The organism is Cyclobacterium plantarum, assembly GCF_011290685.1.
Classification (GTDB): domain Bacteria; phylum Bacteroidota; class Bacteroidia; order Cytophagales; family Cyclobacteriaceae; genus Cyclobacterium; species Cyclobacterium plantarum.
In genome coordinates this window covers 404338-462008 of the sequence record NZ_JAANYN010000001.1, presented here as the reverse complement: position 1 = coordinate 462008, position 57671 = coordinate 404338, and the positions used below count along the sequence as shown (strand labels likewise).

General features: G+C 38.6%; 48 protein-coding genes (2 of these 48 only partly in view). 17 read left to right on the top strand and 31 right to left on the bottom strand.

Annotation, left to right across the window (positions count from 1 at the left end):
- A protein-coding gene (locus G9Q97_RS01945; RefSeq protein WP_166142585.1) for an SPFH domain-containing protein crosses the window boundary here: on the bottom strand, nt 1–434 show its 5' portion. 415 nt of this gene lie to the left of the window's left edge; 434 of the gene's 849 nt are visible here — the first part of the coding sequence; it begins with the start codon at nt 432–434; its stop codon lies beyond the left edge, outside the window.
- Nucleotides 435–1197: 763 nt separating this feature from the next.
- On the opposite strand from G9Q97_RS01945, the gene G9Q97_RS01940 reads away from it, so the two are divergent.
- From G9Q97_RS01940 to G9Q97_RS01900, 10 genes are all read left to right on the top strand, one after another.
- Nucleotides 1198–3609: a S41 family peptidase gene (locus tag G9Q97_RS01940; RefSeq protein ID WP_222851893.1), complete on the top strand. Its 2412-nt coding sequence runs from the start codon at nt 1198–1200 to the stop codon at nt 3607–3609.
- A complete protein-coding gene (locus G9Q97_RS24745) occupies nt 3507–4439 on the top strand; it encodes a S41 family peptidase (protein WP_222851892.1) in 933 nt (310 codons plus the stop codon). Before G9Q97_RS01940 ends, G9Q97_RS24745 begins: the two co-directional genes overlap by 103 nt.
- A 600-nt stretch (nt 4440–5039) precedes the next feature.
- Nucleotides 5040–6272, top strand: coding sequence for an MFS transporter (locus G9Q97_RS01935; RefSeq protein ID WP_166142583.1), 1233 nt, complete (start codon nt 5040–5042; stop codon nt 6270–6272).
- Between the two features lie 213 nt (nt 6273–6485).
- Nucleotides 6486–8363, top strand: coding sequence for a tetratricopeptide repeat protein (locus G9Q97_RS01930; protein WP_166142581.1), 1878 nt, complete (start codon nt 6486–6488; stop codon nt 8361–8363).
- Nucleotides 8364–8505: 142 nt separating this feature from the next.
- Nucleotides 8506–9240: a DUF2589 domain-containing protein gene (locus tag G9Q97_RS01925; protein WP_166142579.1), complete on the top strand. Its 735-nt coding sequence runs from the start codon at nt 8506–8508 to the stop codon at nt 9238–9240.
- Between the two features lie 7 nt (nt 9241–9247).
- Nucleotides 9248–9532: a hypothetical protein gene (locus G9Q97_RS01920; protein WP_166142577.1), complete on the top strand. Its 285-nt coding sequence runs from the start codon at nt 9248–9250 to the stop codon at nt 9530–9532.
- Between the two features lie 4 nt (nt 9533–9536).
- Nucleotides 9537–10085, top strand: a complete 549-nt coding sequence (locus G9Q97_RS01915) for a DUF2589 domain-containing protein (RefSeq protein ID WP_166142575.1) — start codon at nt 9537–9539, stop codon at nt 10083–10085.
- 34 nt (nt 10086–10119) lie between these two features.
- The gene (locus G9Q97_RS01910; RefSeq protein ID WP_166142573.1) at nt 10120–11112 is read left to right on the top strand and encodes a glycoside hydrolase family 25 protein; all 993 of its coding nucleotides are present in this window, start codon (nt 10120–10122) and stop codon (nt 11110–11112) included.
- 228 nt (nt 11113–11340) lie between these two features.
- Complete coding sequence (locus G9Q97_RS01905) at nt 11341–12450, top strand: mechanosensitive ion channel family protein (protein ID WP_166142571.1); 1110 nt, start codon at nt 11341–11343, stop codon at nt 12448–12450.
- 129 nt (nt 12451–12579) lie between these two features.
- Nucleotides 12580–15015 (top strand): right-handed parallel beta-helix repeat-containing protein, encoded by a 2436-nt coding sequence (locus G9Q97_RS01900; protein ID WP_166142569.1) that lies wholly within the window; start codon nt 12580–12582, stop codon nt 15013–15015.
- A 57-nt stretch (nt 15016–15072) separates the two neighbouring features.
- Here the strand turns inward: G9Q97_RS01900 and G9Q97_RS24705 are convergent, their stop codons facing one another.
- Both G9Q97_RS24705 and G9Q97_RS24700 read right to left on the bottom strand, forming a co-directional pair.
- A complete protein-coding gene (locus G9Q97_RS24705) occupies nt 15073–15273 on the bottom strand; it encodes a hypothetical protein (RefSeq protein WP_187357699.1) in 201 nt (66 codons plus the stop codon).
- Between the two features lie 45 nt (nt 15274–15318).
- A complete protein-coding gene (locus G9Q97_RS24700; RefSeq protein ID WP_187357698.1) occupies nt 15319–15492 on the bottom strand; it encodes a hypothetical protein in 174 nt (57 codons plus the stop codon).
- Nucleotides 15493–15812: 320 nt separating this feature from the next.
- Between G9Q97_RS24700 and G9Q97_RS01890 the strand changes: the two genes are divergently transcribed.
- Entirely contained in the window at nt 15813–16607 is a 795-nt protein-coding gene (locus G9Q97_RS01890; RefSeq protein WP_166142567.1) for an alpha/beta hydrolase family protein, read from the top strand.
- A gap of 112 nt (nt 16608–16719) precedes the next feature.
- Nucleotides 16720–16860: a hypothetical protein gene (locus tag G9Q97_RS01885; RefSeq protein ID WP_166142565.1), complete on the top strand. Its 141-nt coding sequence runs from the start codon at nt 16720–16722 to the stop codon at nt 16858–16860.
- 254 nt (nt 16861–17114) lie between these two features.
- Here the strand turns inward: G9Q97_RS01885 and G9Q97_RS01880 are convergent, their stop codons facing one another.
- Nucleotides 17115–17369: a hypothetical protein gene (locus G9Q97_RS01880; protein ID WP_166142563.1), complete on the bottom strand. Its 255-nt coding sequence runs from the start codon at nt 17367–17369 to the stop codon at nt 17115–17117.
- Between the two features lie 542 nt (nt 17370–17911).
- On the opposite strand from G9Q97_RS01880, the gene G9Q97_RS01875 reads away from it, so the two are divergent.
- A complete protein-coding gene (locus G9Q97_RS01875) occupies nt 17912–22828 on the top strand; it encodes a malectin domain-containing carbohydrate-binding protein (protein ID WP_166142561.1) in 4917 nt (1638 codons plus the stop codon).
- Nucleotides 22829–22905: 77 nt separating this feature from the next.
- On the opposite strand, the gene G9Q97_RS01870 is transcribed toward G9Q97_RS01875, so the two are convergent.
- The 22 genes from G9Q97_RS01870 to truA all read right to left on the bottom strand — a co-directional run bounded on the left by G9Q97_RS01870 (nt 22906) and on the right by truA (nt 48962).
- Nucleotides 22906–24357, bottom strand: a complete 1452-nt coding sequence (locus tag G9Q97_RS01870) for a hypothetical protein (protein WP_166142559.1) — start codon at nt 24355–24357, stop codon at nt 22906–22908.
- Nucleotides 24358–25146: 789 nt separating this feature from the next.
- Entirely contained in the window at nt 25147–25902 is a 756-nt protein-coding gene (locus tag G9Q97_RS01865) for a WecB/TagA/CpsF family glycosyltransferase (protein ID WP_166142557.1), read from the bottom strand.
- Nucleotides 25903–26008: 106 nt separating this feature from the next.
- Nucleotides 26009–27154: a glycosyltransferase gene (locus G9Q97_RS01860; RefSeq protein WP_166142555.1), complete on the bottom strand. Its 1146-nt coding sequence runs from the start codon at nt 27152–27154 to the stop codon at nt 26009–26011.
- Between the two features lie 52 nt (nt 27155–27206).
- Entirely contained in the window at nt 27207–28208 is a 1002-nt protein-coding gene (locus tag G9Q97_RS01855) for a glycosyltransferase (protein WP_166142553.1), read from the bottom strand.
- 105 nt (nt 28209–28313) lie between these two features.
- A complete protein-coding gene (locus G9Q97_RS01850) occupies nt 28314–29276 on the bottom strand; it encodes a glycosyltransferase family 47 protein (RefSeq protein ID WP_222851891.1) in 963 nt (320 codons plus the stop codon).
- Between the two features lie 542 nt (nt 29277–29818).
- Complete coding sequence (locus G9Q97_RS01845) at nt 29819–30880, bottom strand: glycosyltransferase (protein WP_166142551.1); 1062 nt, start codon at nt 30878–30880, stop codon at nt 29819–29821.
- 448 nt (nt 30881–31328) lie between these two features.
- Nucleotides 31329–32336, bottom strand: coding sequence for a glycosyltransferase family 4 protein (locus G9Q97_RS01840; protein WP_166142549.1), 1008 nt, complete (start codon nt 32334–32336; stop codon nt 31329–31331).
- A 9-nt stretch (nt 32337–32345) separates the two neighbouring features.
- Nucleotides 32346–33656, bottom strand: a complete 1311-nt coding sequence (locus G9Q97_RS01835; protein ID WP_166142547.1) for a glycosyltransferase — start codon at nt 33654–33656, stop codon at nt 32346–32348.
- A 20-nt stretch (nt 33657–33676) separates the two neighbouring features.
- Nucleotides 33677–34930 (bottom strand): hypothetical protein, encoded by a 1254-nt coding sequence (locus tag G9Q97_RS01830; RefSeq protein ID WP_166142545.1) that lies wholly within the window; start codon nt 34928–34930, stop codon nt 33677–33679.
- A 6-nt stretch (nt 34931–34936) separates the two neighbouring features.
- A complete protein-coding gene (locus tag G9Q97_RS25265) occupies nt 34937–35593 on the bottom strand; it encodes a CatB-related O-acetyltransferase (RefSeq protein ID WP_166142543.1) in 657 nt (218 codons plus the stop codon).
- Nucleotides 35590–36960: a lipopolysaccharide biosynthesis protein gene (locus G9Q97_RS01820; protein WP_166142541.1), complete on the bottom strand. Its 1371-nt coding sequence runs from the start codon at nt 36958–36960 to the stop codon at nt 35590–35592. The genes G9Q97_RS25265 and G9Q97_RS01820 overlap by 4 nt, the downstream gene beginning before the upstream one ends.
- Nucleotides 36961–36996: 36 nt before the next feature.
- Complete coding sequence (locus G9Q97_RS01815) at nt 36997–39363, bottom strand: GumC family protein (protein WP_166142539.1); 2367 nt, start codon at nt 39361–39363, stop codon at nt 36997–36999.
- Between the two features lie 18 nt (nt 39364–39381).
- Nucleotides 39382–40179 (bottom strand): polysaccharide biosynthesis/export family protein, encoded by a 798-nt coding sequence (locus G9Q97_RS01810; protein ID WP_166142537.1) that lies wholly within the window; start codon nt 40177–40179, stop codon nt 39382–39384.
- Between the two features lie 406 nt (nt 40180–40585).
- A complete protein-coding gene (locus G9Q97_RS01805; protein ID WP_262889450.1) occupies nt 40586–41167 on the bottom strand; it encodes a sugar transferase in 582 nt (193 codons plus the stop codon).
- 473 nt (nt 41168–41640) lie between these two features.
- Entirely contained in the window at nt 41641–42333 is a 693-nt protein-coding gene (locus G9Q97_RS01800; protein ID WP_166142533.1) for a sugar transferase, read from the bottom strand.
- A gap of 246 nt (nt 42334–42579) precedes the next feature.
- The gene (gene hemE, locus G9Q97_RS01795; RefSeq protein ID WP_166142531.1) at nt 42580–43605 is read right to left on the bottom strand and encodes a uroporphyrinogen decarboxylase; all 1026 of its coding nucleotides are present in this window, start codon (nt 43603–43605) and stop codon (nt 42580–42582) included.
- Nucleotides 43606–43717: 112 nt separating this feature from the next.
- Nucleotides 43718–44263 (bottom strand): hypothetical protein, encoded by a 546-nt coding sequence (locus G9Q97_RS01790; RefSeq protein WP_166142529.1) that lies wholly within the window; start codon nt 44261–44263, stop codon nt 43718–43720.
- A gap of 141 nt (nt 44264–44404) precedes the next feature.
- Nucleotides 44405–44950 carry a hypothetical protein gene (locus G9Q97_RS01785; protein WP_166142528.1) on the bottom strand — a complete coding sequence of 182 codons (546 nt, stop codon included), beginning with the start codon at nt 44948–44950 and terminating at the stop codon, nt 44405–44407.
- Between the two features lie 157 nt (nt 44951–45107).
- Nucleotides 45108–45623 (bottom strand): GyrI-like domain-containing protein, encoded by a 516-nt coding sequence (locus G9Q97_RS01780; protein WP_166142527.1) that lies wholly within the window; start codon nt 45621–45623, stop codon nt 45108–45110.
- A gap of 5 nt (nt 45624–45628) precedes the next feature.
- On the bottom strand, nt 45629–46216 hold the full coding sequence (locus G9Q97_RS01775) for a hypothetical protein (protein WP_166142526.1): 588 nt from the start codon (nt 46214–46216) through the stop codon (nt 45629–45631).
- A 113-nt stretch (nt 46217–46329) separates the two neighbouring features.
- Nucleotides 46330–48105 (bottom strand): ABC transporter ATP-binding protein, encoded by a 1776-nt coding sequence (locus G9Q97_RS01770; protein ID WP_166142525.1) that lies wholly within the window; start codon nt 48103–48105, stop codon nt 46330–46332.
- 11 nt (nt 48106–48116) lie between these two features.
- On the bottom strand, nt 48117–48962 hold the full coding sequence (truA, locus tag G9Q97_RS01765; RefSeq protein WP_317168711.1) for a tRNA pseudouridine(38-40) synthase TruA: 846 nt from the start codon (nt 48960–48962) through the stop codon (nt 48117–48119).
- A 12-nt stretch (nt 48963–48974) separates the two neighbouring features.
- On the opposite strand from truA, the gene G9Q97_RS01760 reads away from it, so the two are divergent.
- Nucleotides 48975–49454, top strand: a complete 480-nt coding sequence (locus G9Q97_RS01760; protein WP_166142524.1) for a DUF4293 domain-containing protein — start codon at nt 48975–48977, stop codon at nt 49452–49454.
- A gap of 61 nt (nt 49455–49515) precedes the next feature.
- The gene (locus G9Q97_RS01755) at nt 49516–50622 is read left to right on the top strand and encodes a trans-sulfuration enzyme family protein (RefSeq protein WP_166142523.1); all 1107 of its coding nucleotides are present in this window, start codon (nt 49516–49518) and stop codon (nt 50620–50622) included.
- Here G9Q97_RS01755 and G9Q97_RS01750 read toward each other — a convergent pair.
- The 5 genes from G9Q97_RS01750 to G9Q97_RS01730 all read right to left on the bottom strand — a co-directional run bounded on the left by G9Q97_RS01750 (nt 50619) and on the right by G9Q97_RS01730 (nt 56788).
- Nucleotides 50619–51086, bottom strand: coding sequence for a bactofilin family protein (locus G9Q97_RS01750; protein ID WP_166142522.1), 468 nt, complete (start codon nt 51084–51086; stop codon nt 50619–50621). The two genes, G9Q97_RS01755 and G9Q97_RS01750, sit on opposite strands and share 4 nt — an antisense overlap.
- Nucleotides 51087–51232: 146 nt before the next feature.
- On the bottom strand, nt 51233–52771 hold the full coding sequence (locus G9Q97_RS01745) for a YifB family Mg chelatase-like AAA ATPase (protein ID WP_166142521.1): 1539 nt from the start codon (nt 52769–52771) through the stop codon (nt 51233–51235).
- Between the two features lie 53 nt (nt 52772–52824).
- Nucleotides 52825–53178: a hypothetical protein gene (locus G9Q97_RS01740; protein WP_166142520.1), complete on the bottom strand. Its 354-nt coding sequence runs from the start codon at nt 53176–53178 to the stop codon at nt 52825–52827.
- 34 nt (nt 53179–53212) lie between these two features.
- Nucleotides 53213–55045 carry an ABC transporter ATP-binding protein gene (locus tag G9Q97_RS01735; protein WP_166142519.1) on the bottom strand — a complete coding sequence of 611 codons (1833 nt, stop codon included), beginning with the start codon at nt 55043–55045 and terminating at the stop codon, nt 53213–53215.
- Between the two features lie 72 nt (nt 55046–55117).
- Nucleotides 55118–56788 (bottom strand): hypothetical protein, encoded by a 1671-nt coding sequence (locus tag G9Q97_RS01730; RefSeq protein WP_166142517.1) that lies wholly within the window; start codon nt 56786–56788, stop codon nt 55118–55120.
- A 210-nt stretch (nt 56789–56998) separates the two neighbouring features.
- On the opposite strand from G9Q97_RS01730, the gene G9Q97_RS01725 reads away from it, so the two are divergent.
- Nucleotides 56999–57244, top strand: coding sequence for a type B 50S ribosomal protein L31 (locus G9Q97_RS01725; RefSeq protein ID WP_163378111.1), 246 nt, complete (start codon nt 56999–57001; stop codon nt 57242–57244).
- 72 nt (nt 57245–57316) lie between these two features.
- Nucleotides 57317–57671: the beginning of a putative sugar nucleotidyl transferase gene (locus tag G9Q97_RS01720; protein ID WP_166142515.1), read on the top strand. It continues 848 nt past the right edge of the window; only the first 355 of its 1203 coding nucleotides appear in the window; the start codon lies at nt 57317–57319; the stop codon falls past the right edge of the window.

The window sequence follows — 57671 nt, the reverse complement described above, 5'->3', positions numbered from 1 at the left end:
ACCGCAGCATCTGCCTGCAGGTGTACAAAATTTTCATAGTCGTCCACATCAAAGGACGCCTTGAAGGTATCCTCCACCTGCCAGACCACAATGGTACCCACCATTACCGGGTTACCGATTTTGTCATTCACCTTTAATGGTTTGTTTTCAAAATTCCTTACCCGAAGGGAAATTTTCTTTTTGCTCATAAAGGGGTTTACCCAAAAAAATCCATCAGCCTTAACAGTACCTTTGTAGGAACCAAAAAGGAGAAGCACCATGGCTTTATTGGGCTCTACTATGAAAAACCCTGGTAGAACAAGGAAAAACGCAAGTGCTACAGGAAGGGCTAAAATAAAGGCTTTTACCGCAAAGGCAAAAATGGTGAGGGCAAGGATGCCAAAAGCTACCAGAATTAACAGGTATCCGGATTGGGGTTTGATCGTTTTTTCCATATTGATTTAATATTGTTTTGATATCATTTCAAATATACGGAATTTTTTTTATTTACCTGATTTCGACTGAATTTCGTTAAAATACTGTCATACCGATTTCTGCATTTAAAAAAATGTTAGGTCTACCGATGACGTGTTTTATTTAAAATTAGGTCGAACGCCAGTTACAAGTAAGTTTTTAATTATCCTGCAGGTCTGAACAAAGTGAAAATCATTTGGATGGTTCAGGAAAGCTTGTCCGAAAGTGGGACACGAGTGTCCGCTTACAGCACCCTTAAGAATAAACTCGGTTGATAAAGTACTGATAATGTGCCTGGTAAAAATATGGCATTTAACTGGATAAATGCTGTCATTGAATGGTTTTAATCTGCGATTTTCCATGAATAATCATTATCTTTATTGTATTTAGTTCTTCAAGATCCTGGGTTTAGCTTAAAATAATGTATCAGTTTGGGTTGTAGAAAAAAATTGCTTTTGAAGTTCAATACAGAATACCAGGCCGCTTTGGTATTCAATCCTTAAATCATTAATACCATAAAAAAACACATGGGCAAGCGATCCGAGGAGGGATGATTATCCAAAATGCAAGATTCTCCCGAGAGTAAAGAAAGGCAATGTGACCATTAAGAAATAATTATAAGCAGATGAAATCGAGCATGACGAAAACGTCACACACTGAGCTGATTATCAAGCATGCGAGATTCCCCGTCCGACTGGCGTCATCCGGGCGGACATATGGTCGCTTAATGACAATTATAAACATATGAAAATAAAAATCTCCGTATTGTATACACTCCTATTGTCCTGGTTCGGGTTGAGGGCAACTGCGCAAATAGAAGCCCGAATTGCACAATATCCGGATGTATCCGAGACGGCAATCACTTTTGCCTATGGAGGAGACATTTGGATGGTACCAAAAAATGGGGGCCTGGCCCAACGGTTAACCAGCGCAAATGGAGAAGAATCGTTTCCGCGATTTTCTCCTGATGGATCTGAGATTGCCTTCAGTGCGAATTATGACGGAAACGTGGACGTATATGTAATGCCTTCAAAGGGAGGTGTACCTGAACGAATCACCCACCATGGAATGAGTGACAGGGTAGTGGATTGGTACCCGGACGGAAATCACCTGATTTTTGCTTCAGGAAGGGAAAGTGAAAAACAGCGTTTTTCCCAATTTTACAGGGCATCTTCTCGCGGAGGACTACCTGATAAGCTTCCAGTACCCTATGGCGAGTTTGGGATGCTTTCTCCAGATGGAAAGAAAATGGTCTATACCCCTAAAAGTCGTGCATTCCGAACCTGGAAGCGGTATACCGGGGGCATGGCTACCGATATTTTTATTTTTGATCTTGAGAATTTTGCTGCTGAAAATATCAGCAACAGCCCATATAACGATGAATTTCCCATGTGGGCTGAAAACGAAAACATCTATTTTCTTTCTGACAGGGGTCAAAACCAACGCAGTAATATCTGGCGATATGACATAAAAGGAAAGTCCTTGCATCAAATCACACACTTTATGGATTTTGATGTGCATTTTCCAAGCCTGGGGTCCGGGAGTATCGTTTTTGAAGCAGCTGGCAAAATTTACCTTTTGGATCTAAGTTCAGAAAAATATGAAGAAGTGGCCATACAGGTCAGTGCTGATTTGGCCACTTTGATGCCCCGAAAGATCAAAGTTGAAGAACAGCTGGCCAATGCCTGGCTGGCTTACGATGGCAATCGTGCAGTGGTGGAAGCAAGGGGAGAATTATTTTCAGTACCCGCCAAAGATGGGGCGGTGATCAATCTCAGTCAGAGTCCTGGTGTTGCGGAGCGCTATCCCTCCTGGTCTCCTGACGGCAGGTACATTGCCTATTGGAGCGATCGCACAGGGGAGTATGAATTAACCCTTAGAGATATGGAGAGCCCCGGGGAGGAAACAATTTTGAGCGATTATGGGCCAGGATACCGTTATCGGATTTTTTGGTCACCGGATAGTGAAAAAATGGCCTTTATAGATAAGACCATGACACTGTACATTTACGATCAAAACACAAAAGTCACCACCCGGGTCGATCAAATGAAATTCCTGTATGAAGGAGGATTGAGGAATTTTTCGGTTTCCTGGTCTCCTGATAGTCGGTACCTTACCTATGAAAAGGACTTGAGTAACCGGAAAACAGCCATTGCCATTTACGACTACCAGGAAAAATCCCTTCAGCAGGCCACATCGGGTTTTTATGACGACCAAAATCCCGTCTTTGATCCCGAGGGAAAGTTTATCTTTTTTATAACACAAAGAAATTTTGACCCTGTATACAGTGATTTTGAAGGAAGTTGGGTATATGTTAACAGCAGTCAATTGGCAGCAATTCCCCTGTCAAGAGAAACGCCTTCTCCGCTTTCCCCTAAAAATGACCAGACTCCGGTGAAGGAAGAAAAATCCAAAGAGGAAGAAGAAACCTCAGAAAAGAAAAAGACAGAGACAGAAACCACTACCATAGATTGGGAAGGAATGGAGGAGCGGTTGGTGATTTTACCTCCTAGGGCCGGGAACTACAGGACTATGGGGGCTGCAAAAGGTAAAGTGACCTATTTGAAATATCCGGTGGCCGGGACCCCGGAGGCCAAGGCCGACCTGGTTTACTATGATGTGGAAGAAAGGGAAGAACATACCATCCTGACAGAAGTGGGCGGGTACCAATTGTCGGCAAATGGTGAAAAGTTACTTGTCAATAGCAATGGATCATTGGCAGTAATCCCAATGAACAAAGACCAAAAAATAGAAGATAAATTACCCCTTTCAAAAATGGAAATGACGCTAGACCCAAAAAAGGAATGGAAGCAGCTCTTTATGGATACCTGGCGTTTTGAAAGAGATTTCTTCTATGACCCCAACATGCATGGGGTAGATTGGGAAGCCATGAAAGATCGTTACGAGAAACTGCTGGACCATGCCATTACCCGTTGGGATGTCAATTACATTTTGGGGGAATTGATCGCTGAAATTTCGGCTTCACATACCTATAGGGGAGGTGGGGATACAGAAAAGGCACTCAGTAAGCAAACAGGTTACCTGGGTATAGATTGGGGATTCAAGGAAGGTGCATTTTATATAAAAAAATCATTCGCGCAGCTGCCTGGGATACCGAGGTCCGTTCTCCCCTGGCCCAGCCTGGCATCAACATAAAAGAAGGTGATTTTATCCTGGCAGTCAATGGCATACCTTTGGATGCAGATAGGGATCCATGGGCTTTATTTGAAGGATTAGCTAAAGAAACAGTTGAACTGACGATCAACCCAAACCCGGAAATTAAAGGTGCGAGGAAGGTATTGGTCAAGACCCTGGCCGATGAAACCCGGCTTCGAAATCTGGCCTGGATAGAATCCAACAGAAAAAAAGTAGCTGAGGCGACCGGGGGGAGGATCGGCTACATTTATGTGCCAAGCACGGGTCAGGATGGACAGGAAGAACTGGCCAGGATGTTTTACGCACAGTTTGACAAAGAAGGCTTGATCATCGACGAACGCTTTAACAATGGCGGCCAGATTCCCGATCGGTTTATAGAATTGCTTAACCGCCCTGCCCTTGCTTTCTGGGCGGTGCGTGATGGACAAACCTGGCAATGGCCTCCGGTGGCCAATTTTGGTCCCAAAGTAATGTTGATCAATGGGTGGAGCGGCTCTGGAGGGGATGCTTTTCCTGATTATTTCAAAAAAGCCGGTTTGGGGCCTTTGATAGGTACCCGAACATGGGGTGGATTGATAGGCATCAGCGGAGCACCAAACCTGATTGACGGCGGTAATGTGACGGTACCCACTTTCCGGATGTATGATCCTGACGGGGAATGGTTCAGGGAAGGTTATGGGGTCGACCCTGATATTAAAGTCCCGGAAGACCCGACCCGGTTAGCACAAGGAACAGATCCTCAACTGGAAAAGGCCATTGAAGAGGTGTTGCGTTTACTGGAGAGTCAACCAAACAATATACCAGCTGTCCCGGCTTATGAAGACAAATAATGTGCATAACTTGTGTTTATTTCAAATTTATTTGTGGAAAAATTGTTTATAAATAATAACTTATAAAATTGCTATTGTAATAACAACTTGCTACATTTAACAGTATCAAGTAAGAGATAAAAGACCGAAAGTAAAATTTCGGGCTAAGGTCGAATCACGGGATTGAGAACAAAATGGGATAAAACTTTAGTGTTGAAGCCTGAAACGGGAAACCGCAGACGTTCCAAAATTCAAGCTTGAAATCCGAAAGGGTTTTTAGTAGTGTTTTAGATCCTAAGGCCATGAACCTGGGCAACTGGGGAAAAGTCACAATAACTGTAGCTTGGCATGATATAAAGACTACGGTCCTTACATTATGGAACGGGAAATATTCGCAAAGAATGCTTCCCGTTTTTGTTTTATTACTATTTCGGAAGCGTGGATTTTTATACCTCTCATTATAAAAGTAACCCTTCCTTCCCTGCCCTCTCAAACCCGTATTTTGTCATTCCTCATAATTTTTTATAAAAGTCAGAAGATAAAATCATTTTTTTATATATTGTCCAAAAGTTTTGATTAATCAACCTCAAACAATATTTAAAACTTCTAAACCCAATCTCAATGAACGAAAACATCAACAAAAGCGCACTCTTTAACGGGAGTTGTTTTGCTTTGATTACCACCGCCTTTACGTTTAGCATCAGGGCCGGCATCCTGCCACAGCTTGGCGAAGATTTTGGCCTTTCGGCATCTCAACTAGGCTTTATCAACTCCATGTGGTTTTTGGGATTTCCGATTTCCATGATTATAGGAGGGATTGTTTACCATTCTTTTGGTGCCAGAAACATCATGCGGGTTGCATTCGTTGCCCATACCTTGGGTATTTTATTGACCATTTACGCTGGTGGTTATACCACCTTACTGATTTCCACACTATTTATCGGGTTCGGTAACGGGTGTACGGAAGCAGCCTGTAACCCCATGATAGCGGATATGTATTCAGGGGTGAAAATGAACAAAATGCTCAACAGGTTTCACATGTGGTTCCCGGGTGGTATCATGTTAGGTGCCATCATTTCCAATGTGATGACCACCATGAATCTGGGATGGGAAGCCCAGATGTGGATCACCATGGTACCAACAGTGATTTATGCCGTATTATTTTATGGAAAAGCATTTCCAAAAGCAAAAGTGGAGGGAGCTACCTCATTGGGCAATAATTTTAAGGCATTATTCAGTCCGGTATTCCTTTTTCTTTTCGTTTGTATGTCCCTTACTGCCATTTCCGAGTTCGGACCGCAGCAGTGGGTTAATATCGTACTGGCTAACAGTGGTGCCAATGCAATGATTATTCTTGCACTGACCACAGGTGTAATGGCCATCGCCAGGTTCTTTGCAGGGCCGGTTGTTGAAAAGCTGGGACAAACCGGCGTATTATTGGCAGGGTCCATCCTCGCCACTATCGGAATTTTCCTATTCAGTATGGTTACGGGTGGGATTGCCTATTTTGTAGCCATCATTTTTGCCTTGGGAGTAGCTTACTTCTGGCCGGTAATGGTAGGTGCAGTAGCACAGCGAGTTCCACTTAGTGGTGCTTTGGGCATGTCTATAATTGGTGGAATCGGTATGTTTTCCACCGCTATCTGGCAACCTATCATTGGTGGATGGATTGATAGTTCCCGAGAAGAATTGTCTGGAATGTATTCCGGGGAGGAACTGGAGCTTATGGCTGGCCAGGCTACCTTACAGAACATGGCCTTATTTCCGGCCATCCTGATCGTACTCTTTATCATATTTTTCTTCTGGCAGAAAAATTCCAAAAAAACGGAAATGGTGAGTCCTGTTTCTCATTAAGAAAAAAACCTACACCATATACTTTAGGGAGCCGATAACAATCGGCTCCCTTTTTTTGACTTAAAACACCTGGCGGCAAAAGGTCCATTTTTCCATTATTATTAAATCTGCGTTGTTTTTGCACCCCCATTGATAATTTAAAAAGGCGTTTTAGGATTGGTTAAATTTTTATACTAAATTTAAAACAGAATATCTGACTGATATTCAAGCCATATGGCAAACCAAACAGCTTTAATCGTGACCAAGGTTACTTTTTTTATACTGGCTACATTTATTCAGTTGGGGAATATTCAGGCGATTGACTTTCACCAGGAGGCAGATAATTTAGACAGCCTTCGCTTGCTTTTGGATCTCTCCAATCAATTGGCATATACCCAACCAGAACAATCCTTTGCCTATGCACTGCAGGCATATGCAACAGCCAGGTTTTCAGGCTCTCCGGCTATCCATTCTGAGGCTGCCCAGGTGCTTGGATACAGTTATTACGATCAAAGAGAATATAAAAAGGCCGAGAAAAAACTTCTTGAAGCCCTATCCATTAGCAAAAGCTACAAGCTGAATAGCTTGAATGAGAAAAACCACAATGCCCTCTATCAGCTTTATCGCAGAATGGAAGATTTTGACAGGGCAAAAACACATATTGATCTGGCACATGACATTGCTATTGCGAATGGAGACCCAATACGGTTGGCAAATATTCTGAAAGGGAAAGGGCAGTTATATAAAGAAATGGGGGTATTGGAAAAAGCAGTGTCAAGTCTCCTTCAGGCCATCCAGGTAATCCAAAATAAGGATGAACCATTGGACTACGCCTTATTCATTGATTGCGAAACGAGCCTGGCACTGGTATATACAGAAATGGAGGATCATGATCAGGCAAGGTATTACCTGATCAGTGCGCTTAGCCATGCAAAGACCCAACAATTACCCGTGCAAACCCTTTACGCGCACCTAAATTTGGGATTGGTTTATAAAAAGCTGGCGGACAACTCTGGGCAGGAAAGTTTGTATGATTCCGCCAAGGAGCATAACAGTCTGGCACTTTCCCTGGCAGAAAAGCAGCATCGAAAACCAGAAATCGCCATGATCCTGAACAATATGGCCTTCCTGGCCTTTGAGCAGCATGATCTTGCCGAGGCCAAAAGACTTCTTTCCAAAGCTATTCCGATTAAGCTTGAAACTGGCAACCACAGAAGTCTGGGTTATGCCTATTGGTTAAAAGGGAAAATTATCTCCGCCGAAAACCAGTCCATGGATGCCGTAAAGGTTTACCAGGAAGCCATCTCCTATGCCCAAAAAGGAAAAGCCCTTTCCCTGTACAGAGATTTGCTTGAAGACCTTTCTGAAGAATACTATAAACAAAAAAACCTACAGGCTTATCGCAATAGCCTTCAGTTAAAAGAAAAATTATCTGACAGCCTGATCAATCTGGAGAAAGCCAAAAATATTGCCAGTGCTGAAATTCTTTACCGCCAGAAGAAAGACCCAAAATCAGAGCAATTCTCGACTGCATTCCCCAAAGAATCAACTGCGTCCATTCAAATAGGTCTCGCCCTACTGGCATTGTCAAGCTTCTTCTTTTTAGTCTACTTTTATTACAAGCTAAGCATAAAAGAAAAATTACTTCGTGTTTTCGATCTACAGCTCAGGGACAGTAAAAAGAAGCAGGAGAAGTTACAAAAAAAACTGCTGGTTTACTCAGAAAACCTGGCCAATTCCCTGAGTAAAAACCAAGAACTAGTTAGGGAGCTGGAAAAATCGGCTATTAACTATGCCCGACAGGAAGCCCTGGAAGCCCTGGCTCAATTCAAGATTTCAAGACAGGAAGATTGCCGCACTTTCAGGTTATTGTTTGAAAAAGCCTTTCCGGGATATTGGGACCGTTTGAAAAAAGATCTTCCCGAACTAACAGAAAACGAACTCATGTTGGGCGCACTTTTCAAGCTGGGATTCAGCACCCAGGAAATGGCTTCGGTATTAGGCATTTCCTACGATGGCACCAAGAAGGCCAGGTATAGGTTTAAAAAGAAAATCACCAACCTTTCAGAAAGCCAAAAAAATGGGCAGTTCTCCAATCGGTTAACCAAATAGCCCGCTAGCGAGGGAATTTAATCTATCACCGGTATTGTCTACTTTTTGTCCACCCCTGATTTTAATACAATATTTAGAAAGAATAGCATATTACCTCCTGCAAAACAGTATACTTATTTTTAACCAAAAAAATCTTAATAAAATGGCAGAAGGTTTAGTAAATATGTCTGATCAATTCAAGGGATTGCCCATGCAGGACCTGATCGGAGGTCCCTTGAATGCAGCAGTTTCCGCGAATGTTAAACTGGCACAAGCAACGGCGGATTTCATCAATACAGTGGGATTTACCCAGGTTCCGGTAGACAAAAAGCCAGGTGAGTTCACTACCGGTGCCGCCCGGATGCTGGACTTTGAATTTGAACGGCCTGGTATTTATGTGCCGGAAGTCAGTGATAAAAACCCAAATCCAACACCACAGCGAACCATAGAGGAGGTAAAAATCCGGGTACCCATGTTGGCAGTAGTACCCATCCCCAATCTTCAGGTAGACACGGTAGACATCACCTTTGACATGGAGGTCAAGAGTTCAACCTCCGAATCCAGCTCTACGGATATGAATGCATCAGCAGATGTATCTGCAAAAATTGGATGGGGTCCCGTAAGTGCCACAGTGAAAATTCATGGCTCGGTGGCTACCCATAAAGAAAATACCAGAAGCTCTGACAATTCTGCCAAATACCATGTGGAAGTAACCGCTTCCAATCACGGTACTCCGGAGGGCCTGGCCAGGGTACTGGACATGATGGCAACAGCTGCAACTCCTATGGATGTAAATGTAGCACCCCTGGAAGCTGCCAGCAAACGAGATCCAAAAACCGGCAAACTGGTGGATACCAAGCCGGTAAGTCCAGATGGGTCCCACCCATCGCTCAGCTGATTTTAAAATGATCCAACAGCAAAACAAGGCAGCTGATTTGGGGGATGTTACCTATGTAAAAAGAGTCAGCATAGGTAACATCAACCCAAACAACCCACTTAATGAAGAACAACAGGAAAATCAAATGGCTTTATTGAATAAATGCCTTAACGAATACCCTAAAGGAAAGATCATCGGAAAAGACATTTCTGTTGGCGTTTTTCAGGTGGGGGACCACCAGATTACCCTCCAGCGAACCACCTACCATGTGGGATTTTTAAGAAAACCTGTTTGGTTGGAGAAAAACAAATAACCTCATGGCGAAAACGATAAAACTGGATAACCTGCTTCAAGCCATTCACCAGTCTGTCCTGGAAGCTCAGTTGCTTACCGAACAGCAACACCTGGAGCAGTTGGACAGGTACTTTGAATGGCCTGAAGATGAAAACAAAAAAAATGAAGAAATGGCGGCCCATATCCATAGAAATGGTGGGATCGCCAAAACCTGGGCAGTTGAAGTACCAAATATGCATCCCGATGCTGAAAAAGGCAGCACTACAACAATTCAGGTTCCATTAATGAGCCTTATTCCCCCAACAGCCATAAAAATAAAAAATATGGAAGTTGAGTTTAAGGTAGCCCTGGGAGATTTGGTGGAAGACCGGAAAGCAGGCAGGAATCTATTCAAAAAAAACCAGCCCCGGGAGGAGGGTCAATCCATTGGAATTGACCTGGGAGGTGTGTCTGGGGGTGGTTTTTTCGGAAAAAAATCTTCCCTGGCAAAAATAAAGATAACCTTTGAGGCAGGAGAACCCGCAGAGTCCTTCCTTAGGATCAATGACCACCTGATTAAATCCATTATCTAAACCATAGGAATGACGAAATCGATCAGCCTGACCTATGAGAAAAAGGGAAATGTACAGAAGAATTATATTTATCATGCTACTTGGTTTTTTTACGATGAGTACCATGATTTTGGTCATCCTACTCCACATAACCGGAATTGTAAACTTCGGCCAAACTGTGCATGAGCACCACATCTACCTCAATCAGAACACCTTAACAGAACAGGGAAATCCTGATTCCAGTCAGTTTCAACGGGCTACACAACCATTGTTTTTTGCAGGCCATTCCACTCCTGGTGAATCCGGAGAAATTACACACAGAGGGCACCACTATGACAGTATACTTCGGATGTTTAATCTGCAGGATGAAGCCTGGAGCCCGGGACACCAAACCCATGGCTATTACGGTATCGATGTTTCTCATTGGCAAAACGCCATCAACTGGTCACAAGTAGAATCAGACTCTCTCCCACACAAAATTGATTTTACACTGATCAAAGCAACACAGGGAAGCAAAGCCACTGATCCCTATTTCCAGGGAAACTGGAAAGCGGCAGGCAAAGCCGGAATACTTCGGGGAGCTTATCATTTTTATCAATATAAAGACCCCCCACTGGACCAGGCAAAGCATTATATCAAACAGGTAAACCTGAAAGAAAATGATATCATACCCATATTGGACATAGAATTGGATTGCACGGGCTGTACCAGCCCGGAAATTTCAAATAACCTGATGATCAAAAATTTGAAAATTTATTTGGGAGCAATTGAAGATCACTTCCAGGTAAAACCCATCATCTACACATATGAAGCCTTCTACGAAAGTCATCTAAAGGGGCATTTTGATGATTATATTTATTGGATGGCTAAATTTTCGAACAAACCCCCAAAATCATTTACCGTAAAAACCGACTCAACAACTATCCTATTGCCCGAAATCGCCATGTGGCAGTTTACCGATTCGGGAAAAATAAAAGGAATCGCAGGAAAAACAGATATGAGCTTTCTTCCGGCCACATTGAAAGACAATATTTTGATTCCGGATTAATTAACAGTAAATCAAGTCCCGAATTCCTTTAAATTAGCGGTTGGTATGCCATGGAAAAATCAAAACGGACATGAAAGGGAAATCCTGGCCCTATCCTTTCCCACTAAATAAGATTTGAATAAAATCGGAATAATTGTAATTTAGAAATTATTGGGGAAAATAAATGCTATATTATTCAATATTATGGTCTTATACCCCTTTTAATTCCCAATCAAATTTCAACTTGCAATGATACAAGATTACTTAAATCAGGAGTATTGGAACAACAGCGTGCAAAGTTATCTCCAGGCCCTTGGCTTTATCCTTTTAGGCATTTTAATTATCAAGGCCTTTAAAAAAACCTTATTCAAGAAAATCAAGCGCCTGACGGAAAAAACCGATAATAGCTTCGATGATTATTTATTTGAAATTATTGAAAAGTTTGTTCTACCTGCCATCTATATTTCAATAGTCTTCTGGGGCATTCAGATTTTAACCCTGAATGAAAAAATGGACTATGCGATTTCCACGGGCCATAAGTTTGTTTTGACCTATTTTTTTATTCGTATAATTGCCAGCTTTATCATCATGGCTCTTCGCAGTTACGTACGTAGACAGGAAAACGGTGAGGAAAAGGTGAAACAGATCGGCGGAATCATCATCATCGTAAACATCCTGATTTGGAGCATGGGTATTCTTTTTTTGTTTGATAATATGGGATACGATGTTACCGCCATCATTACCGGCTTGGGAATTGGTGGCATCGCAGTAGCCCTTGCTGCCCAGAATATATTAGGGGATTTGTTCAATTACTTTGTTATCTTTTTTGACCGGCCGATTGAAATCGGCGACTTTGTGGTTGTGGATGATAAAAACGGAATTGTGGAGAAGATAGGCATCAAAACAACAAGAATCAAAACCCTGTCAGGAGAGGAATTGGTAGTGGCAAACAGTGATCTTACTGGATCCAGGATTCACAATTACAAAAAAATGCAGCGAAGAAGGATACTTTTTAATGTTGGGGTGACCTACGAAACACCTTCGGAGAAATTAAAACAAATCCCTGGATTGCTAAAAGAAATCGTACAAAAGCAATCCCCTGTAACTTTTGACAGGGCTCATTTTAAATCTTTTGGCGATTCCAGTCTTGATTTTGAAATTGTTTATTACATAGAAGTTGCTGATTACAATACATTTATGGATATCCAGGAACAGATAAACTTTGAGATATTTGAACAGTTTACCGCCATGGGTGTCTCCATTGCCTTCCCCACGAGAACATTGTATGTCAGAAATGAAAATGATCAAAGGTTTAATATTGAAACATTTGGACGGGAATTTCAACCTTCTGAAAGTTAGTGGAAATAATGAGAGTAAAAGACAGTTTTACTTGAAAAAGCTAACCTCTCGGGAGCTATATCGTTCTTATCCAAAATCACAATTAATAACTCAGCTTTGGTACAAGGAGCTGAATCGAAAGTTTTCATCATGCATAAAGCAAAATTTTTACTTCTGTTTTTTTTTATTTGGCATAATAGCAAGGTCTATGCTGCAAACTATTATTTCTCATCTACTTCCGGAAATGATGAGAGAACCGCAGAGGAGGCCCAGCATTCCGGCAGCCCATGGCAGACTTTAAATAAATTGAATGAATTTATTCCTCAACTGAATCCTGGAGATTCTGTTCTTTTTAAGTCTGGGGACATATTTTATGGAAGCTTAAACCTGAAAAAATCGGGAACTTCAGAAAAGCCCATTGTTTTTAGCCAATATGGAATTGGCAATCCCCCTATCATTTCAGGGTTTACCTTGCTTAAAAACTGGAAAAAATTTGCTCCTGGAATCTTCTTCACCAATATACCTCAGGCTACTCCTCAAGTCAATTTATTAACACTAAACGGGAAGCCTATGGCGCTGGGGAGATTCCCAAACCAAACCGAAAAAAACAAAGGGTATTTGGTTCCCGATGAAATCAAGGGGAAAAACCAAATAGCGCATCCATCCTTACAGGAAGGGGAGCAGTGGGAAGGGGCTGAGTTGGTTATCAGAAAAAACCATTGGATTATGGACCGGGAACAAATTATTTCCCATCAATCCAATACCCTTACGTTTTTACCTTCATCCAGCTACGAACCAAAAGAAGGATATGGTTTTTTTATTCAAAACCACCTGAATACCCTTGACCAACTTGGTGAATGGTACCATGATGTCAATGCAAACAGACTTTATATATGTTTGGAGGACCAAAACCCTGATAAAATATCCATTAAAGTCAGTACAAAAGACAATCTTCTCACCACACTTACCAATACCAGACATATTGTTTTTCATGGGATACATTTTGAAGGGGCAAACAAAGACGCCATATTGATAAGAGGTGGCGATTCGATGCATTTCATTTCAGTCAAAATAGAAAATTCAGGTGAAAATGCTGTAATGGTTGAAAATATGGACCGTTTTCGCTTTGAAAATTCAACGATTCTTAATGCTCAAAACTCGGGTGTTTACCTGAGATCCGGAAATTATCAGGCAACCATAAGCAACAACCATATCGAAAACACCCATGTATTTTCGGGGATGGGGCAAAGCGGAGACAATAATGGATACGCCATTTTTAGCGTTTCAGACGCAGATACCATCTCCAACAATACCATCAAGAATTCAGGTTATGTAGGCATTGGTTTTAGAGGAAGCAATACTTTGGTAAATAACAATTATATCAATGGTTTTTGCCTTGTAAAAGGTGACGGCGGTGGGATTTATTCCTACACTGGCGGTACCCGCAAGCAGTATCTCAATAGGAAAATCATCGGTAATATAATTCAAAATGGCGTTGGAGCAAGAGAGGGAACATCCCTTCAAGGTTCCGATTTTCCAGCTCCTGCAGAGGGAATATACCTGGATGATGATGCTGCAAACATCCTGGTAGCTGAAAATACCATTTCTGGCATCGCCAACAAAGGCATTTACCTGCACAATACCAATAATATTGAAGTAAAGGATAACCTTGTGTTTGATGCATCCTATTTGATTTTTCTGTCAGATGATCATTTGGGACAACCCCTGGAAAAAGTCGTGATCAAAGACAACACCCTCATAAAAAAGACAGCCCACCAAATTGTAATGGGAATCAGATCCGCTGATCCGGATTTTTCTGTTATTGGGTTTTCGGATCAAAACCACTATATAGATCTTCTTGGGGATGGTGCTACATTTCAAGTTCAGAATATCGCCACGAAAAATGAATTGTACTTTAATCATGATAACTGGGTAAAGAAAACGACGTGGGAAGACAACACTACCCAGACTATCCAGGCAGCCCCCAGCCCGCTTCCTGCTATTGCTGAAACCCACACCATTAAAAATCTGGATTTTTCAAGCGATGCTTCCGGAATATATTGCCTCAAGAACTGCAGTTTAACCTGGGAAAATAATGGTTATATTTCCGTTTCAAGGGATAATGAGGTATCAAGTTTAAAATTAGACCTGGGACCAGTAAAAAATAACAAATACTACCTGCTCACATTGATAGCCACTTCCAATGAACAGGCGATTGGGGAAATTTATTTGCGACAACGCGGTGCTTCTTACCAAAAATTAAGTCATGGAAAAACATTTATTCTAAATAAATCTAAGAAAGAACATAAAATATTAATACCCGAGCCCCGAGAAGATAGTGATGCTTCTTTAATATTGAACTTTTCCCAATCAACAAATGAAATCAAGATTGATAAAATCAGTTTTGATGTCATAACACCGGTTCAGGAAACCACCAATCTGGATAACTTTCTTTTACTTTCCAATCCAAATTCCCAACCAAATCAATTTAAGTTGGGAGCCCAATACAAAGATGTGAAAGGAGAACCCCATTCTGAAAAAATAATTCTTGGACCTTATGAGAGTGTCTTTCTGATACAAGAATAGCCTAAACCCAAAATTTTTTTAAACAGTTTTTTAACCCGGCTTGTGCATTAGGACTCGCTATAGCCTGTCAAGGTTATCGGGAAGACTGATAAACGAAAAGCGAAGCATCGAAAGTAGGTAGATAGTTATAGGAACTGTATCCGAGAAAATATTGAATAACTTGTTCCGCTCTGCAGGATACATGTTTTCAGTAATCTGGGCACCTGTTTCCCGATAATCCGGATTAAGCATTTGTATGATGATCACTGCGTCAATCACGACTCTGGGGTTCACAAAGGGTCTTCCATTAGCTTTAGTCTTGTTTCACTTGTTGTACATGGTGACCAGGTCATCCCAGGAAATCTGCTTACTGAGTACCACCCATCGGTTGGATGGGTCCAGATGGTTGTAGAATGGTGTCTCAAATCCTTTAAGAGAAAGCTGGTTTGGGCTGGTATATTCGCTGCGTGGTGCACGCCTTTTGGTGGTCTTTCGCATAGTTACTTGCACTTGTCGACCCTTTAATTGTGAAAAAAAAACTCTAAAAACCTCCAAACCGTAACTTTATATTTCCTAGCAGACACTAAATAGAGGTTTATTGGAATTAAGCAAAATTGGGAAAAACTAATAATTTCATGGTCTGAATTTATTTCAAAAAAGTGAAAAAGGTAGCAACAAAACATAAGTTTGAGTTCTCCAGGTAAAATTAAATTTTAGTACATTTAAGGAAGTTTTTGACAGCCGGGAAAAAAAGTGCTCCCAAAGCGCCCTCTGTCTACAGGCTGAATCCCGTTACCACTCATTAAAAAAGACACAGAATGAATCGGAAAAAAAGTGTTGTTTTAGTTTTATTAACAGTTTTAATTGCGATAACATCATGTCGGGATGATAAAGTATTTGCAGAGTATGAGATAAAAGAATTTACATTTAAAGGCCGTGATGCAAAGATTGTTTTTCCAAATAAACAGAATCAAAATAATTACTGGATATGGAGAGCAAGGTTTTGGGGCCATGAGCCGCAGGTAGACAAAGCGTTACTGGAAAATGGATTTCATCTTGTTTATGTGGATGTTTCCAATTTGTTTGGAAACAATGAAGCAGTAGTGTTATGGAATGAATTTTATAATCACTGCATTTCAGAATACGGACTTAATCATAAAGTAGTATTGGAAGGAATGAGTCGTGGTGGATTAATTATTTATAATTGGGCATCAAAAAATACAGACAAAGTTTTTTGTATTTATGCTGACGCACCTGTTTGCGATATAAAAAGTTGGCCGGGAGGTATGTATAGTGGAAGTGGAAGTCCAGAGGAATGGAAACTTTGCTTAGAAGCATATAGTCTTGACACTATTTCAGTCAAGACATTTAAAGATATTCCAATAAATAATTGTGTAAGTATAGCGAAAGCTGGTATTCCAGTTTTACACGTTTATGGCGATGCGGACACGGTCGTGCCTTTTGATGAAAACACAAAATTATTAGCTGAAAAATTTAAAAAAGCTGGAGGAAGAATTGAGATTATTAGAAAGGAAGGTGTTGGACATCACCCACATTCTTTAAAAGACCCAAAGCCAATTGTTGATTTTATTTTAAAAAGTATTGAACAATAAGACTTTTGAATCACACCCAAACAGAGCCGGCCTTCTGAATCTTGGCCCTGAGATAATCCTCCATGTGTTAGGCTTCCTTAGGAAGGTGTTTCAGGTAAACACTCTCCACTGATTGAAAAAGCTCCTTTCTACTAGCCCCCTTGCCTTAGAAAAGCAGGTATTTGAAGCCATCCAATGGTTTGTGGATCTCCTTGTTCAGCTTCTTAAAAAGATGAAGGTCGTCTCCTTTATTGGATGGTATATCCTCAAGTAGACCAGTTGTCCGGAGTTCTCTACCAGCGTCATATTTTGTGTTGAATAAGCTGTTGTGGGATTGATAACACAATTGAAGTGATAGGAGGATTCCTTCAGTTAACGGTTGATATCAGGTTCATATTTGCTGGCATGGTTAACGACCGATTTAAGGTTGTCCGGTACGATTGTTTTGGGAGCCCCGACGTAAAGTGCCAAAGTATGGTTCAGGATCGGCATCAAGTTTTCCTTTTTCTGGCTCATAGTAGCCTTTACCTAAGCTTGGATACTATAGGGCTCCGTGGCCAGAAAAACTTCCGCGGGCTTTTCTTCTCCGGTTTCCCTGTCGACAATATGCATCTTGGTACCGGCATAATCAATAAAAATTTCTTTTCCGGGCTCATGGTCAAGCTTCATGGAACTTCTGATCCTGGCATATTTACGGTTAAAGCGTTCCATAAGCTGGGTATAACTGTAAGCTGTAATCCCTGTAATGATAGAGAAAGGTGAAGCCAGAATGGTCGTGCGCATGGTTTACTTTTTAAATATAGGCCATCAGTTGGTCGAATCTGGTATTTTTAATCGTGGGACGGGATGGGAACCGCTCAGAGCGGAGCAGCACCAGTAAAGACTGAAACCATTTTTTCAAGTTTCATCGTCCATCCGCTCTAATTCCTTCCAAAATAATGAGGTTTCCAAAAATGCCTTAAAAAAATCATTTTTTTTTCAACACCTCATTTCTGGATTATCGGCAATAAAAATAATTCCAAAAACACAATTGAAATCACATAAAGAAATTATACAATTTTTCGATCCCCTCTTACCACGTGTTGTTAAAAATAAAATTTGGTATTAAGAATATTATACCCTTTATTATCAAAATAAGATGTATTTAAAGAATATCATTTTGATATATATGAAATTCAAAAAATTTAATTGTAAAGGCTGAAATACCAAATTAAGACTTTATAAACCAGAAAAGATTAAACAAAATGAATATTCTCTCTAAAAATATCAAGACAGCAAAAGCACCAAAAACTCTAATTGATTCAAAACTTTTAAATGCTATTACGATGAAAAAACTAATTTCAATCATGCTACTGCTCCTGGTGACCGCTGCGGTTCCTGCCGTCAGCCATGGAGCTAGTTACTATTTTTCACAGCAATCCGGAAACGATTCCAGAAGTTTTGCCCAAGCGCAAAACCCGGATACTCCCTGGAAATCTATCGAAAAATTAAACGCAATTTTCCCATCTTTAAAACCCGGAGATAAGGTATTATTTAGAAGGGGAGAAGCATTTTTTGGTACCATTGTAATGAGCAATTCGGGTATATCAGGTAATCCTATTGTAATTGGTGCTTATGGAAATGGAGAAAGACCCATAATAACCGGTCTTGTGGATATAAAAAATTGGAAATCCCTGGGCAATGGAATATATGAGTCTGTGCAAAGCGGACTTAAGGCCCAAAAAACAAATATGGTGGTGATCAATGATCAGGATATCGAAATGGGTAGATATCCAAATAGCAACAGCAGCAACAAGGGATACTTGAATTATGAATCTACTTCCTGGAACAGCATTACAGACAAAGAGCTTAGCTCATGGCCAAACTGGACCGGTGCCGAAGTGGTTATTCGAAAAATCTATTGGATCTTGGATCGCCATAAAATCACCTCCCATTCCGGAAGTACCATAACATATGCTTCGAACAGCGAAACCAACTATCAACCAAAAGCGGACTTTGGTTATTTTATCCAAAACCACATCAAAACTCTGGATCAGAAAGGCGAATGGTACTACGATGAAAAAAATGCCAAAATAAATGTTTATTTCGGAAATGAATCTCCATTTGGAAATACAGTACAGGTAGCCACTTTAGACTTGTTATTAACGCAGGTGAAAAGGGTAGATCATGTAATCGTTGAAAACCTACACTTTCGGGGAGCCAATAAAGATGCGATTTCCCTTTCCAATGGAAGAAATGTAAGTTTGAAAAATTCAAAAGTAGAGTTTGCCGGAGTAAATGGGATCTTTGCAGAAGGAAACGACCAACTGCTTTTAGACAACAATGAAATAACAAATATCCATAATTCAGGATTAGATTTAAAATCCTGTGACGATCCTGTGATTAAAAATAACCTGATCCAAAACATTCAGTTATATCCTGGAATGGGCAAATCCGGAGATGGTAATGGGTTCGGTATTTTCTCCTCGAATGACAATAGCCGGATTGAAAACAACCAGGTCATCAATTCCGGTTATGTAGGCATTCGATTTGGCGGAAATAATAGTCTCGTAAAAAATAATTTTATAAACCATTTTAATAAGACCAAGAATGATGGCGGTGGGATATATGTGTACACTGGCTCCGGAAACGAGACTTATTACAATAGGAAAGTAATTGGGAACATCATTTTAAATGGACATGGAGTAGTCGAGGGAACCAATATCAGGTCTGCTTTGGCCAAACCCCAATCAGAAGGTATTTATCTTGACGACAACACCACTGGAGTGGAAGTGGCCTATAATACAGTTGCCAATGTCTCAAGCAAAGGCATTTACCTGCACAATGCACGTCATAACAATATTCACCACAATACAGTCTATAACAGCACTTATCAGTTATTCTTTAGAAACGACGAGATGGGTGCTGATATCAGCAATAACACAATAGAAAACAATATATTTTTCTCCCAAAATAGTGAGCAGAATAACCTGAATATTAGCTCCATCAAAAATGATATCGGTAAAATGGGGGCGTTTTCTAATAATGTGTATGCAAGTCCCCTGACTGATAATTACCGGATCATTAATAGGTACAACATGGGAACCAGTTATGATGTTACCAAAGTATTGGATCTGGAAGGTTGGAAAAACCTATATGGGATGGATGCAGGATCAAAAATCCACCCTATTAATATCCCATCCTATGAAGTAAATAATTTATTAGGAAGCAACAAATACGATAATGAGGGATTTGACAAAGATGCCAACTACGTGACCACAAAAAATTCCAAAACTTATTGGGCTAGCCAGTCTAAACTGGATGGTGGAGCGCTTCGTGTGATCGGTTCCGGAAACTTTGAATTAAATGTTAGAATAGGAAAAGTTGAAAAGGGAAAAAATTATTTGATAAAGTTCAGCGGTATCGGCAATAAGAATTTTGCTGGAAAAACATATTTCAGACAAAAATATTCTCCCCATAACATCATCAGTGCAGTCAGTGCGGTGGAATTCAGCAACGAAAGAAATGAATATGAAATTTTATTGAGTCCTGCTTCTTCATCCGATGAGACTGTTCTCTTATTTAATTTTACCAATGTTAGTAGCGCAGATTTTCAAATAGATAATCTAAGCGTTCATGAAGCGGATCTACGTTTGACTGATCCTGAAGAGATGATTTTCTTTGCCTATAACGATAAGAATACTGAGAAATCCATTAGCCTTTCAGGAGAATATGTTGATATGAATAACAAGCCCTATTCAGGAAGTGTAAAAGTGGCTCCTTTCCGATCAATCATTTTAATCAAAACTTCTGATAAAAACATTTCCCAGCCTGAACCTATACAGGAGGCAAGAGTGATCATTCCCGAATATGGTTCAGGTATGATTGAGGGAGATGACCTTCCCATCACGCTGGCTGTAGATGAGGGCAGAGAGTTGGATGTGGAAAGGGTAAATTACTATTATTGCGAAAAACTGATTTCCACCGAAGAGGATACTCCTTTGGCCAGTATCTGGAAAAGTATTCCCTATGGAACTCATTATATTTATGCTGAAGCAGTTGACATTTACGGAAGAACGGTCTTTTCGGATAGCGTAGCTATTCAGGTGAAAAAAGAAAATGTTTTACCAATAGTTAATTTCATTGATCCGCTTGATGATTTAATCCTTAAGGCTGGAGAAGAAATCCAGATAAAAGCATCTGCTATAGACCTTGATGGTTCTGTGACTCAGGTAAATTTGATGGTAAATGATAAGATCGAAGCCTCTTCAGAATCAAGTCCTTATGAATTTAGCTGGAAATCCACTGCTGCAGGAACTTATAGCCTATTCTTGCAAGCCGTAGACAATGATATGGCGATTGGGATTTCTTCCCCTGTACAAGTGACTATAGAAAATATTGCTGATGACATTTCAACCTCCCCCAATGGACCTTCCGAACCTGCTGAAAACAACACAAATCCAGATTCAGGGTTCAGTCTTTTCGTGAATTTGGGTACACAAAAAGAAGTTTCATATCAGGAAAATTCATTTCTTGGAGAACAGGTAGTAACCAGCAGTATCACTGGTAAAACCTATACTTATTCCAATACCAAATTTAGTGAAGCCTTGTTTCAAACTGAAAGAAATGGTGAGGAATTCGCCATCTCATTGGATGTTCCGAATGGCACCTATACAGTAAAAACATACCATAACGAACTTTATTTTGGACAAGGTGGTCCATCTGCAATGGCAGGGAGAAGGGTGTTTGATATTGAATTGGAGGGGAAACAGGTGAAAAATAATTTTGACCCATACCTCGAAAATAACAATAAGCCTACAATATTGACTTTTACTACAGTACAAGTGAATGATGGGAAACTGGATTTAAATATGGTGGCATCCAGTAACAGGGCTTCCATTTGTGGCTTGTCCATAGTTGCCGAAAATGATTTGGTTCCGGTATTGAGATTAAAAACGGGATATAACCAATCGGTAAGCTATGGTGGAGAAAACTTCAAACCAGATTATAACCTGAATTATTTCAGCACATCATACACCTACAGCAATAGCCAGGCCAGTGAAGAAAAGCTGTTCCAACATGAACGAAATGCACTTGTGTTAAAGTACAGCATTCCAGTAGAAAATGGGGTTTACACGGTAAAGACATATCACAATGAACTTTATTTTGGAAAAGTCGGACCAGCCCAAAAAGCAGGCAACAGGGTGTTTGACCTGTCTATTGAAAACAAACTCGTAAAAGATGATTTTGATCTTTTTGTAGAAAACAACAATCAGGAAACGATCCTGAGTTTCGAGAAAATTCAGGTAAATGATGGGGTATTGAACCTAGATATGGTTGCTAGTAAGAACAGGGCTACTATATCAGCAATTGAAATATTCAAAGAAACAGGTGAAATACAGGAAGCAGAGGAAACCAACCATGTTTTCCTATTAAACACTGGAGGCAAAACAGATGAAATCCTTTCCGGAGACATCTTCATTGCAGAGGAAGGTAACAAGTCCTACTATAATTCAACCTCCTACCGCTTTGAAAATAGCCAGGCATCCCAGGAAAGGATCTTCCAAACCGAAAGAAACGGCGAAAATCTACAATATGCAATCCCGGTTCCAAATGGAAAATACACCGTACTGACCATGCACAATGAACTTTGGTTTGGCCTGATGGGTCCATCTGCAAATACCGGAAGAAGGGTTTTCGACATTGTATTGGAGGATAAAATGGTAAAAGCAGGATTTGATATTTATGCGGAAAATGCCAATGCCCCCACTATCCTGGCTTTTGAAGATATTGAAGTAACTGACGGTATTTTGAATCTGAAAATGATAGCCAAAGAAAACAGAGCGAGTATTTCAGGTATAGCCATCGTCGGAACAGGAGCTAAAAGTGGAATAGCAGGTGCAAACCTAAGGGGATACAGGGAAATGTTTGGTAGAGGTTATAAAGAAATGATTGGCCGTGGGTATAAGGAAATGGATCTTTATGTGGAAGAGGCTATTGAAAATGATATTAAAATCTACCCTAACCCGGCAAAGGATAAGGCTATTCTGCAATTGGGTGAAGAAATAGGTCAGGGAAGGATTTTAATACACAATATGAGTGGACAATTGGTCAGTTACTACGATTTGGACTGGATCAGATCAACATCATCTCCAAATAAATTTACAATTCCTTTAAACAATATTTCTCAAGGAGTATACTTAATTAGCGTTTCAAAAGATCAAAGCATTATTGGCAGACAAAGGCTAATTGTTAATCCATAAAGCGCAGAGTACAGTTGAAATTTAAACAAAAAAGGCAGGGACTAAACCCTGTCTTTTTTTTTGTTCTACATCAAAAATTAAAATATCCTGGCTTTGATTGCTATGTATCGCACTAAATTATAGAGGTAAAGTTTCTTCAATATTGAAAAAACTTTCCTTTTTAAAGTAGGGTTGACCGGCATGGCCATAATTTCTGCATTATTGTCTGAAAGAATACGAATAATTTCCTTTTGTAAATTATTAAAATGAACATCCCTATCCTTTCTTTTTACACTAAGAAGCAGTTCAATAAGTGCCCTTGAATTAAATGGGGATTTTACGGTTTTACCCATTGCGTTCATTTCTGTTCTACCTTTACTTAACCAAATACCCATTCGCTCTTCCCAATACAACAAATCTAAGTAATGGTATCCCTGCTTTTCAAAGCCCGGCTTATCCTTTAACCAGCGTTCGTATTCTTTTATAGGAAATTTAAGTTTATTGAAGCCTATTTTAAATGCTAAATCAGCTGCAGTGGCATTTTTTTGATAACCAAATGAGTTCCTGGCTATCTCGTAAATGTTCCCGTTTATATAAACACGGCCCTTAAATGCATCTGCGCTGATCGTATTGGTAGATGGAAAATCAACACTTTGACTAAAATTTGTGGTATCCTCGACGGATCCAATTGTTTCTTCCTCTATAACATGTAGTTCTTGTTGATAAATAGCAGTTATTTTTTTTGGAAATACAATGTCATAATGATTATGATCCATGTTTTTATGTTTAAAAACATAATATTTACATTTCTCTTTAACCTCCAGACTTGCCAAAAAAAGTGTTCTGCTGTCGAAACCTCCGGTAACAGCTAAAGCGAGATCATTTCGATAAGCTATAGATTTCAAATAGCCTTTTATCATAACTGCAGCCTTTTGAGCTACCTCCTTCAATGGCCTTTCCTCTCTGGGAAATAAAGGGAAAAACCGAACCGTATTTTTTGCATTTAAATCAAGGTAGTGGTTTGGAAGTAAATGTTTTACATTTTTAACATGTGTAGATTCATTTACAAAATGCTTTTTTTTGGAAAATTCAATGGATTTAAAAAAATTAATGCTGTCTTCATCTTCATAGGGCACCAAGTCAACCACTTCAGCAAGTAATTTTGGTTGAGATCCAAAATTTTGATAATTCACATCGTAATAAACCTCCTTTTGGCCACAAGCATCATTAAAAAGAAAAATTTCACCATCAGTCTGATAAATGATAACAAAATCACCTGAGAATTTTGAGAGTTGATAAATTAAATCAATAATCGATACATCAATATCCAAACCCGCTATGATTCTTTCATTAGACTGTTCTGGAAACTCCCAATCATGAACATAACCCAATAAAAAAATACTTGACTTTTCTGTTTCTTTCTTGGTCAAGTTCAATTCCGGATGACAAAAAAGAAAAAAATCTCCAATATTCTCTTTGTTCCAACTTTCATCTGACCAATTTGGGGCAAATGACCTTGACTTCGTCAAAATAAATTGATTATAAAACATGATTTACCATTAAGGATTGGGTAATTTGAATTGAATTAAATTAGAAAAATTAATTTGAATTTTTACTTAGCGCCTTCTTCGAATATTGAATTTATTTTTAAAATTTGATTATTACTGATCTAAGTGCAGTAGCCATCAGGCAAAGCATAATGTATTTCTTAAACTACTTTTTCATTAATTTAAAGCAAATTTAGGACCAAAGGATGTTAACAAACACTATCATTAGATATTTAGTCCAAATCTACCCATGAAAATTTTCTCGTCCCTAGCAGAGACTTAATTCTTAAAAGGAGTACTATTCAGGAATTAATGAATTTAAATTCAGAAGCATAGAATATTTCGTTAGTCTTTCAAAACAGAAAAAAAATTTTGGTTGACTTAGATTTTGTGGTGGGAAACTAAATCCATCCAAAACTTTTTCTGGAAGTAGGCATTTATTTCATTAGAAAATTCGTTAAGACTCGTAAATATAATAGATTCAGCTTTCCATTTAAATATTTTTCATTAAAAAAGTATTTTTGTTCTTAAATACTAACCTTTGAAGATTCTCCTTTTTGAAAAGCTAAATATGAAGGACAATTACATTAAAAAATCATCGGGAATTAGTTAGCGTTATATTTCAACACCAATTACAAAAAATTAAAGAAATATTCCGATTAAAGCAAAAAGGTTTGGCTTTTACTTCCATTGGAAGTTTCAAAGATGGATGAGATTTTCCAAAAATCAAGAACACTTGAAAATAACAATCCCAAGCCTGTAAAAGTCGTGACGAGCGTACCAATTTATTAACTATCTCCTTTTACTTAATTTCCTTCTTTCCCTAAATAATAATGTGACGAACGCAATATTTGTGGTTAGATACCTTTTCCACATTCTCCCTGGTTCCTGCAAGGTGCGAAAAAACCATTCTAATCCAATATCCTGCATCCAGACAGGAGCCCTCTTAATTTTTCCTGAAACCACATCAAAACTACCGCCCACACCCATAATGAAAGGGACTTGCATTTCATCTTTGTATTTATTCAAGAAAATTTCCTTTTTTGGAGAACTCATGGCAACAAATAAAATATCAGGACTTGAATCCCTGATTTGATGAGCGATTTCCAGCTCTTCTTCCTTCCCGAAATAGCCATTTCTAAACCCTGCAATAATGTCTTGATTGTATTTCTTCCCATAAATTTGTACAACCTTGGCTACTACTTCTTCTTTTGCTCCGAGAAAAAATACTTTATACTTCTTCTTGTGAGCCAGGCCTACCAAATTTTCCATCAGGTCAATTCCCGCAACTCTTTCCGGTAGGTATTCTTTTAAATATCGAGCCGCCCAAACAATGGATTGACCATCAGCATTAATAATGTCGCAATCCACGATGGAAGCCCTCAATTCCAAGTCTTTCTGAGCATTTACCAATTTTGCAGCATTCACGACGACATGATGCAAACTTTCTTTCCTCTCAATGCTTTTATCTATCAGCTCAATGGTCTGCTCCATGGTAAGCGCGTCTACAGGAACATTACAAATTTGGATTCGTTTGACATTTTTCATAGGTAATACTTTTGAATAGAGCTTTTGAATTGTGTTCATTCCCAATAAATTAATTTTTAAAATAATTTAACTAAGCCTTAACATTTACATATATGTAAATTAAAAATCAATAAATACTCTTATCTAATATATCAACATAAGCATTCCGGATGTTTATCTTGGAAAAAACCTTTAATCCATTGTTCTCTTTCAGCGTTTGTACAGCTTTCATATAGTCCTGGTTTTCCAGGTAAATGTGTTTCAGAGCATCAGAAATTTCTTTTACCGAGGTACTTTTCACTTTTATCCCAATTTTAGTCTCATCAAACAACCCATCCACCCCTGCATTTTTTGCATATATTATTGGCAAACCCGCATTAAGTGCTTCAATGAAAACCATACCAAAGGTTTCCGGATTACTTGGCAAAACAAACCCCATATAATTTCCATAATGGTTTAATAACTCATCATGTCCCATGGGACCAAGGATATTAAATTTTAATGGGTATTTACATGAATCAATAAATTTTTGAATAATCCGCCTGGACTTTTCAGGTCCTGGACCCAAAATATCCAATCCCACTTCTGGATAATTTTGATGCAATCTGTCAAAAGCTTTAATGACCCGCTTTACATTTTTTCTTCTATAATTATCTAGCCTGAATACTGAAATGAACCGATTCTTTCTCTTCACATTTTCAGGAATAATATGTTGTTTAAGGTCAATAATATTGGGAAGTAAAATACCAGTATTCTTCAGATCTAATCCCTTTAAATAATAATCCATCTGCACTTTTGTCCAAGGGGCCAAAAAAACTACGTTTGATGCCTTCTTTAAAATTTTCTTATAGAAAGGCCGTAACATTTTTTTTGATTTGATGACTTTAAGATCGGAGTCCCCCCTTATGGTGACTATAAAGGGGACAGAAAGCCATTTAGATAACCAAAACGCTATAATACCTTCAAATGAAAGTTTATGCGCATGGATCAAAGTTACTTCTTGTGGATTAGAACGAAGAATCCTCAACACCCTTTTACTGGCAAAGTACATCCAAGTCGTTAAACCAATACCAAAAGGCATGCCAAAAACCCTCATGGCAATACAAGAATCTGTAAAAAGGGGACTATAATCAGCTGACGGATCCGTTGTACGATTCATGGAAATGACCAAATTATCATATTTTTCTTGAGAATTTACCAAATTTTTTACCGCCTTAGTTTTACTAGAGTGGATTATATCTGGAAAATCAAAGGACAGATGTAATATGGTCATATACTATAAAATTATATTAAAGTAAATTCATGATAAATAGAATAATAGCAATTTAGAGTGCCTTTTTAAATATTTCAGCCAATTCATTGCTAAAGACCCCGGAATTATACTTTTTAAAATATAGGTCACGGGCGCTCTCACCCATTTTATGAAATTGGTCACTTAGACCAAACATTTTATTCAAGGCCTGGGTCCATCCTTTAACAGTATTGTCTCTCACCCAAAGCCCAATATTTTCCTTTTCAATATCTATATCAATATAGGGATGGTAGGTCATTAAAACAGGTTTACCAAGAGCTATGCAATCATTAAGGACAGTAAGGCCAAAAGTATTCCCCCTATTCTTAATATCCTCACGGATTGGAATTATAATAAAACTGGACGCCATGTATTCCTTTAACAATTGGGGATAGGGAACCCAGGAATTATCCACAGTAACATTAACAGGTAATATTTTGGTGGAGGAAACTCCCTTTGGAGTACAGAATATTTTTAATGGTTGCTTGATCTGAGAAAAAGCATCGATCAACATATCGTAATCGCGGTCTACTGTTCCTGCACTAATGGCAAAGGGAGGTGAAGGTTCCAAATCGGAATGGTTTAGCGACCGGTAAAATTTACGGTCAGGCCCCCAATGAACATGATGAAAGTGCTTCGATGCGTAGTCCATTGAAAAACCCAAATCAACTCTTGTCTTTTCAAGGAGCCGTTTGCTAAAGAAAGCATAATGATCAAACTGTTGGAAACTCTTTTTAAAAATTTTGCCTAAGAGAGATTTTTTGTCATCATAAAAAAGAAATCCCTGATGCCCCAAAACCACCACAGGGGTAGAAAGCAATCCAATCCATTTAAAAAGAGAAATCAATCGGCAGTTTGCCAAGGGGTAAGGAAAATAGAGTAAATCATAATTTCTAACCCTAAATAAGGCCCTTATTTGTTGATCCAAATAGGGGATTTGTAAAATATTGCCCACCTTATTCAACCAAACAAATTTCTGATGTTCCAATATATCAACCACAAAATCACCCGATTCCTCCAATTCAATCTTACCCATTAAAAAATGACTGGGGTTTTCACCATTTTGCCAGTTTATAAAAATCGGATCGAAGGAATATGAATTCACTAATAATACCCTTATCTTCCTACTTTTGGTCATCACTCAACTTAAAATAGATTCAATTTTTTCCTTCACATAAAGGGCCGTAGCCTTTTCCGAACATTTATTTTCCCACCATACAAGCATTTTATCCTGGATTTCTTGCAACTGAGCAGGATCATTTAAAAGTTTCTTTGAAATTGAGAGTCCTTCCTTCCAGTTATCAACTTCAATAATTGGTGAGCCTTTATAAAACTCTGTATTGGGTAGCTTTTCGGATATAATTACACAGCCAGCTCTCATAGCTTCAAAATGCCTAAAGCACTCGGTCATATCATAACCTTTTGGACAAAGCACTATTTTGCTTTCGGATAGTATTTTACCGTATTTTTCGGTAGAAAAGCCAGACTTGAAAGAACTATTGAAAATAATAATAGAATTTACATAATATTTACTGAAATCATCCTTTAACCTCAAAAGAATTTTTCGATAAAGTTCCGCATGTAAAATATTTTTAGAAGGTATCAGAAATTTAAGTGGAGAAAGGTTTCTATAAAGGTCTATTCTATTTTTATTTAAGTTACCCCTAAAGAATATGTTATATTTTCGTTTTGAGATCGGCTTTACGGGTAAGAAACTAGGAACATCTTTTACATATCCTATTTGAATTGGAAAAACATTCTTAACATCAAAACTATCGCCGATATATGCCTTAAAAATTGCGAAATAATGATTTGAGTAAGGACTAGGATCTTTTCCAAATTCATCAGAAAAATAAAATAACACCTTCTTTTTATTACTTTTAAAATGAATACTTTCAGGAAGGGAATCAATTTGATGATTTGAAAAAATAAAAAATTCATAGTTAAAAAACTCGTCGTGCATCAAACTTTGCAATTCAGCAAAAATTCTTATGATAAATAAACCTTCATTTAAATCATCAAATTTATAGTCAGAATTATTTTCATAATGCACATTTGGTAGCTGAAATAATTCATTACCAGAGTTTGATTTTACAATGCTCACATTAATATTTTTTAGATTAAAACATCATTTTCATATCATGGTGTGGTCTAATAGGTTAAAACCCCAAATTAAATAAACAATATCTTAATTAATTTAAATACAAAAACACTCCTATTTTTCTATTACCTAAAACAGTAATTAATTGTTAACGTTAAATTAGATAATCAAAATTTTCTTGAAGAAAAGAAGATAATATTCATTAAACCTTAATTTATTATCATGAGTTTCAAATAAGACCTTACAATAAGGTAATAATAATCTACTCGTTGATGACTCCAATATATATATAATAAACTTTAATATCATCTTTAACTAATAGAAATACAACCTAACTTTCAAATTGATTCCTATCATTTCCTAATCTATTAACCTTTTAGTCGAACTAAATATCAGGCAATTTAAATAACTAAAGGTTAATTTATAGCAAAAACCATATTTAGAATCCAATATTAATATAAAATATCACTTCATTACAAATATAAATTATTATTCCTTAAATATCCAATATAAGATTAAAAGACCCTTTTTAAAATACCAATTCACTATTTTAAACTATTGTATACATTTGAAAAAACCATTTCCAATCGGGCTCCGAATATTTCTGCATTGAATTTTCTATAGTATACAGCAGTTGCATTTTCACTCATATGCTTCATTTTCGCCTTGTCATTCATTAGTGTTTTGACAGCATTTACCCAACCTGAAACATCACCCATATCAACAAAGATACCGAACCCTTCTTTCTCAACATCAAGATTTAAATTTTTATTTTTTGTAATGATCGTTGGCTTACCAAGTGCCACAACATCCTGAATACTTGTCATCCCCTGGCATCCTTCATTTCTTGAATCATATTTTAAGGGTATGAGTATCACACTTGAATTTAAATAATAATTCATTAGCTCACTGTAAGGGATGAATTCAGGATAAATAGTAACATTATGGGGGATTTCATCCACAATGGGAATCGATCTGGGAGTACAAAAGATTTTAAGTTTATAATCCAATTGCTTAAAGGCTTCAATCAAGGTTTCATAGTCACGTGAAGTATGTCCTGCACTGATAAGGTACGTATCACTCATTGAATTCTTACCTTTGAAATTACGATAAAAATCCCGATCAGGGCCCCATTGGGCAGTAAAAATCTTTTTAGAGGAAACTTCACTTCGAATTCCAAGCTTTTCTATAGCCTGCTTCATTAGATTATCACTTAAATAAATACTTGCATCATACGTAAGTAACAATTTTTTTGAAATCCACTTCACCCAGGAATTATTATAGTTTGTACCTAAAAAAGGACTATGTATGGTAACAACAATAGGTTTCCGGTAAATTCTAAATAGTTTTAACACTAACAATAATTTGGTGTTTTGGGTACTATAGGGAGCATACAATATATCATATTTGGCGGATGAAAACAAAATTCTAATTTGTTGATCCAAATGAGTGATCCCAAACAAGCCTCCAAGCTTGTTGAGCCATTTAAATTTTTCATGAGGAAAAATAACCATATTAATTTGACTGAATTTTTCAAGCTCAATCTTACCCCAAACATGGTGACTACCACTCTTCCCTTCTTTCCAAAGCTGGTAAGCATTCTCCATGGAATAACTATTAATCAATAAAACCCTCATAATTAATTAATAATAATTTAATTAATACCTTCAATTAGTGACAAAAATCAACAGGACATTTCCTGCTTCAATAAATAGCCCTTAAAGTATATACCCAAATATTTATAACCTTTATAGTAAATTAATTGTTCAATAAAATACCTACAAAAATATATTGTAAAGAAAATGAATACATTAAATAACGTTATATATGGAAAAATATTAAAGATAAATAAGTTTATTAAAACTTTGAAATTATAAATTAAAAATTAGGAAATTAATAAAAATTGAGCGAAAATTTTATCACTTCTTTAACTAATCCTATCTATTTAATAAATACAAAAAAATTATTTAGGTCATATAATAGTAAAAAATAACACCTTGCTTTTTCAATTTAAAAACATCATTAAGCCAATATCCAATTAAGAATCAAATCCAATTAAAGTTTTAAAAGAATAAAATCAAGCTTTTCTATAAACTTGTTCCAATTATTTTCTTCATAAAAATATTTTCTTTCGGACTCAAGCTTGTATGCAGCCTGATCAATTTTTTTAATTATTGCAGGAATCTGATTAAAGTCCTCATACGTATTTACAAAACTTAGGTGACTTAGATCCTTAAATGCGCCATGATTGGGACCAAGAATCATACTCCCCATTCTTATTGAATCTATTAAGGACCCTGAACTTATCACAGTATCGGAATTATAAGTAAACAAAATGAACCTGGATTCCTGGGCAATCCTATATATCTCATCAAAATCGAGAACCTCATTATAAAATTCAATGTTTTCACTAACAAGACTCTCAATTTCAGTCAAGTACTTCTGATCAAAACATTTACCTGCAATCTTTACCTTAAATTGCTTATCTAGAGATAAAGTTGAATTAAAATTTAAAAACTTATCGATACCCTTGTATTTGTAAACACTACCCCAAATTAAAAAATCTGTTGTTTTTTGCACATTAAGCAGCGGAAACAACTCCCTAATCGGGTGCATAATCACCATTACCTTACTAGCCTGATCTGGATAAGCATCCATGACGAAAGATTTACCCGATTCTGAGTGAGTTATTATCCTATCTGATCTTTTCATCATCAAATCAAAAACTTTCTTTACTAACTTATTGTCATTTTGATGATGAGAACCCTTATTGTGCAATACCCACACAACTTTCTTTTTGAAAACCCGAACAAACCATAAAAACAGAACAAATCCTGCCACTTGAAAACGTCCCAGCATCTTCTGAGGCAAGGTTTCTATCCAATTAAATATAAAAATTTCGGTCGAAAAAAAGTAAATATAAAGGTTAAGAATACCTAAACCTGAAGCATCTTTATTTACAATCTTATGCCTTTTAGCAAGTTCCCTGTGAAAATCAAAAATATATGGATTAGGGGACTTATAATATTTATTATGCTTTGGATATAAAAAAATATTTTTCATTATAATTTATTATTCTATAACAGAAATCAATGCTTTTCTGAAATCGTTTCTGACTTTAAATGCCTCATGTTTATCCTTTGCTAAAAGTATTGCTGACTTACCATAACGTTCCCGCTCCTCTGGACAATCAAGTAATTTCTCCACTGAATTTACCAACTCCTCAATATTTTCATCTTTGACAACTTTGGCCCAATGATATTTTTCGGCATAATTTACAAGAGCTGTATCTCCAGGAGCAAAAATAAGAATTGGCGTCCCACTAATCATGTACTCAGATGCTTTGGTAGGCATTGAATATTTTATAAATTTAACCGCTTTTTCCGAAAAATCATAAGGCAAGTACAAAATATCAGCCTCTCCAAATTTTTCAGGAAGTTGCTCATAAGGAACAAATGGTCGGTGTTTGATACATTTAAATTTATTCATCCATTTCTTCTTTTCAGCGACTTGCAAAATAAACTGAATAGAACGGCCTGATTTTTTATTGATTATAGAAATAGCTTCTGCAAGAAGTTTCAAAGATTTCTCAATGCCTAGTCCCATTCTTCCTGCATATAGAATTTTAGGATATTCACCATTTATCTGCCAATTTGATTTTTGACCCTTTTTCCAAAAATCAAAATCTATGGGATTGTGGAAAGCTTTAAATTGAATATTATACCTTCTGAGGTACTCCACTTCCATTAACTCACTAATTCCCAAATGTAAATCTGAAACTTCAAGCAGTTTTTTAAACTCTTTGTCCACGACCTTTTCCCAATATTTACCAAAAATACTTTCACCTCTTACAAATTCAGGCCAATCATCCATCATGTGAAAAACCATTGGTTTATTGGTGTATTGTTTTACTCTGGAGCAAAATCTTACCCTGTTTCTTCCATGAGCTTGAGCATATATTATATCAGGTTGGTATTCATCCAGCCATTTGCAAAATTTCTCAGATAAGTCAAGCTTGTAAATAGTCTCCATTAAACCTAGCCACTTGAGAGAAGGTTCGACATAATTGATTAGAACCCTGGATCTCAGTTTGGATTTTTTTGGAACAATCTCTTGGACAGAATGATTATGAAAATCAAGTAAACCTGAGGTATATTTTCTTTTAATCATATTAAAAGGAAATTTCCAGGTCATTTCCTTTTCTCCTAATTGATAGTAGGTGTCGCAAATATCAGTAACTATATTGGTATTAATTAACCCTGGCAAACTGGCCACAGCCAGTTTGTTTTTAGGCCAACCTTTAAATAAATTGGACAGGGTAATACCCCCTCCCGTGTTATTGGTAAAGGGTTGGATCAAAATAAGTATTTTTGGAAAGTCCATTATGAATAATTGGAAATAAATTAATTTTTAAATGCTTCTTTAATGGTTTCATCAGATAAATAACGCATATCCTTGGAATATCCAATACCTACACAAATCCAAAACAAAATATAATTCACTGAAAACAAAAAAACGTTCATAGGATATAAACTTAAAATCCAAAGGACTATCCAAATCCCAGCAACTTTTGATAATAAATTTTTTGAATAAAAAAATGCTTTAAAAGCTGCAGGAATTGATATCAATAGAATTAGAAAAAGAAGAACCCCTCCTCCTTTCAATATCATATTCAGGTAGTCTGTTTCTATCATTGTCCTGTATCCAGTTGTATCATTAATGTCAATATTGGGACACCAATATTTTCCATTAATACCTCTACCTATGATCCAGTCTTCCAGCTCAAAATCCTGAAAAAAGGCTGCTTCTACACCCTCCCGTGTATTTATTGTATTACGCTCTTCAATTTTTTCAAAAAAACTAAACCTGAGTTCCTGATAAATCTGCCCAGCAAAAACAGATGACACTAATAAAATCACAGCAAATATCATGACCATTAGGACTTTTCGGTTAGCATAGATATATACGATTACCATAAAAATAAAGAAATAGACCATTGATACCACCATTATGGCTCTCCTTGCCCGATATGCTGAAATGCCAAGCATCAAAAGAAGCGCTAAAAGAATAAGAATATTCTTTGTTTTACTGTGATATATATAAGTAAACATTAAAAAGCCCAAAGGGATACCAAAATTTCTTGTAAATCCTTCAAAAATAAATTTTTCATTTACATTTGAATCGTAATGAGCAGTAACTTCTTCAAAAAATATCAAATTAAATATAATAAAAGCAATAGCCATAAAGAAAATAACCACGAATAGCTTTTTATAAAAAAAAAGATTTTTAGGGAAAAAGAGAAAAATTGGAAAAAAATATTTAAACACTCCCCCAAAAATAACGGATTTAGTATTCTTATAGGTAAATTCAAAACCGTAAAAAGTAATGAAAATTGCCCATAAGAAATAAATCACCAGAGTAATGCCTAAAAATTTATTACTAACTTTAAATTGAACAATATTGTAAGTTGCATAAAACAATCCAATAAGTGCCAAAGATTGAAAAAACTGTTCGACAATAAATAAGCTATTTATAAATGTGCTGCCAAGACCTGAACTAAAGCTATAGACGAGTACAAAAAACCAGAAAAGCTTATAATTGAAATTAAGCTCGTTTACGTATTTTTGATAATTTGCTGAATATTCGATACTATTCATATTTGTTTAACCCTCTTTTACAAATTTCTCAACATCGAAAAACATTTCTTCAACTTTTTTCAAGACCTCTTCATCTCCATCCCACCATTTAGATTTTAATAAAGAGTCAATTGTTTTTTCATCAAACCGGTATTTGATGATTTTTATTGGGCAACCTACAGCAACAGCATAAGGGGGAATGTCTTTACTCACCACGGCTCCTGCACCTATAACTGCACCGTCGCCGATTTTTACACCATCAAGGATCGTGACATTGGCCCCAATAAAAACATCATTCCCAATGGTTACAGGAATTAGCTCTTTAACTTTGGTTTTTTTACAATAGGTGAAACCCACCTGACAATTGGTAGAATAAAAAACAGGAGATGTGGATATACCATCTATAGGATGAACTCCCCAACCACTGACAAGGTTTGGGCCTATGGAGCAAAATTTCCCTATAGTAGTGTTGTATATTCTTGCATTTAAGGAAATATAGGTCCCTTTATCCACGCTGGAATAACTTAAAACATGGTATTTAAAAATCCTGGCCTGAGGATGAATTTTGCTATTGATCAAGTTGCTTCCCAGAATCTCCCAATAAACTTTTTCATTTTTAGCTGAAATTTTAACTAGGAAATAAAGGTTAAATATAAAATTCCATATGGGTTTAAAAAAACTCATTCGTTCCAAATATTTTTTGCTGTTTTATTTAAAATCTTATGTGTCTGAATGGAAAATACAATACCCATGATACCAAATATCAAGGTACTTGTCATGGTTATGCCCACCAGACCAAACCATTTGCCCAACAATATGGCCAAAGGGATGTTTATTAAGGCAGTAAAGGTGACCAAATACAGTTGTAGTTTAATTTTACCAATTCCATTCAGGAAGAATACATGCATCGTTTGCCAAATGGCCACAACTACATATAGGCACATGGCAACTGAAAGTTCAAACGGAACATCCACGGAGTCGCCAACCCAAATCCGATATAAGAAAGGTGAAGCAAATAGAATGCCTATTGAGCCAAGTATGGCCAAAAACCAGATTTTCCTCATCTTGCCAAGCGTATTCCTGATCCAGTCGTACTCCTCCCTAACGTATGCATCGGTGAAGGCACTCCACATCGGAGTCACCACTATGCCAAAACCCATTGTGACAATATTGAAAAGTTTAAAGGCGATATTAAATGGGGTCACTTCTTCCGGACCAAAAAGCTGGGTAATGATTACATTGTTTGTACTAAAAAGAACTAGTGCCCCTATTTGAATAACAAAAAACTTAGCCCCCAGAGACATTAAATCTTTGGCCAGACTAAAATCTACCTGGCGAAAAGAAGGTGCATAACGTTTATAATCCTGGGTATAAAACCAAATACTGGAACAGGTCAACACCAAAACAGGGGTGAAACTCAGTGCGGCACCCAAATAAATCAAATTGCCCTCTGTAGTTTTTGTAAGGATAAAAATGACCAGAAGAGAAAATAAACTCCCTAAAAAATTAAAAAGGGAAGCTTTCGCGGGTTCCTGGTTAGCCGTCAATACCGTTGTAATCAACTTAAGCACAAACTGCATGCAGAAAAAGGAAAAAACTATAAGAGCCACAACACCCAGCTCATCACCCAAAGCTTCGGAAGTATTCAAGATACTGGCCCAATTCAAAAAGGGGTTTATCCCAATAAATAAAACCAATACACCACCTATGATTAAGCTAAGAATGGCATAAGTGGTACTGACGTATTTTTTTGCCAGCACAAATTCCCCCTTTGCAATACTTTCAGCCAATTTATTCCTTAAGCCATGACCAAACCCAATGTCAAAAAACCCAAACCAACCCACCATGGAACTAAGTGTAAGCCAGATACCATAACTGGTTGGGTTTACATAATTAATTGTCAATGGAACAAGTATCAAACCGATCGCAATACTACCCCCTTTGATAATAAAAGAAGCCAGGATATTTTTTTTTGCCTTGACGCTTCTTTTATGTCCCTTATTTATTGCTTTATTAATAAATAAATAAAGCGAAGCAAATTGATTACTCATTCAAAAAAGATTTCTTAATAACTGTATAAAAATGATCTAGATTTTTTTCGCCATCTTTTTATATACTGTACGTTTTTTCTTTTTGATATCCCCTGTTTGATAATAATCGTAGCCGTAACTCAATTTTGTTGTGGCATCATTAAGTACAATGAATGGATTTTTGAGTTTTTTCTCCTTCTTATTTTCATTCATGAAATCAATCATATCTGTTGTGGTATAATTATACCTCATGATGTAGGTGGTGATATCGGAAAATTTTGAAAGAGAAAATGCATCTGCAACCTGCCCAACTGGTGCAGAATCGATAATGACAATATCATACATTTCTTGCAACTCATCAATAAAGTAGCCTACTTTTGGTAGAAGCATTAATTCAGAAGGATCATCAGGCAGAGTGCCGCATCCAATAATATCCAGGTTTTCGGGAAGGGCCTTACTTTTCACAATTAAATCAGTAATGGCTAGAGAATCATTTTGCAAATAATCAGAAATACCAATTTCACCAGTCATTCCCAGATATTCCAGTAGCAATGGTTTTCTCAGATCAAATTCTAAAATTACCACTTTTTTGTCTGCAAGGCTCATACTTACCCCCAGATTTAGGGAAAAGAAAGTTTTCCCCTCCCCGCTCGTACTTGAGGTAACAAGCACCACTTTTTTCTCCTTATTGGGTAAAGCAAATTGAAGATTGGTTCGGATCAACCTGAACTGTTCTGCAACAGGTGTCCTCACGCCTTTAGAAATGGCTATTGGCACCTTCTCATCATGATGCGAAACTTCTCCTAAAATGGAAACGTTAGTTTTTGAAGTCACATCTTTTTTTATCTTAATTTTGGTGTTGAGCTGGTGATAAATAAACACAAGGCCCAGTGGGCCTCCAAACCCCATGATCAATGCTAGTCCTAGAATAAGCATTTGGTTGGGTTTAGTAGGCTTATTTCCTGCCATCGCCGGATCAATTATACGAGAATTGCTTACAGTAGTGGCGGCAAGGGACATAGATGCCTCTTCACGCTTTTTTACCAGGTACTGGTAATGTTCCTGTTTGATGGCCTGCTGTCTGTTTATTTCCAATAACCTTCTTTCTATTTCAGGTACTTTACCACTTTGTATCTCTAATTCCGTAGTCCTTGCCAAAAGATTGTTTCGGGCAATCTCTACACTGGATTTAATGTTTTTTATGTTTTCCAATATGTTTCTACGAACGGTGCGCAGTTGCTGGTCTTTTTCCAAAACCAGGGGATTGCCTGGCTGAGTAGTCCGTAGCATCCGTTCCCTATCCCTGTGTAAATCATTAAATTGCGTGATATAAGACTTCAGGGTTTGATCTTGAATATTAAAAGAACTTGGAACAGCCTGATATTCTTCCTGTTGATCCATCAAATAGTTTTCAATTGAAGATAAAACGTCCAATTGAACAGAATATTCAGCCAATTGCTCCTTTCCCTCATTAAAGCTTGCAGCATATAGTTCAGCATCTGAACTCAACTCCGTAATTTTATTTTCTTTTTTATAGTTTTCTGCAAGTGATTCTATTTTCAACAAATCATTGGTGACAGAATCTAACTGTTCATTAATAAAATCAATGGTGTTTCTTGCTGTTTGATTTTTATTCAGCATGGCCTCTTTGTTATAGGCTTCAATGAGACTGTTCAACACCAAAATTCCTTTTTGAGGAACGGGGTCCGTAAACCCTAAACGCAACACGCTTGCCAGTTTATTGACAATTAGAACATCTAACTTTCCACTATAACTACCAGGAAGCGAATAGGGATTATTGAAATTGATAATGACCGTACTGGGATATTCGATTTCTTTTACCTGCTCTATATAAAATTCACCAAAAGGGAAAGCAAGCTTTTCACCAAACTGGTGATTGGAAGTCTTTTCTTCTTCATTCTCCAGTTGAAAGTTTTCTTCATCAAGAATATGGACTTTAAATTTGGTCAACATTTCTTGGTCAAAGAATGCCGCAGAGTCGTACCTAACAAGGTGTACTTTAATGGGGACCTGAGACCCGAAAATTTCTTTATTCCTGAAATAATTGTCCTTAACGTAATAAGAAACATTTAGATCTAGTTTTTTTATGGCTTCTGCCATTAAACTAACCGATTTCAATACCTCAGCTTCATCCTCTATTTTTTTAATCGATTGATAGGTTTCCAGTTCTGAATAGACTGCATTCTGAGAAAAATCAGAACTTTTATTGCCGTTGATCAGAATAGTCGCCCCAATGGGGTATTCGGGTGTTGCGTATTGTAAATATAGGTAAGCAAGGCTAAGGCAAAAAAGTAATCCCAGAACATACAAATACCAAAATTTTAGGTATTGCATGATCAGGTGTTTATAATCGGTTTTTTCAACCTCTCTGGGTTGAAAATCATCCATTAACATATCCGACATTTTCATAATATTTTAATCTTATTCCAAGTAAAAACGTAAATTGAACAGAAGGGAAACCCCTACCGAAACTAATAATCCGATCACTGCTAAAGAACGCTGGTTGGTACTTGCCTGAATAGCTTTAATCTTATCAGGTTCAACGTAAATCACATCATTTTGATGCAACATGAAATATCGGGAGTTTAAAATGGATTTGTCATTAAGATTTAATCTTATTGCTTTTCTTACACCATCTTCATCTCTAATAATTAATACATTCTCACGCTTTCCATACTCTGTCATGTCCCCTGCAAGACCCAATGCCTCCAAAATAGTAATTCGATCGGTCTCCAATGTGAAGGTATTGGGATTAGATACTTCTCCTATTACAGTGATCTTGAAATTGAGATATTGGACATTAACAATTGGATCCTTAACATATTCCTCCAATCGCTGTGCCATTTTCTCAATGGCTTCTTCCTTCGTCAAGCCTTCCAAAACGATCATTCCCAAAACCGGGAAATTAACTTGCCCGTTTTTATCGACCAGATAACCCTCATTGATAGGCACTGCGGCATTCATCATTCTTCCATCATCGGAGGAGGACATTACTCCTGCATTAAACAATAAATTTGATTCGGCATTTAAACTGCTTACCGTAATTTTCAACAAATCGCCCTTTTGAATCTTAGGTTCTGGAAAATCAGGTATCTCGGTAGAAAAATCAGAACCGGCTTCAATATCACTAAAATAAACCAGGTTCCTTTTTGCACAACCAAATAAGCCAAAAAACAAAACAAGAAAAACCAAGCTGTTAAATAAAGTAATTTTTTTCATAAAATATTAAGACTGTTACATCAAATTTACTCACCTTACTGTTGCAGGCGAAAAAGCTAAACAATTATTCCATTAAACATTAAATCACCAATGGCATCGCAAATTACTTAATTATCAGAACAATAAGAACTTTTCTAAATAATTTTAATATAAGTGCATTTTCAAGGAAAGAATGCTAAAGTATATTATCCATCAGTAAATAGAGGTAACCTGCCTTAACATCCTTTATCCTTTTTTATTAAGGATTTTGGAGCATTTCTCTGGTAATCTGATCATCTGCAGCAAACATCGCACCAAATACAATTATATGCATTGATTAAAGGAAATTTGCAGAGATCTAAAACCATTTTTAACCCCTTAATTTGCTGTTTTTTTTAATTTTGATAACCATCCTTTTCAGCTAAAATCAATAAGCCTTCTCGTTTTTGGTCAATAAAGAAATAGCTGTTTCAATCACAATTTTGATATCAAAAATTAAACACCACTTTTTTACATAGAAAAAATCCAACCTGAATCTCGAGTATAGCTCCTGAAAGGAAGAAATTTCCCCTCTTAACCCCTTGCACTGCGCCAAGCCGGTAATACCCGGTTTCACCTGATGCCGCTGCATGAAATTTTCAATTTCCTTGGCAAATTCCAGGTTCATGGGTACTGAATGTGGCCTGGGACCTACAATCGACATGTCTCCCAGAATCACATTAAAAATCTGAGGCAATTCATCCAAACTCGTTTTCCTCAAAAACTTGCCGATTTTAGTTATCCTGGCATCATTCTGAGTGGCTTGCCTGGTGTCCGCTTCCTTATTTTTTACCATTGTCCTGAATTTGTAGCAATAAAACTTCTTATTACCCCTTCCGTGACGTAACTGTTTGAAAAAAACCGGACCTTTAGAATCCCATTTGATCAATAGTGCCACGATAGGAAATAACCAGGAAACAATAAAAACCATTGTGAAAAGAGAAATAACCAAATCAAAAGTTCTTTTCATTGCTCTTTTCCTCAAATTATCATTTTGACCATACAAATTGATAATTTTAGTGCGCTGCTGCTGTTTAACAAAATTTTCCGTTTTTTCGGAACGGCCAAATTTTTGGCCTATCAAAACATCTTCCATCTCTAACAATCTTTACATTCAACTTCAAAACCAAACTACTTGTTTAAAAAACATTTTTATATATCTGAAATACATTTTTACAAATATATAATTACTTTCAGCAGCACACAAGACTTTAGAGAAATATTTTTAATTAAAATCCGTTTTTTTGTATTTAAAATCCGTTTTTATAGTATTAAAACAGTTTTACGAGGTAGCGATGCGTCATAAAACGCTATCTGGTTGTTGAAAATCCAAATCTGGAGATTGAATCAATCGAGCCACTTAAAAAATGAAAAGTTCACTTTTAAAAACCAAAAACCTCATTGGATGCAATAATTGCATGTTCAACCCAATAAGAAAAATGCTTAATAGGCTTTACCATTTTTGAAAAGGATGGTCGTTAGTGTCCAGAAAACAATTTTCAGGTCCAAAAACAGACAGTACTTTTTGATGTAAAAGTGATCCAGCCTTACCCTTCCATAAATGTCAAAGTGATCAATTATCTCCCCTCTGTACCCCCTGGATTGAGCAAGTCCGGTGATACCAGGCTTAACCACATGGCGAAACATGTAATTATTAATTTCGTTGGAAAACACATGGTTCATCGGTACCGCATGTGGTCTTGGGCCAATAAGAGACATATCCCCTAACAGCACGTTAAAGATCTGCGGGATTTCATCCAAACTTGACTTCCTTAAAAACCTACCCACGCGTGTAACCCTTTTGTCATTTTTTGAAGCTTGCAGGAGGTCCGACTCTATATTTGTCTTCATCGTCCTGAATTTGTAGCACCAAAAGGCCTTATTTCCTTTCCCATGTCTCAATTGCTTGAACAGAATGGGTCCTTTAGAGTCTATACGGATTATTAATGCGATAATGGGAAATGCCCATGATAAAATAAAAACCACAAACAAAACAGAAATTGTCAGGTCAATGAAACTTTTAACCAGCAATTTTTGGGGATCTGTAAGGTAAACGGCTCCTTCAGGGGTAATGTATCCACTAAGCCTTCTGGATAAAAAATCAGGCTCCTTTTCCTTACGTAAAAACTTTTCCATTGTCGTAATTGAGATATCCCCCGATAAAACTATAAATCGTTTTAATGTATTCAAAATACATTTTAGCAAATATATTCAGCTAAGATCACAATTACAAATTATCCGGGCTAAATTCTTTTCGGGGAACAAAACTAATATTGAAAAATAGTAAAATAAGTCATTTATGACGGATAATTTTGGAAACGACCGGATAAAACCAATATTTTTCTGTTAATGTTTAAACTAAGTTCGATTCGGGTAATGATTTTATTCAAAAGCTTTTACAGTTTGTATAAAAAGTCGAACCTTTTCAGGATTTGTATCCGGATATACCCCATGACCCAGGTTGGCAATATGTCTGCTACCTTTAAATTGCGTTAACATATGCTGAGTTTGCCTAACTAAAACATCATCAGGCGCATACAAAACCGCAGGATCCAAATTTCCCTGAAAGGTTTTTCTGCCATCTGCCTGTTTGCGGATTTCTTCGATGTTCATGTTCCAATCTAACCCAATTGTGTCACAGGAGAGCTCCAGGATTTCATTGATCGCAAAATAGGCTCCCTTGGCAAAAATGGTAACGGGAACTTCTGTAACAGCTTCACAAATCTTTTCCATGTACCTTATTGAGAATTCCCTGTAATGGTAAGCTGGTAAGATACCTGCCCAGCTATCAAACAGTTGAATAAGGTTAGCACCTGCCTCGACCTGAGCTTTAACATACCTTATAGTGGTTTGGGTAATCATTTCCAACAATTGATGGGCCAAAACAGGATTTTGGTACAACATGGCCCTTGCATTAGAAAAGGTTTTACTACCAGACCCTTCCACCATATAGGCAAAAATGGTCCATGGAGCACCGGCAAAGCCGATCAATGGGACCCTTCCGTTTAGTCCTTTCTTTGCCATACGGATGGCTTCCAGCACATAATGGAGATCCGTCTTCGGATCAGCTACCCTTAATTTCTTTAAGTCTGAAGCATTTTTTATGGTTTCAGGAAACCATGGCCCTCTTTTTTCAATCATCTGATAGGGTAAGCCCATGGCCTCCGGCACTACCAAAATATCTGAAAAAATAATGGCTGCATCAACACCCAATAGATCAACTGGTTGAATGGTTACCTCAGCAGCCAATTCCGGAGTCTTTGCCAGTTCAATAAAACCACTTACACTATTGCGCACTGCCCTATATTCGGGCAAAATTCTTCCCGCCTGTCTCATTAGCCACACCGGAGTGCGTTCTACTTTTTCCCCTTTGATTACCCTTAACAGGAGGTCATTCTTTAATTGCATGGCACAAATATAGCCCAAGTTATTTCAAAAAAGAAACATGCATTAAAATGAAAAAAGTGCCTTTCTATTTCTAAAAAGGCACATAAGGATCATCTTATAATTCTTCTGACCATCAATCGAAATCAATCTCTACGATATCGCTTTCATCCTTACCTATCAATTCCATAACTGCATCGAAGTCACTTAAATCTACTCTCGCATTCTCATCAACAAAGAACCCAGGCAGCAATACGATTCTTATTCTTTGATTATCTGTCCATTCCGGTTCCAATTGAGTAAGATCAAAATTTCCTTGCATGAACACATTGAAAAAAGTGGTCGTATATTGATAATTGTAAGTCAATATGGCACCCTCATCAAAAAAAACATTTTGTGGAAGATGCCTCCACAAGGAATTACCTTCGGCCTGAGCCCATTCAAGAAAAACCAGCAAATTGTCCCCTTGCCCAAGTTCAAATTGTGATCCAATGGCAAAATCATTTTCCTCTGAGAAGGTCACCACTCCTTCAAATACCAAATTCAACACCTCTATTCCATCTTCCCCATCCTCACCGTCCACTCCATCCAGACCGGGGGGGCCCTGGGGTCCCTCGGGGCCCTCGCATGCCGGCAAAGACAACACTAATACGAATGCAAACAAGTATAAAATCTTTTTCATAAATCTTGGTTTACCTGAATAATATAATGCTTTATTTGAAAGATAAAGGGTAATTTTTGTATATCCAACAACAAACAAAAAAAACAGCCTACCTTATGATAAACTGTTTTTCTCGGATAATGTTAATCTTCTCAGGTATTATTAATTTAAAGAAATTCGCTTTATATCCTCCTCATCGATTTCCAGCATTTCAAGTACGCCCTGATGATCTGAAAAATCCATTCTCAAATCAATCCTGTCAGCAGGGATAATGAGTACCCGGAATATTTGATCATCGGTCAAAGCAGGCTCCAGATTGTTCAAATCAAAGTCACCATTCAAAAAGATGGTATAATCAAAGTAGGTAAAATCGTAATCATAAGTGAAGATACCTTCCTCATGGAAAACTACCTGAGGGATAAGCCTCCAGATATCAGTACCCTCCTGGTCTGTACCATCCAATCGATATATCAAAACTTTATCTGATTCCAATAAATCAAATCCGTACTCTCCACGAAGGCGGAAATCACTTCCGGGAATAAAATCCCCGACGATTTCAAAAACTTCGCCTACAATATTGACTCCATCGAGGCCATCAGCACCCGGAGGGCCTTGTGGTCCTATGGGACCTTCACACCTCCAAAACAGTAAGGCGGAAATAAATAGTAAGGTTATTCTGGAAGGTGTCATCAAATTTGCTTTTTTCATTATATTTCAGATTTAGTTTGAAATCAGTATATCCTTCTCTAAAATCATACCAACAGCCGCTAAATGCAGTATAAATTAACAAGTTTTAAAACCAACATACCCGCTCACTTACTTTTCAATCACACTTTGGATGCAGGAGGCGAGTTTTTATAATTTTTTAATCCGCTATTGGTGCCAACACTTCAACGCTGTTCCGGGAAATGATTTTATCTATAAAATGCCCTTTGGGATTAACCCCCTCCGCCTTTGCAAAATCACTGATCTGTTGCTTTACACTATTTGCTCCTGGCATTACCAGTTGATGCATTTCCAAAGAGGCTCTTATGGCCCGCTGGCAATCAAAAGTTTTCTTAACCCATCCCTCGTCAAGGTTATTGATATTATTTTCCACCTCCACCCCTACAAAAACATGCAGGGTATCACGCCTTCCGGAGGGTTCTACATAATAAATGGTGTAAAGAGGGCTTCCTTTTCTCTCCGCTTCTACTTTTTGAAAAATCGATCCTATTCCTTCATCCTGAGGGGTACCCTGGTATTCCAAACCAATTAGCTCAATATCCTGACAGTTTACCAACTCAAAGCTTACAGCATTAAATCCACCCAGGTAAGCATATATCCCACACAATAGTAGTCCTGAGACCACTGCTAATGAAATAATCTTTTTATGCTTCATGATTTTTAAAAGCTATACCGGGCACCAAGGGCTCCTTGCACCTTCAAATGACCTAATCGGTTCAACAGTTCCATGAAAAGTCCCATTTCGGCAAAAATAACGACTGGCAAATCTTGAAATAAATACGAGACCCCAATAAAACCTTCCGGGCCAAAATCAACATCTGACCTTTCGTCAACTCTTCCCAAGGGCATGTCACCAGGATTTGGCGTATGGTAAAAATAACTGAGGGTTACACTTCTCAATTGCAGCCCGATTCCTGCAAAGCCCTTTAAATTACCTTCCACAATATCAAATTCCCCGTTCAGCGACTCCTCATAAGAAAGCCTTGCCTGCAAGGAAAAAGCTCCTGATACTTGTTGCCCATCGTAAATGGCAGAGCTAAGGGGTTTGCTTTGTTCAAAGGTCCTTCTGTAATACTGGCTGCTGTTCGGACTTCCCCTTCCAAGTATTACCTCGGCAGCATAGTGCTGATTTAATGATGTTTTGAGCGAAATCCCGTAGGGATCTCCCAACCTTAGCCCTACCTGATGTTGTTGTGCAAAACCACTATACCCTGCGATCATCAGGACAAGAAAAAAAAGATATTTCATGAGCGATACCAATCGAATTTATTTACATTAACTTCTCTTGCAACGAAGCATTGAAGAGAGATGTTACAGGCCATTACAAAACTTTTTTCAGCCTCAGCACAGCATTCAAGGAATCAGCCAATTACCATTGTCTTCAGTTGCATCTGGTGAAGCTGCGCATAATAGCCATCCAGTTTCAGTAATTTATCGTGCGTACCCTCTTCCACAATTTCCCCCTTGTTCAATACAATTATTTTTTGGGCTTTTTGGATGGTGGAAAGTCTGTGGGCAATAATAATGGAAGTCCTTCCCTGCATCATTTTCTCAATGGCAGCCTGAATCAGCTCTTCAGTTTCCGTATCTACCGAAGAAGTGGCCTCATCCAGAATGATGATCTCGGGATCATACACCATGGCCCTAACAAAAGAAATAAGCTGTCTCTGCCCCACAGACAAGGTGCCACCTCTCTCTTTTACATCATAGTCCAAGCCACCTGGAAGTCTTTCAATAAACTTTCTGGCACCTACCAGATCTGCCGCATACAATACCTGCTCTTTGGAAATATCAGGGTTACCCAGGGTAATGTTCTGAAATATGGTATCAGAAAAAAGAAACACATCCTGTAATACCACTCCGACATGTTTTCTTAATGTGGACAGTTCAAAAGAAGATATTGGCGCTCCATCTATTTTAATCTGTCCCTTATTGATATCATAAAACCTGCTGATCAGGTTAATGGTTGATGATTTCCCCGCACCAGTGGCACCCACCAAAGCAATGGTTTCTCCATGACGGACATTAAAGCTGATATCTTTCAGTACCCAATCCTCCTTCTCGTAGGCAAACCATACCTTTTCAAACGAAATATTACCTTTGATCTTCCCAGGAGTATGTGTGCCTTCATTAGGGATTTGCTCGTCATTTTCCAGGATATTAAAAATCCTGGATGAACTTACCACTCCCATCTGTAACGTATTGAACCTATCGGCTATCATGCGGATGGGCCTAAAAAAGAGCTGAAGATACATGATAAAAGAAATCAGGACACCTACTTTCAACTGCATGTCGAAAACTCCGGTCGCACCATACCAGACTACCAACCCAATACCTATGGCCTGGATAATTTCTGCCACAGGATAATATATGGAGTAATACAATACCGATTTCAGATGAGCCTGCCGGTGCTCCTTATTGATTGCCTTAAACTTTTCATACTCCCTGTCTTCCCGGTTAAATACCTGGATGATATTCATACCGGTGATGTGTTCCTGCAAAAAAGAATTTAAATTGGACACGGCATTCCTCACATCATTAAAGGATACTTTGACCTTCTCCTTGAAAACATAGGTGGATATGATCAACAATGGCAGGGTACACAAACTGACCAGGGTAAGTTTCCAATCCACATAGAACATGACTGCCAGAATAGATACCAACTGCAAAAGATCTCCGATAATTTCTGCAAGACCCTGACTAAATACATCCGAGAGCGTTTCCACATCGGAAATATTTCTGGTAACCAGTCGACCTATGGGGGTATTGTCAAAATACTTTAATCGCATTTTAAGCAGGTGCCTGTAAAGTTTGATCCTGATATCCCTGATAATCACCTGCCCGATCCATCCCGACAAATAAGTATGTCCAAATTGCACCAAAGCGTGCAAAACCAAAAGCCCCACCAAAAAGTACATCATGGTCAAAAGACCATCTGAATCCCCTAAAGCCACGTAATCATCTATCGCAATTTGAATCAATAGCGGCCTTGATGGTGCCAAAACAGCTAATAGCAGGGTAAGCACAACCAAAAAATAAAACCGCTGTTTATACGGGTTAACAAATTGATACAGTTTTTTCAAAACTTTGGTATCAATGATATCTCCGCTTTTTACATTTTCTTTTCCCAGTCCCAAAGTGCTGTAGTTTACTTAAAAATAATTTCAGGATAATTGACCTCACTTAAATATAGCCCATTTGCAGGGGCAGCTGTTCCAGCCCTTGACCTGTCTTTGCCCTCAATAATGGAGACAAATTGTGCCTTGTCCAATTGATCCCGACCCACTTTAATCAAAGTACCCACAATTGCCCTCACCATACCGCGCAAAAACCTGTTTGCTTTGATATGAAATATCAATCCATGGCTTGTTTGTTCCCAAAAGGCTTCTTTTATTTCACAATCAAAACTCTTGACATCAGTCTTTGTTTTGCTGAAACATTCAAAGTTCTGGTATCCCAATAATAGTTTGGAGACGGACTCCATTTTTGAAACATCCAGATCATAATAACAATGCCAAGCCTTTCCGGTCTGAAATGGATCTTTTCTGAAAGTAATGTGGTACTCGTACCTCCTCCAGATCGCATCAAACCTCGCATGCGCATTGTGTGTAACTGGTGACACGTCAAATACCGCTATGTCACCTGGCAATAAACCATTTATTCTCTTTAAAAATTCCCCCTTCCTCATTTCTCCGTCAAAATCAAAATGAGCAAATTGCTGTTTGGCATGCACGCCGGTATCTGTCCTTCCGCTTCCCATTATTCCAATTGGTTTCCGAAAAAGCATGGATAAGGATTCTTGTAATTTCTCCTGCACTGAAACAGCATTTTTCTGCATTTGCCATCCATGGTAATTTGTGCCATTGTAGGCAAGCTCGATAAAATAGCGTTTGAAGTCATTCATTTCAGACGCAAAGATAAAAATATACCCACAGATCAGGTCAGATTTAAGGTATTCCTTGCGAAAAATCAAATAACCCGTTTTCTTTGTCAAAAGATTAATAACATGATTCAAAGAATTCAGACATTATTTCTACTTCTCGTGGCTATATCCATGATCGCTGCTGTGGCCACCCCGATCTGGTTGCAGGTAAATGCCATGGGAAACCAATATATGGAAATGACTGCATGGCAGATTACTATCAGTGAGCTGCCCCAGAAAAACACCCTTTCTCAATCCGGTAATATCTACATTGGAATCCTGGCGCTACTGGCGGCAGTTATCGCCATTTATAGCCTGCTGCAATTTAAAAACAGAAAAAAACAGCTGATGCTTAATATGATCAATGCCTTGCTAATGGGCCTGACTTTAGGTCTGGTGGTGTACACCAGCTTTAAAGCCAATGAAAATTTTAATCCTGCGGTTAGCGGCTCATTTGTTTTGGGTTTTTATGCCATAGCATTTGCCCTGATAATGAATTTGGTTGCCAACCGTTTTATACGAAAGGATGAAATGCTTATTCGTTCGGTGGACAGAATCAGGTGATTTGATATTTTCCTGAAATGGGCATTTGGTAAGCACCTTCAACCGGAACAAAAAACTTGAAATGAAAACAGAAACCATTGCCATCCACGCAGGAAACATCGTCGATGATCCTTTAAATCCGGTCATTCAACCCATTACTCTATCCAGTACCTTCGGACACCAGGAAGGCTCCATGGTTTACAGCAGGCTGGAAAATCCAAACCGAAAGTCATTGGAAACCGTGCTTGCGGCATTAGAAAAAGGTAGGGATGCAGCGGCCTTTTCATCTGGAAATGCTGCCGCCAATGCCGTATTTCAGGCCTTACCCGCAGGATCGCATATGATTGCACCAGACGATATGTATCATGGATTGAAATCCCTCCTCCTGACAGTTTTCAATCAAAAAATTGAAGTAGACTTTATTGACCTCACAAAGCCTGAATTACTTTCGGTTGCCATTCGTAAAAATACCCAATTGCTATGGATCGAAACCCCATCAAATCCGCTGTTAAAAATTTCTGATATCCAAAAGTTGTCAAAAACAGCCAAAGAGCATGGCATTAGCGTAGTATGCGACAGCACTTTTGCGAGCCCTGTTTTCCAGCAACCACTTGGTTTGGGGGCGGATTTGGTGATGCACAGCAGTACCAAATACATTGGGGGACACAGTGACCTGGTCGGGGGTATTTTAATCACCAAAGAAAAAGACGATTTTTGGAAGCAAATCAAAAATGTACAGGCATTGGCAGGAGCTGTACCCTCTCCTTTTGATACCTATTTCCTGACCAGAAGCATCAAAACCTTGCCCTATCGCATGAAGGCCCATGCTGCCAACACAGCAAAAATTGCCGCTTTTTTAAACCAACATCCTGTTGTGGAAAAAGTATATTATCCTGGTTTGGAAAACCATGATGGGCACCTGATCGCCAATTCTCAAATGCAGGGTTTTGGAGGGATGTTGTCTTTTGTCATTAAGGGCAATGCAGCAGACGCCGATAAGCTGATTGACAATTTGCATTATTTTACCAATGCCACCAGTCTGGGGGGAGTTGAAAGTCTGATTGAAAGAAGATCCAGGGTACAAGGGGTAGTTACCGGAATTCCCGAACAGTTAATCAGGATGTCAGTAGGGATAGAGCATATTGAGGATCTATTGGAAGACCTGGAGCAGGGCCTGGCCCAATTTTAATGATCCATTTTGACCATTTCCTTTCCGGTTTTTTTGGATGTATCCTTGTTTTCTGCGGGTTTAGCCTGATTTTCTGTTGAAGGAACGGTAAAGTTTGCACCACTTTTCTTTGGTTTGGAAAGGGTCACCTCCATATCCGCTCCTGATTCGATTTCAATTTTTCCTGAATAGACATTTCCTTTCATCCTGGCTTCGGCGGTAAACCTGGCGAGATCCTGTACAAAAATATCTCCCAAGACCTCCCCCATCACACAGACCTCTGAGGCTTTGATATTACCGGTGATTTTGCCGGAAACACCAACAATCACCTTTCTACCGGTGGTGACATCTCCTGCAATTTCTCCTTCAATCCGGATATCACTGCTTGCCTCTACATTACCTTTGATACTCAATCCCGGTGCAAAAACTGAAGTTGCGCTAGCCATTTCCATCTCTTCCTGAATTTTTCGTTCTTTGGTCCACATAAAATCAACTGCTCATTTTTATCTTTAATACCAATATTTAACCCCTATAGTATCAGTAACAAACAACCAGTAGGCGGAGCAAATATAGGCAAATAAGGAATACAATCCATAGTGATTTTGCCCAAATAATCAAGGTGATCAGTTGGTTAACCTGCCCAACCTTCCCTGTCCAGGCTGCGGTACTGAATGGCTTCAGCCAGGTGCTCCACCCTGATTTCTTCCGCTCCGGCCAAATCGGCAATCGTTCTCGATACCTTTAAAATCCGGTCATAAGCCCGGGCAGAAAGTCCCAACCTTTCCATTGCTGTTTTCAGAAGCGTTTTGCCTGCCTGATTGATTTTACAAACTTCCTTAACCGTATGAGACGGCATCATCGCGTTGCAGTGAACCTCAGGGCTATCATTAAACCTGGCCAGTTGTAACTCTCTGGCTTTGGTTACCCTTTCCCTGATGGATTTGCTGGACTCTGATTTCCCTTCGGAAGTCATTTCATCAAAATTAACAGGAGTGACCTCTACATGCAGGTCTATTCTGTCCAGTAGCGGTCCGCTTACTTTATTGAGGTATTTCTGAACCACACCTGGCCCGCACACACATTCCTTATCAGGATGGTTATAAAATCCGCAGGGACAGGGGTTCATACTGGCTATCAGCATAAAATTAGCCGGGAAATCCACAGAAATTTTAGCTCTTGAAATGGTTACTTTACGTTCCTCAAGCGGCTGGCGCATTACCTCCAGCACGGTCCGTTTGAATTCAGGCAACTCATCCAGGAAGAGTACCCCATTGTGGGAAAGGGAAATCTCGCCTGGCTGGGGATTACCGCCCCCTCCTACCAGGGCTACATCACTGATGGTATGATGGGGAGAGCGAAATGGACGCTGGGCCACCAAAGAAGCCTCCACCCCCAACTTTCCCGCCACAGAATGAATTTTTGTCGTCTCAAGAGCCTCCTGAAGGCTAAGGGGAGGCAAAATGGAAGGCAACCTTTTGGCTAACATGGTTTTTCCTGCACCCGGTGGACCAATCATGATAACATTGTGGCCACCTGCTGCGGCAATTTCCATGGCTCTTTTGATATTTTCCTGACCCTGTACATCTGCAAAATCGAAGGCGTAATCCTCCATGGAATGATAAAAAATATTTCTGGTATCCGTCACCAGCGGCGGAATATCTTCCTTCCCTTCCATAAAGTGAATGGCCTCCTGCAGGGATTCCACACCAATAATGTCCAGTTTATTGACTATTGAGGCCTCTTTGGCATTTTCCTTTGGCAAAATAAACCCTTTAAAGCCTCTTTTCCTGGCTTCAATGGCTATAGGCAGTACACCTTTTATGGAACGCAGCTTTCCATCCAGAGACAACTCGCCCATGATGACGTATTCTTCCAATGCGGGGAAAAAGGCTTGTTCTGAAGCCTGCAAAATGCCCATGGCAATGGGAAGGTCATAGGAAGATCCCTCTTTTCTGATATCTGCAGGAGCAAGATTGATGACCACTTTCTGCCGCGGCATGCGGAAATTGTAAAATTTTAGCGATGATTCTACCCGCTGCTGACTCTCCTTAACGGCACTATCCGGAAGTCCCACCATAAAAAAACTGGTACCCTGACCCACATTGACTTCAATAGTGATCAGATTGGCATCTACTCCGGATACTGCACTTCCAAAAGTCTTGGCTACCATAGCTACGGATTCAATTGAAAAACTTGTTTCAGGCCAACATCAAATTTGCCCCATTATTTAAAATTTTCCCTGGGTTTAATGGAAGAAGAATCCTTATCATCCGGCTGCTCTTCGATTTTTTTATCCAATTGTCCCATTTTCACCCCTCTTTCCAAATCAAAAACCATGGCTTTTAACTCTTTCTTTTCCAATTCCAACTTCCTGATCCTGCTGTCTAAACTACTGGTATGCCCCCAGCCTGTCCCCCAGGTAATCAGGTACATCACCAAACCTGCCAACAACCAGGATACTACTTCCCCTGCCTCCGGACTTCCACTCCACATTCTTTCATAGGTCAGAAAATAAACCAGGCCGAGGGCAAAAAACAATGCGGTTAAAAGCTGAAATATGCTGTTGACTTTTTTCATAAAACTTTTGATTAGGGTTTCTAAACACAATATACTAAACAGACTGCATTTGGGAAAGTTTATTGTACAATCCGTTTTCCAGAATCAATTCCTCATGGGTGCCTCTTTCAACTATTTTTCCTCCGTCAATCACCAGAATTTCATCCGCATGTTGAATGGTACTCAGCCTATGGGCAATCACCAGAGAGGTTCTGTTTGCCATTAAATTGGCCAATGCCTCCTGAACCAACCGTTCGGAAGCCGCATCCAGAGCAGATGTGGCCTCATCCAAAATCAAAATATCCGGGTTTTTTAAAACCGCCCTGGCAATACTCAGGCGCTGCCGCTGTCCCCCGGATAATTTCGTCCCTCTTTCTCCTATACTGGTCTGGTATCCCTGCTCCAGCTCCATGATAAAATCATGGGCATTAGCTATGGATGCTGCCTTCTCCACATTTTCGGGAGCAACTCCCTGCATCCCAAAGGCAATATTATTAAATACCGTATCATTGAATAAAATGGATTCCTGGGTTACGATACCCATGATCTTGCGGATGTCATTAATCTTTAAGGTTTTCAGATCCATTCCATCAATTTTGATCAAACCTGCTGTGGGATCATAAAATCGCGGCAACAGGTCGGCTAAAGTGGATTTCCCCCCACCGGAAGGCCCCACCAGAGCGATTGTTTTTCCTTTTTTGAGTTCAAAATTAATATCCTTCAATACAAAAGATTCCTGATAGGCAAAACCCACATTCTCAAAAACGACCGAATCAGAAAATCCCGACAAATTTTTGGCATCAGGTTTATCCGCTATTTTTGGCCTGGCATCCACCACTCCGAAAATTCTCCTGGCGGAGGCCAAACCCCGTTGAATACTGCTAAGAGCTCTTGAAATTTCTTTGGCCGGGTTCAAAACCTGGGTAAACAGGATGATGTAGGCGATGAATTCACTGGCACTGAGCGTAGAGGTATTGTTCAATACCAGATTACCTCCGTATAAAAGGATCCCTGCCACTACAGACACGCCAAGAAATTGACTGATAGGTGAAGCCAATTCATATTTCCGGGCCATGGCAACATTTACATTGGCGTAATGAGCTGTTTCTGATTCAAATTTTTCCTGCACAAACTTTCTTGCACCAAAAGCCTTTACCACCCTCATCCCGCCAATCGTTTCGTCCAGAATATTAACAATTCTACCCAGTGACTCCTGGCTCTGCTCGGCGGTTTTCTTCAACCTCTTGGTCACATAGCCAATTACTGCCCCTGAAACCGGAATAAGCAATATGGTAAATAAGGTGAGCTGCACTGACATAAAAAAGAGTACCGCAAAATAAAGTACTACAGTAACAGGCTCCTTGAACACTACCCGCAACGATTGCACGATACTGTTTTCCACTTCCTGAATATCGTTGGTCATTTTGGAAATCAAATCTCCCTTTCGCTCATCAGAGAAGTATCCCAGGTGCATGTGGCTGACCGCATTGAAAATATGGATACGCATACCCTGAATGATATCTGCCCTAACCCTGGCCAGGACCACTCCCGACAGGTAGGCAAAAAGATTACTTAAAAAAACCGAAATAACGATAATGATACAAACATAAACCAGTGTGCCAAATTTTCCATAAATGGTCGCTATTTCCAGAAAATAATGGTTAAACAGGTGCATGAAATATTGCAGGGAAAAGGAAAATTCAGGTCTGGTGCTGTATGCCTGCAATTCATCTGGCCCAACCTGCTCAAATATCACATCGAAAAGTGGCTTCAACAACGTGAAGTTCAGCAAACCAAAAACAATGGCCAACAGGGCATAGAGTATATAAATGGGAAAATACCGCCTGTATGGACGGGCATAGGCAAGTATTCGCAAATAGGTATTCATACGGTTTTATCTCATTTAGGGCCGCAATTTACAACTTTTTAAAGGTATTGGGACTCCCTGACGATTGAGTAATCAAAAATGAGTGTCAAATCTTCCCATATTCAATCTTAAAGCTATTTGACCAAACGCAACGTCCGGAATGGCACCTACCCCGCCACTGTTTTTTCTCAGGGTATGGGAAAAATCCACAAACAAATTATGGCGCAACATGTATTCCGCCTGCAGGGTAAACATCAAGGTCTCCTGCCTTATTCCTTGCCCGATAAAATTACCAAGGAGTGTTGTACTGGTTTCCAGCCTGTCTTTCAGAATATCTCCTCCAAAATTAGCCGAAGGCTCAGGATCCTTACCCTTCATTTGAAACAGGAAAATTCCTTTCAACCTGAGTTTGGGAAGGGGCTGGAAGGTACTACTGGCCATCACTTCCCTGAAATTTGCCCCAAGAGGGTGCGTCAGTGGAATGCGGTAGTTGGTGTAGGACTGGTAAGCAAACTTCTCCTGATAGGTGTAGGGCCTGGCATGATTGTATTCGACCTGCACATCCAGGTTATTGATTCCTGCTACGGACACATACTTATATCCCAGCTGAAAACCGTGTTTGTTGCGACTGGAGCCCTTGCCCGAAATCCCGAAAAACTCATTGAACACAAACTCATCCAATACAAATTGCCCATAAAGCTGCATTCCCTTAACCGGATGCCATTTGAAATCAGTCCCCAGCATGACCTTGTCTGGTGTGCCCAGCTGGTGCTCCACCCAACGATAAAAAATCACTGGGTTGAGGTAATTCCAATCCATTTGACTGGCCATTACAGACTCATATACTCCCAGGTTGAAACGCTCTCCCAAATTAATGCCCAGGCGATGAAAAGAAAACCATTTCTGGGGATACCTGCCATCTGTTGGAAAGCCCCGGTCGGTGATGATATCCGCGGTCATTTGTCCCCATAGATTTGTAAAATTGATTTTACCGATCTGGGTATTAATCTTCAAAAAAGCAAAAGGGTTGGAGAAATCAGAGAGGACAAATGACCGGAACCCATCCCCAATAAAATGAGTATCGTGTCCTAAAACCACCTGAACATGTTCGGTTGCTTTAAAATTAAGGTGCCCCCTGGCAGAAAAAAAACTATACCCCTGCTCCCCATATCTTTTCCAAAAACCCTGACCGGGCAAGGCACCATGATGGGTAACATACCTTTTGATCCATGAGGGAAAGACAAGATCCGTTGTGGCCAACATGGTATAAAAACCGATTTTCCGATCTATACTGCCCCTTACTGAAACCCCCCTGGTATTTCTAAACCGGAGATTATCTTCCTCTGTCTCGGCCCCTCCCTGAAAATACAAAACCGGGTTGATGTGTACATCCAGGGACTGATCCCGGTAATAAAAAAAATCAGCAGGCCGCTGGTAAAAACGCTTTCCGATTGTATTCCTGGAAAGGGGAAGGGAATCTGAAGCATATTCCCAGCTGTCCTGAATTAGAAAATCAAGATTAAAATCATCTGTATCGGAAAGAGTTCCGGAGGATTTTTTATACGCTTCCAAAAACGCAACCACCTCATCCCTGGAATAAGGTTTTGTGCCAGTGTGAAACGAAGGGGTAAAAAAACCCTGTTTGATTTCATACCGTTCGATCAACTGGTAATAATCCCTGTCAAAAGGAATAAATGGGCTTTGTGCCAGGCCAGGGGTAATCGGGTGTGCTGCCAGTAAAACTAAGAAAAAAAATAATCTCATATATTATGAATCAGTAAGGTTTGGCCATTTACAAAGGGCTTTTCCTTTGAAAGGAAATACCTGTTTCATAGCGACTTGTCCTAAAAGATCAACTTTCGCATAAAATTAAGGAAGTATTTTATATTTGAAAGAGAATGTTTTGGAGAAAATCATAAAATAAGGTAAATTTGTGCCTCAATTTGAAGGAGTAAAAAAATAACAAACCATATAATGAAAAAAGAAATTCATCCCAATTACAGAGACGTTGTATTTTTGGATACTTCAAGCGACTATAAATTCATCACCAAATCTACCATAGAAACCGGTGACACCATCACTTGGGAAGATGGCAAAGATTATCCCCTTGTAAAAGTGGAAGTAAGTTCTGCCTCACACCCATTTTACACCGGTAAGAAAATGTTGCTGGATACTGCCGGAAGAGTAGAGAAATTCAACAGAAGGTACAAGAAAAATTAATTTCTTCAGGATATTGCCTGAGATTAAGTCTACCGGAAGCTTTATTCCGGTAGACTTTTTTATTTTTGTACCATGGATCATATCATGTTGTTTGACGACCCCCGCAGCAGGGGTAACCTACTGCCATTTACCTTTACCCGTCCAGTTGCTGAAATAAGGGTTGGGATTTTAAAAATTTGTGAAAAATGGCAAACCCGCCTGCAAGCAAAAAATGTAGGGTTTCTGACTCAGGATTATTTACAATTAAAATATCCAGCCATCCATGGAGCAGCCTTGTACATCAATGGTGCCCTGTGCCCGGATGAGGATTTGGTGAAAGCTATAGAAGCCTTGAAGGGCAATGAATCCCTCTGGCACCAGGATACCCTTTTGGCCAGCTATCTGGATAGCCCTGAACACTTTCAAACGGACCATTTGCCTCAGAAAA

Excerpts from the sequence above, each read along its gene's own strand:
- G9Q97_RS01940 (WP_222851893.1), top strand. The coding sequence starts at position 1,198 with ATGAAAATAAAAATCTCCGTATTGTATACACTCCTATTGTCCTGGTTC.
- G9Q97_RS01935 (WP_166142583.1), top strand. The coding sequence starts at position 5,040 with ATGAACGAAAACATCAACAAAAGCGCACTCTTTAACGGGAGTTGTTTT.
- G9Q97_RS01930 (WP_166142581.1), top strand. The coding sequence starts at position 6,486 with ATGGCAAACCAAACAGCTTTAATCGTGACCAAGGTTACTTTTTTTATA.
- G9Q97_RS01925 (WP_166142579.1), top strand. The coding sequence starts at position 8,506 with ATGGCAGAAGGTTTAGTAAATATGTCTGATCAATTCAAGGGATTGCCC.
- G9Q97_RS01920 (WP_166142577.1), top strand. The coding sequence starts at position 9,248 with ATGATCCAACAGCAAAACAAGGCAGCTGATTTGGGGGATGTTACCTAT.
- G9Q97_RS01915 (WP_166142575.1), top strand. The coding sequence starts at position 9,537 with ATGGCGAAAACGATAAAACTGGATAACCTGCTTCAAGCCATTCACCAG.
- G9Q97_RS01910 (WP_166142573.1), top strand. The coding sequence starts at position 10,120 with ATGAGAAAAAGGGAAATGTACAGAAGAATTATATTTATCATGCTACTT.
- G9Q97_RS01905 (WP_166142571.1), top strand. The coding sequence starts at position 11,341 with ATGATACAAGATTACTTAAATCAGGAGTATTGGAACAACAGCGTGCAA.
- G9Q97_RS01900 (WP_166142569.1), top strand. The coding sequence starts at position 12,580 with ATGCATAAAGCAAAATTTTTACTTCTGTTTTTTTTTATTTGGCATAAT.
- G9Q97_RS24700 (WP_187357698.1), bottom strand. The coding sequence starts at position 15,492 with ATGCGAAAGACCACCAAAAGGCGTGCACCACGCAGCGAATATACCAGC.
- G9Q97_RS01890 (WP_166142567.1), top strand. The coding sequence starts at position 15,813 with ATGAATCGGAAAAAAAGTGTTGTTTTAGTTTTATTAACAGTTTTAATT.
- G9Q97_RS01880 (WP_166142563.1), bottom strand. The coding sequence starts at position 17,369 with ATGCGCACGACCATTCTGGCTTCACCTTTCTCTATCATTACAGGGATT.
- G9Q97_RS01875 (WP_166142561.1), top strand. The coding sequence starts at position 17,912 with ATGAAAAAACTAATTTCAATCATGCTACTGCTCCTGGTGACCGCTGCG.
- G9Q97_RS01870 (WP_166142559.1), bottom strand. The coding sequence starts at position 24,357 with ATGTTTTATAATCAATTTATTTTGACGAAGTCAAGGTCATTTGCCCCA.
- G9Q97_RS01865 (WP_166142557.1), bottom strand. The coding sequence starts at position 25,902 with ATGAAAAATGTCAAACGAATCCAAATTTGTAATGTTCCTGTAGACGCG.
- G9Q97_RS01860 (WP_166142555.1), bottom strand. The coding sequence starts at position 27,154 with ATGACCATATTACATCTGTCCTTTGATTTTCCAGATATAATCCACTCT.
- G9Q97_RS01855 (WP_166142553.1), bottom strand. The coding sequence starts at position 28,208 with ATGGGTAAGATTGAATTGGAGGAATCGGGTGATTTTGTGGTTGATATA.
- G9Q97_RS01845 (WP_166142551.1), bottom strand. The coding sequence starts at position 30,880 with ATGGAGAATGCTTACCAGCTTTGGAAAGAAGGGAAGAGTGGTAGTCAC.
- G9Q97_RS01840 (WP_166142549.1), bottom strand. The coding sequence starts at position 32,336 with ATGAAAAATATTTTTTTATATCCAAAGCATAATAAATATTATAAGTCC.
- G9Q97_RS01835 (WP_166142547.1), bottom strand. The coding sequence starts at position 33,656 with ATGGACTTTCCAAAAATACTTATTTTGATCCAACCCTTTACCAATAAC.
- G9Q97_RS01830 (WP_166142545.1), bottom strand. The coding sequence starts at position 34,930 with ATGAATAGTATCGAATATTCAGCAAATTATCAAAAATACGTAAACGAG.
- G9Q97_RS25265 (WP_166142543.1), bottom strand. The coding sequence starts at position 35,593 with ATGAGTTTTTTTAAACCCATATGGAATTTTATATTTAACCTTTATTTC.
- G9Q97_RS01820 (WP_166142541.1), bottom strand. The coding sequence starts at position 36,960 with ATGAGTAATCAATTTGCTTCGCTTTATTTATTTATTAATAAAGCAATA.
- G9Q97_RS01815 (WP_166142539.1), bottom strand. The coding sequence starts at position 39,363 with ATGTCGGATATGTTAATGGATGATTTTCAACCCAGAGAGGTTGAAAAA.
- G9Q97_RS01810 (WP_166142537.1), bottom strand. The coding sequence starts at position 40,179 with ATGAAAAAAATTACTTTATTTAACAGCTTGGTTTTTCTTGTTTTGTTT.
- G9Q97_RS01805 (WP_262889450.1), bottom strand. The coding sequence starts at position 41,167 with ATGAAAAGAACTTTTGATTTGGTTATTTCTCTTTTCACAATGGTTTTT.
- G9Q97_RS01800 (WP_166142533.1), bottom strand. The coding sequence starts at position 42,333 with ATGGAAAAGTTTTTACGTAAGGAAAAGGAGCCTGATTTTTTATCCAGA.
- hemE (WP_166142531.1), bottom strand. The coding sequence starts at position 43,605 with ATGCAATTAAAGAATGACCTCCTGTTAAGGGTAATCAAAGGGGAAAAA.
- G9Q97_RS01790 (WP_166142529.1), bottom strand. The coding sequence starts at position 44,263 with ATGAAAAAGATTTTATACTTGTTTGCATTCGTATTAGTGTTGTCTTTG.
- G9Q97_RS01785 (WP_166142528.1), bottom strand. The coding sequence starts at position 44,950 with ATGAAAAAAGCAAATTTGATGACACCTTCCAGAATAACCTTACTATTT.
- G9Q97_RS01780 (WP_166142527.1), bottom strand. The coding sequence starts at position 45,623 with ATGAAGCATAAAAAGATTATTTCATTAGCAGTGGTCTCAGGACTACTA.
- G9Q97_RS01775 (WP_166142526.1), bottom strand. The coding sequence starts at position 46,216 with ATGAAATATCTTTTTTTTCTTGTCCTGATGATCGCAGGGTATAGTGGT.
- G9Q97_RS01760 (WP_166142524.1), top strand. The coding sequence starts at position 48,975 with ATGATTCAAAGAATTCAGACATTATTTCTACTTCTCGTGGCTATATCC.
- G9Q97_RS01755 (WP_166142523.1), top strand. The coding sequence starts at position 49,516 with ATGAAAACAGAAACCATTGCCATCCACGCAGGAAACATCGTCGATGAT.
- G9Q97_RS01750 (WP_166142522.1), bottom strand. The coding sequence starts at position 51,086 with ATGTGGACCAAAGAACGAAAAATTCAGGAAGAGATGGAAATGGCTAGC.
- G9Q97_RS01745 (WP_166142521.1), bottom strand. The coding sequence starts at position 52,771 with ATGGTAGCCAAGACTTTTGGAAGTGCAGTATCCGGAGTAGATGCCAAT.
- G9Q97_RS01740 (WP_166142520.1), bottom strand. The coding sequence starts at position 53,178 with ATGAAAAAAGTCAACAGCATATTTCAGCTTTTAACCGCATTGTTTTTT.
- G9Q97_RS01735 (WP_166142519.1), bottom strand. The coding sequence starts at position 55,045 with ATGAATACCTATTTGCGAATACTTGCCTATGCCCGTCCATACAGGCGG.
- G9Q97_RS01730 (WP_166142517.1), bottom strand. The coding sequence starts at position 56,788 with ATGAGATTATTTTTTTTCTTAGTTTTACTGGCAGCACACCCGATTACC.
- G9Q97_RS01725 (WP_163378111.1), top strand. The coding sequence starts at position 56,999 with ATGAAAAAAGAAATTCATCCCAATTACAGAGACGTTGTATTTTTGGAT.